General features: G+C 56.5%; 53 protein-coding genes (1 of these 53 running past the window's edge). 26 read left to right on the top strand and 27 right to left on the bottom strand.

Features of this window, described 5'->3' with window-relative positions; translation table 11 throughout:
• The 3 genes from Q3Y58_RS09465 to Q3Y58_RS09455 all read right to left on the bottom strand — a co-directional run.
• On the bottom strand, positions 1–1,474 hold the 5' portion of the coding sequence (locus Q3Y58_RS09465; protein ID WP_413697801.1) for an RNA degradosome polyphosphate kinase. 743 nt of this gene lie to the left of the window's left edge; the window shows 1,474 of its 2,217 coding nt (coding positions 1–1,474); its start codon is at positions 1,472–1,474; the stop codon falls past the left edge of the window.
• An 86-nt stretch (positions 1,475–1,560) separates the two neighbouring features.
• Positions 1,561–2,241, bottom strand: a complete 681-nt coding sequence (locus Q3Y58_RS09460; RefSeq protein ID WP_274216975.1) for an HdaA/DnaA family protein — start codon at positions 2,239–2,241, stop codon at positions 1,561–1,563.
• Positions 2,238–3,329, bottom strand: a complete 1,092-nt coding sequence (locus Q3Y58_RS09455; protein ID WP_319622045.1) for an AI-2E family transporter — start codon at positions 3,327–3,329, stop codon at positions 2,238–2,240. Before Q3Y58_RS09455 ends, Q3Y58_RS09460 begins: the two co-directional genes overlap by 4 nt.
• 304 nt (positions 3,330–3,633) lie before the next feature.
• Here Q3Y58_RS09455 and purM point away from each other — a divergent pair, with 304 nt between their 5' ends.
• Positions 3,634–4,701, top strand: a complete 1,068-nt coding sequence (gene purM, locus Q3Y58_RS09450) for a phosphoribosylformylglycinamidine cyclo-ligase (RefSeq protein ID WP_319622044.1) — start codon at positions 3,634–3,636, stop codon at positions 4,699–4,701.
• A 2-nt stretch (positions 4,702–4,703) separates the two neighbouring features.
• Positions 4,704–5,366 carry a phosphoribosylglycinamide formyltransferase gene (purN, locus tag Q3Y58_RS09445; protein ID WP_319622043.1) on the top strand — a complete coding sequence of 221 codons (663 nt, stop codon included), beginning with the start codon at positions 4,704–4,706 and terminating at the stop codon, positions 5,364–5,366.
• A gap of 279 nt (positions 5,367–5,645) precedes the next feature.
• Here the strand turns inward: purN and Q3Y58_RS09440 are convergent, their stop codons facing one another.
• The gene (locus Q3Y58_RS09440) at positions 5,646–6,308 is read right to left on the bottom strand and encodes an FRG domain-containing protein (protein ID WP_319622042.1); all 663 of its coding nucleotides are present in this window, start codon (positions 6,306–6,308) and stop codon (positions 5,646–5,648) included.
• A 267-nt stretch (positions 6,309–6,575) separates the two neighbouring features.
• On the bottom strand, positions 6,576–8,666 hold the full coding sequence (locus Q3Y58_RS09435) for a molybdopterin-containing oxidoreductase family protein (protein ID WP_319622041.1): 2,091 nt from the start codon (positions 8,664–8,666) through the stop codon (positions 6,576–6,578).
• A 299-nt stretch (positions 8,667–8,965) separates the two neighbouring features.
• On the opposite strand from Q3Y58_RS09435, the gene Q3Y58_RS09430 reads away from it, so the two are divergent.
• Positions 8,966–9,613, top strand: a complete 648-nt coding sequence (locus Q3Y58_RS09430) for a LysE family translocator (protein WP_319622040.1) — start codon at positions 8,966–8,968, stop codon at positions 9,611–9,613.
• 96 nt (positions 9,614–9,709) lie between these two features.
• Here the strand turns inward: Q3Y58_RS09430 and ndk are convergent, their stop codons facing one another.
• Positions 9,710–10,132, bottom strand: coding sequence for a nucleoside-diphosphate kinase (ndk, locus tag Q3Y58_RS09425; RefSeq protein ID WP_319622039.1), 423 nt, complete (start codon positions 10,130–10,132; stop codon positions 9,710–9,712).
• Between the two features lie 355 nt (positions 10,133–10,487).
• Between ndk and Q3Y58_RS09420 the strand changes: the two genes are divergently transcribed.
• Complete coding sequence (locus Q3Y58_RS09420; RefSeq protein ID WP_274216983.1) at positions 10,488–11,021, top strand: DinB family protein; 534 nt, start codon at positions 10,488–10,490, stop codon at positions 11,019–11,021.
• A 1,001-nt stretch (positions 11,022–12,022) separates the two neighbouring features.
• Here the strand turns inward: Q3Y58_RS09420 and Q3Y58_RS09415 are convergent.
• A complete protein-coding gene (locus Q3Y58_RS09415) occupies positions 12,023–12,259 on the bottom strand; it encodes a hypothetical protein (protein WP_319622038.1) in 237 nt (78 codons plus the stop codon).
• A gap of 642 nt (positions 12,260–12,901) precedes the next feature.
• On the opposite strand from Q3Y58_RS09415, the gene Q3Y58_RS09410 reads away from it, so the two are divergent.
• Positions 12,902–14,788, top strand: coding sequence for an ABC-F family ATP-binding cassette domain-containing protein (locus Q3Y58_RS09410; RefSeq protein WP_319622037.1), 1,887 nt, complete (start codon positions 12,902–12,904; stop codon positions 14,786–14,788).
• A gap of 68 nt (positions 14,789–14,856) precedes the next feature.
• Positions 14,857–15,273, top strand: coding sequence for a VOC family protein (locus Q3Y58_RS09405; protein WP_319622036.1), 417 nt, complete (start codon positions 14,857–14,859; stop codon positions 15,271–15,273).
• Positions 15,274–15,484: 211 nt separating this feature from the next.
• Here the strand turns inward: Q3Y58_RS09405 and Q3Y58_RS09400 are convergent, their stop codons facing one another.
• The 3 genes from Q3Y58_RS09400 to Q3Y58_RS09390 all read right to left on the bottom strand — a co-directional run bounded on the left by Q3Y58_RS09400 (position 15,485) and on the right by Q3Y58_RS09390 (position 18,666).
• Positions 15,485–16,201 carry a class I SAM-dependent methyltransferase gene (locus tag Q3Y58_RS09400; protein WP_319622035.1) on the bottom strand — a complete coding sequence of 239 codons (717 nt, stop codon included), beginning with the start codon at positions 16,199–16,201 and terminating at the stop codon, positions 15,485–15,487.
• Positions 16,198–16,647, bottom strand: a complete 450-nt coding sequence (locus Q3Y58_RS09395) for a DNA polymerase III subunit chi (protein ID WP_274216988.1) — start codon at positions 16,645–16,647, stop codon at positions 16,198–16,200. Before Q3Y58_RS09395 ends, Q3Y58_RS09400 begins: the two co-directional genes overlap by 4 nt.
• Positions 16,648–17,163: 516 nt before the next feature.
• Positions 17,164–18,666, bottom strand: coding sequence for a leucyl aminopeptidase (locus tag Q3Y58_RS09390; protein ID WP_319622034.1), 1,503 nt, complete (start codon positions 18,664–18,666; stop codon positions 17,164–17,166).
• A 238-nt stretch (positions 18,667–18,904) separates the two neighbouring features.
• On the opposite strand from Q3Y58_RS09390, the gene lptF reads away from it, so the two are divergent.
• The 6 genes from lptF to rsmA all read left to right on the top strand — a co-directional run bounded on the left by lptF (position 18,905) and on the right by rsmA (position 26,541).
• Positions 18,905–20,092, top strand: a complete 1,188-nt coding sequence (gene lptF, locus Q3Y58_RS09385; protein WP_319622033.1) for an LPS export ABC transporter permease LptF — start codon at positions 18,905–18,907, stop codon at positions 20,090–20,092.
• 1 nt (position 20,093) lies between these two features.
• Positions 20,094–21,188, top strand: coding sequence for an LPS export ABC transporter permease LptG (lptG, locus tag Q3Y58_RS09380; RefSeq protein ID WP_274216991.1), 1,095 nt, complete (start codon positions 20,094–20,096; stop codon positions 21,186–21,188).
• Positions 21,188–23,575 carry an LPS-assembly protein LptD gene (locus Q3Y58_RS09375; RefSeq protein WP_319622032.1) on the top strand — a complete coding sequence of 796 codons (2,388 nt, stop codon included), beginning with the start codon at positions 21,188–21,190 and terminating at the stop codon, positions 23,573–23,575. Before lptG ends, Q3Y58_RS09375 begins: the two co-directional genes overlap by 1 nt.
• 162 nt (positions 23,576–23,737) lie before the next feature.
• On the top strand, positions 23,738–24,670 hold the full coding sequence (locus tag Q3Y58_RS09370) for a SurA N-terminal domain-containing protein (protein ID WP_274216993.1): 933 nt from the start codon (positions 23,738–23,740) through the stop codon (positions 24,668–24,670).
• 20 nt (positions 24,671–24,690) lie between these two features.
• Positions 24,691–25,707, top strand: coding sequence for a 4-hydroxythreonine-4-phosphate dehydrogenase PdxA (pdxA, locus tag Q3Y58_RS09365; protein WP_319622031.1), 1,017 nt, complete (start codon positions 24,691–24,693; stop codon positions 25,705–25,707).
• Positions 25,708–26,541, top strand: a complete 834-nt coding sequence (gene rsmA, locus Q3Y58_RS09360) for a 16S rRNA (adenine(1518)-N(6)/adenine(1519)-N(6))-dimethyltransferase RsmA (RefSeq protein WP_319622030.1) — start codon at positions 25,708–25,710, stop codon at positions 26,539–26,541. It begins immediately after the preceding gene.
• A gap of 86 nt (positions 26,542–26,627) precedes the next feature.
• Here the strand turns inward: rsmA and gmk are convergent, their stop codons facing one another.
• From gmk to fabD, 7 genes are all read right to left on the bottom strand, one after another.
• Positions 26,628–27,323, bottom strand: a complete 696-nt coding sequence (gmk, locus tag Q3Y58_RS09355; RefSeq protein ID WP_274216996.1) for a guanylate kinase — start codon at positions 27,321–27,323, stop codon at positions 26,628–26,630.
• A 50-nt stretch (positions 27,324–27,373) separates the two neighbouring features.
• Positions 27,374–28,264, bottom strand: a complete 891-nt coding sequence (locus Q3Y58_RS09350) for a YicC/YloC family endoribonuclease (RefSeq protein WP_319622029.1) — start codon at positions 28,262–28,264, stop codon at positions 27,374–27,376.
• Positions 28,265–28,393: 129 nt separating this feature from the next.
• Positions 28,394–29,569 (bottom strand): endolytic transglycosylase MltG, encoded by a 1,176-nt coding sequence (gene mltG, locus Q3Y58_RS09345; RefSeq protein ID WP_274216998.1) that lies wholly within the window; start codon positions 29,567–29,569, stop codon positions 28,394–28,396.
• A gap of 79 nt (positions 29,570–29,648) precedes the next feature.
• Positions 29,649–30,914 carry a beta-ketoacyl-ACP synthase II gene (gene fabF / locus Q3Y58_RS09340; RefSeq protein WP_274216999.1) on the bottom strand — a complete coding sequence of 422 codons (1,266 nt, stop codon included), beginning with the start codon at positions 30,912–30,914 and terminating at the stop codon, positions 29,649–29,651.
• Between the two features lie 107 nt (positions 30,915–31,021).
• Positions 31,022–31,258, bottom strand: a complete 237-nt coding sequence (locus Q3Y58_RS09335; RefSeq protein ID WP_274217000.1) for an acyl carrier protein — start codon at positions 31,256–31,258, stop codon at positions 31,022–31,024.
• 281 nt (positions 31,259–31,539) lie between these two features.
• The gene (fabG, locus tag Q3Y58_RS09330) at positions 31,540–32,277 is read right to left on the bottom strand and encodes a 3-oxoacyl-[acyl-carrier-protein] reductase (RefSeq protein WP_274217001.1); all 738 of its coding nucleotides are present in this window, start codon (positions 32,275–32,277) and stop codon (positions 31,540–31,542) included.
• Positions 32,278–32,318: 41 nt separating this feature from the next.
• Positions 32,319–33,266 carry an ACP S-malonyltransferase gene (fabD, locus tag Q3Y58_RS09325; protein ID WP_319622028.1) on the bottom strand — a complete coding sequence of 316 codons (948 nt, stop codon included), beginning with the start codon at positions 33,264–33,266 and terminating at the stop codon, positions 32,319–32,321.
• Positions 33,267–33,674: 408 nt separating this feature from the next.
• Here fabD and rpsF point away from each other — a divergent pair, with 408 nt between their 5' ends.
• The 9 genes from rpsF to Q3Y58_RS09280 all read left to right on the top strand — a co-directional run bounded on the left by rpsF (position 33,675) and on the right by Q3Y58_RS09280 (position 42,580).
• A complete protein-coding gene (gene rpsF, locus Q3Y58_RS09320; RefSeq protein ID WP_274217003.1) occupies positions 33,675–34,082 on the top strand; it encodes a 30S ribosomal protein S6 in 408 nt (135 codons plus the stop codon).
• A 6-nt stretch (positions 34,083–34,088) separates the two neighbouring features.
• On the top strand, positions 34,089–34,328 hold the full coding sequence (gene rpsR, locus Q3Y58_RS09315) for a 30S ribosomal protein S18 (RefSeq protein ID WP_274217004.1): 240 nt from the start codon (positions 34,089–34,091) through the stop codon (positions 34,326–34,328).
• 146 nt (positions 34,329–34,474) lie between these two features.
• Positions 34,475–35,080 carry a 50S ribosomal protein L9 gene (gene rplI / locus Q3Y58_RS09310; RefSeq protein ID WP_319622026.1) on the top strand — a complete coding sequence of 202 codons (606 nt, stop codon included), beginning with the start codon at positions 34,475–34,477 and terminating at the stop codon, positions 35,078–35,080.
• A 340-nt stretch (positions 35,081–35,420) separates the two neighbouring features.
• A complete protein-coding gene (locus Q3Y58_RS09305) occupies positions 35,421–36,908 on the top strand; it encodes a replicative DNA helicase (RefSeq protein ID WP_319622024.1) in 1,488 nt (495 codons plus the stop codon).
• Positions 36,909–37,020: 112 nt separating this feature from the next.
• Positions 37,021–38,175, top strand: a complete 1,155-nt coding sequence (gene alr / locus Q3Y58_RS09300) for an alanine racemase (protein ID WP_319622023.1) — start codon at positions 37,021–37,023, stop codon at positions 38,173–38,175.
• Positions 38,176–38,179: 4 nt separating this feature from the next.
• Positions 38,180–39,574, top strand: coding sequence for a DNA repair protein RadA (gene radA, locus Q3Y58_RS09295; protein ID WP_319622022.1), 1,395 nt, complete (start codon positions 38,180–38,182; stop codon positions 39,572–39,574).
• Between the two features lie 89 nt (positions 39,575–39,663).
• Positions 39,664–40,287, top strand: a complete 624-nt coding sequence (locus tag Q3Y58_RS09290) for a CvpA family protein (RefSeq protein ID WP_274217009.1) — start codon at positions 39,664–39,666, stop codon at positions 40,285–40,287.
• Positions 40,288–40,348: 61 nt separating this feature from the next.
• Positions 40,349–41,830: an amidophosphoribosyltransferase gene (gene purF, locus Q3Y58_RS09285; RefSeq protein WP_319622021.1), complete on the top strand. Its 1,482-nt coding sequence runs from the start codon at positions 40,349–40,351 to the stop codon at positions 41,828–41,830.
• 6 nt (positions 41,831–41,836) lie between these two features.
• Entirely contained in the window at positions 41,837–42,580 is a 744-nt protein-coding gene (locus tag Q3Y58_RS09280) for an SDR family NAD(P)-dependent oxidoreductase (protein ID WP_319622020.1), read from the top strand.
• Between the two features lie 55 nt (positions 42,581–42,635).
• Here the strand turns inward: Q3Y58_RS09280 and Q3Y58_RS09275 are convergent, their stop codons facing one another.
• The 5 genes from Q3Y58_RS09275 to Q3Y58_RS09255 form a co-directional block, all read right to left on the bottom strand.
• Positions 42,636–43,418, bottom strand: coding sequence for an inositol monophosphatase family protein (locus tag Q3Y58_RS09275; RefSeq protein ID WP_319622018.1), 783 nt, complete (start codon positions 43,416–43,418; stop codon positions 42,636–42,638).
• Between the two features lie 118 nt (positions 43,419–43,536).
• Positions 43,537–44,955 (bottom strand): ribosome biogenesis GTPase Der, encoded by a 1,419-nt coding sequence (der, locus tag Q3Y58_RS09270; protein ID WP_274217013.1) that lies wholly within the window; start codon positions 44,953–44,955, stop codon positions 43,537–43,539.
• Positions 44,956–44,989: 34 nt separating this feature from the next.
• The gene (locus tag Q3Y58_RS09265; protein ID WP_319622017.1) at positions 44,990–46,324 is read right to left on the bottom strand and encodes an outer membrane protein assembly factor BamB family protein; all 1,335 of its coding nucleotides are present in this window, start codon (positions 46,322–46,324) and stop codon (positions 44,990–44,992) included.
• A gap of 12 nt (positions 46,325–46,336) precedes the next feature.
• A complete protein-coding gene (locus tag Q3Y58_RS09260; protein ID WP_274217015.1) occupies positions 46,337–46,987 on the bottom strand; it encodes a tetratricopeptide repeat protein in 651 nt (216 codons plus the stop codon).
• A 212-nt stretch (positions 46,988–47,199) separates the two neighbouring features.
• On the bottom strand, positions 47,200–47,784 hold the full coding sequence (locus Q3Y58_RS09255; protein ID WP_274217016.1) for an NnrU family protein: 585 nt from the start codon (positions 47,782–47,784) through the stop codon (positions 47,200–47,202).
• A gap of 272 nt (positions 47,785–48,056) precedes the next feature.
• Here Q3Y58_RS09255 and Q3Y58_RS09250 point away from each other — a divergent pair, with 272 nt between their 5' ends.
• From Q3Y58_RS09250 to Q3Y58_RS09240, 3 genes are all read left to right on the top strand, one after another.
• Positions 48,057–48,365, top strand: coding sequence for a PilZ domain-containing protein (locus Q3Y58_RS09250; protein WP_319622016.1), 309 nt, complete (start codon positions 48,057–48,059; stop codon positions 48,363–48,365).
• A gap of 36 nt (positions 48,366–48,401) precedes the next feature.
• Entirely contained in the window at positions 48,402–48,743 is a 342-nt protein-coding gene (locus Q3Y58_RS09245; protein WP_274217018.1) for a TraR/DksA family transcriptional regulator, read from the top strand.
• 99 nt (positions 48,744–48,842) lie between these two features.
• Positions 48,843–49,340, top strand: coding sequence for a DUF4405 domain-containing protein (locus Q3Y58_RS09240; RefSeq protein ID WP_319622015.1), 498 nt, complete (start codon positions 48,843–48,845; stop codon positions 49,338–49,340).
• Between the two features lie 74 nt (positions 49,341–49,414).
• Here Q3Y58_RS09240 and Q3Y58_RS09235 read toward each other — a convergent pair whose 3' ends face one another.
• The 3 genes from Q3Y58_RS09235 to Q3Y58_RS09225 all read right to left on the bottom strand — a co-directional run bounded on the left by Q3Y58_RS09235 (position 49,415) and on the right by Q3Y58_RS09225 (position 52,299).
• Positions 49,415–49,837 carry a VOC family protein gene (locus tag Q3Y58_RS09235; RefSeq protein WP_319622013.1) on the bottom strand — a complete coding sequence of 141 codons (423 nt, stop codon included), beginning with the start codon at positions 49,835–49,837 and terminating at the stop codon, positions 49,415–49,417.
• Positions 49,838–50,133: 296 nt separating this feature from the next.
• A complete protein-coding gene (gene guaA / locus Q3Y58_RS09230) occupies positions 50,134–51,681 on the bottom strand; it encodes a glutamine-hydrolyzing GMP synthase (protein ID WP_319622012.1) in 1,548 nt (515 codons plus the stop codon).
• 126 nt (positions 51,682–51,807) lie between these two features.
• Positions 51,808–52,299, bottom strand: coding sequence for a MarR family winged helix-turn-helix transcriptional regulator (locus Q3Y58_RS09225; protein WP_319622011.1), 492 nt, complete (start codon positions 52,297–52,299; stop codon positions 51,808–51,810).
• 303 nt (positions 52,300–52,602) lie between these two features.
• Between Q3Y58_RS09225 and Q3Y58_RS09220 the strand changes: the two genes are divergently transcribed.
• Positions 52,603–53,880 (top strand): tetratricopeptide repeat protein, encoded by a 1,278-nt coding sequence (locus Q3Y58_RS09220; RefSeq protein WP_319622010.1) that lies wholly within the window; start codon positions 52,603–52,605, stop codon positions 53,878–53,880.
• A gap of 11 nt (positions 53,881–53,891) precedes the next feature.
• Here the strand turns inward: Q3Y58_RS09220 and Q3Y58_RS09215 are convergent, their stop codons facing one another.
• A complete protein-coding gene (locus Q3Y58_RS09215) occupies positions 53,892–55,190 on the bottom strand; it encodes an RsmB/NOP family class I SAM-dependent RNA methyltransferase (RefSeq protein WP_319622009.1) in 1,299 nt (432 codons plus the stop codon).
• Positions 55,191–55,444: 254 nt separating this feature from the next.
• Positions 55,445–56,107, bottom strand: a complete 663-nt coding sequence (locus Q3Y58_RS09210) for an OmpA family protein (protein ID WP_274217026.1) — start codon at positions 56,105–56,107, stop codon at positions 55,445–55,447.
• A 420-nt stretch (positions 56,108–56,527) separates the two neighbouring features.
• Here Q3Y58_RS09210 and Q3Y58_RS09205 point away from each other — a divergent pair, with 420 nt between their 5' ends.
• Entirely contained in the window at positions 56,528–56,716 is a 189-nt protein-coding gene (locus Q3Y58_RS09205) for a hypothetical protein (protein WP_274217027.1), read from the top strand.
• Positions 56,717–56,981: the final 265 nt, after the last annotated feature.

Here is a 56,981-nt window from a genome sequence, read left to right as displayed (position 1 = left end):
GCGCCGTGATCGGGTGATAGTTGCCTGTGCCGATGTGGCAGTAGGTCTTCAGGCCGCCATGCTCGCGGCGCACCACCATGGACAGCTTGGCGTGTGTCTTGAGTTCGAGGAACCCGAACACCACCTGAACGCCTGCCCGTTCCAGATCGCGGGCCCAACGGATGTTGGCTTCCTCGTCAAAACGCGCCTTCAGCTCGACCAGAGCGGTTACGGACTTGCCCGCCTCAGCCGCTTCAATCAGCGCCTTTACGATCGGAGAGTTATTTGACGTGCGGTACAGCGTCTGCTTGATGGCCACAACATCCGGGTCCTGTGCCGCTTGCCGCAGGTACTGGACCACAACGTCGAAGCTCTCATAAGGGTGGTGGACGAGGATGTCCTTTTGCTGAATCGCTGCGAAACAGTCGCCACCATGCTCTCGAATGCGCTCAGGGAAGCGCGCAGAATACTTGGTGAACTTGAGATCATCACGGTTGATGTCAATGAGCTGTGACAACTCGTTGAGAGCCAGCAAGCCATTGACCTTAAAGACTTCGTCGCCTTTTACATTCAGCTCGTCGGCAACAAACCGCATCAGGTTCGAAGGCGTCCCCTCTTCGATTTCCAGACGGATTACGGACCCCAGACGCCGGCGCTTCAAAGCGCTCTCAAAAAGACGAACCAGATCTTCCGCTTCTTCCTCGATTTCCAGATCGGAATCGCGGATTACGCGGAACGCCCCCTGCCCGCGCACTTCGTAACCCGGGAAAAGCTGGGCGATGAAGAGGCTGATGATGGTTTCAACCGTAATGAAACGGATCACCTTGGTGCCCTCACCATCGGGCTCTGGCAACATCACGAAGCGGCCAATCTGGCTTGGCATGCGCAGCAGCGCGGTCATGCCCGGCCCGCCCTTGCTTGGCTTCAGATCAAGGATCAGGGAGAAGCCAAGGTTTGGAATGAACGGGAACGGGTGCGCCGGGTCCAGTGCCAGAGGTGTGAGAACCGGGAAAATGTGCAGGAGGAAATAGTCTTCCAACCACGTGCGCTCGGCGGAACTCAGATCATCCCCATCGACGATGAAGATGCCTTCTTCAGCAAGCTCGGTGCGAAGCTGCCGGAAGCGAGACTGCTGGTCACTTTGCAACCGCTCAACCGCCTCAGAGATCTTGTCGAGCTGCTCACGAGGGGTCAAGCCGTCATCGGAGCGCTTGGACACGCCAGCAATTTGCTGACCGCGCAGGCCCGCAACGCGGACCATGAAAAACTCATCGAGGTTGTTGGCGGAGATTGAGAGGAAACGCAGGCGCTCCAGTAGCGGATGGCTGGGGTTCATGGATTCTTCGAGAACCCGGCGATTGAACTGTAGCCATGACAGCTCGCGGTTCACAAAGCGCTCCGGAGAGCGCATCAGAGCCGCGCCGTCTTCCAGATTTGCCAAATCTTCTTCGCGCGTCGCCACCGGCTGCGCGCTCAACTCGGTCATATCATTCATTCTCTGGCACCTCCGGTAAAATCAATAGATGTTTCTCAATCGACCCAAATAGTTACAGCTGTTTGTCAGTTGCCCGAAAAAGTTGTTTACTCATCTAAACTTTCGAGCATGCGCGACGCCATAACGCGGGTAATTTTCTTGCCACTTGCCAGTGCCTGCCGGTCAAGCCGATCGACCATCTGTGCAGCCGCATTGAGTGAACGCTCGATGCGCACCACAAGGAAATCCACTACGGTTGAATCAATAGAAATCTGTCGGTCCGCGAACAACTTCGTCAGAACCATCTTGAGCAGCATATCGTCCGGCTCTTCGATCTCCACGGGCGTTGTGGCCCGGAAACGGGAGGCCAGATCCGGCAACTGCAGCGGCATGGACTGTGGCCACACGCGGGATGTGATCAGCATGGAGCTGCCGTGCAGGCGCACTGCATTGAACAGATGGAAGAGGCTTCGCTCGTCAAAGCCCTGATGGATGTCTTCAACGGCGACGGGCCCGCTTTCCGAGAGGCTGTTCACGTCACATCGTTGCAGATCGGACGCTTTGACGACCGTGGCACCGCTCATTTCCTGCCACACGTTTACGAGGTGTGTCTTGCCAGAACCTATTGGTCCTGCAAGCAAAACGATGGGTGATGGCCACTCCGGCCAATTGTTGATCAGGTTGAAAGCCACCTGATTGGACGAACTCACCAGATAATCATCAATCCCCAATGCCTCCTCATGGGGCAGGACTAACGGCAATTGCTGTGGCGTGATCGCTCCACTCATTCCACTTCTTCCACTTTGCTCTGTTTGGGGTGCACACCCGCATAGAACGGACTGGACAGATACTGCCGCAGGCCAAACCGGGCCAGAACACCCACTGCGGCCGCGGCGGGGATGGCAATGAGCATTCCGACAAAACCAAACAGGCTGCCGAACGCAAACAGCGCAAACATGAGCCATACCGGATGCAGGCCCACGGAGTGGCCTACCAGCTTGGGCTGAAGGATGTTGCCTTCAAGAAACTGGCCCGTTGCAAAAACCAGAAGCACGGCGCCGATCATGAGAGGATCCGGCCAGAACTGGAAAATGGCTACACCGATGGACATGAGGAAGCCCGCAAGCGCACCGATATAAGGAATAAAGCTCACCACACCCGCCGTTAGCCCGATGAGGAGTCCGAACTTCAGACCCACCAACAGAAGACCAACCGCATAAAAAGTTCCCAATATGAGGCACACCAGTACCTGACCGCGAACGAACCCTGCAACGGCCGTGTTCATTTGTCCGCATAATTCACGGATTGTGTTCTGGTGATCCCGTGGAAGCCAACTGTCGATGCGCGCGATCATATTGTCCCAGTCCAGCAGCAGATAGAAAGCCACGACCGGGGTAACGACGAGCAGAGAAACGATGGAAAGCAGCGCCTGACCACCACTCCAGATGGACTGGAGTACGGTTGCCGCCCAGCTTGCCGCCTGCCCCATGATGGTGCCGAGCTGAGACTTAACCTGCCCTTGTGAAAGGAGCCCCATTTCCTGAAGGCGCGGGCCGATGCGTTCGGAGATCAAGACCTCCAGCCCGTTGACGATGCGCGGAATCTCGGCAAGGAAACCGGCGATCTGAGTGCCGATGAGCGGGCCAATGATCAACAGTGCGGAGAAGAACAGAAAGACGAACAAGATCAAGATGATCAAGGTGGCCCACAAGCGGCCAACGCCGTGTCTTTCAAAAAAATCTGCAACTGGATCAAGCAGATATGCCAGCGCCATTCCGGCCACGAACGGCAGCAGAATGTCGCTGAATACAAACAGGAAAAGGACAAGGCCGATAAAGGTTGCGAACCAGAACCCAACTTGCTGGCGTAAACTCATTGCTCCGCGACCTCCGTCCTGTGGCGCTCCCTGCCATAATACCGGCAAGCTTACGCCCGTGTTAAGTACCAAGAATTGGCCGGTCAAGTGCTTCCACCAATATGATCGCGTTTATCCCTAAACAGACCTAAACCCAGACTTGTGGGAACCCACCACATCCGGGGTGCAGCTGAGGCACAGAATGCACGTTTTTCACCGCCTAAAACGCGCGATACGCCTTGCAATTGGGGTGCTTTTTGGGTTCTATGCGCGCAAACTCAAAGGGCGCTCGGCCTAACCCTCTTCTTACGATTGGAGCACAGTCATGAGCCAGAATGACGGTTCGTCTCTCACCTACGCGCAGGCAGGTGTGGACATTGATGCGGGCAACGCGCTTGTAAAGCGGATCAGCCCTCTGGTTAAGGCTACGCGCCGTTCTGGAGCAGACAGCGATATTGGTGGGTTTGGCGGCCTTTTTGACCTCAAAGGCGCAGGCTTCAAGGACCCTATTCTGGTTGCCGCCAACGACGGCGTTGGCACCAAGTTGAAGATCGCCATCGACACCGACACCCATGACACGGTGGGCATCGACCTTGTGGCCATGTGCGTGAACGATCTGGTGGTGCAAGGCGCTGAGCCTTTGTTCTTCCTCGACTATTTCGCCTGCGGCTCTCTGGATGTTGACCGGGCAACGGCGGTTGTGGCCGGTATTGCCGAGGGCTGCAAGCAAGCAGGCTGCGCGCTGATTGGCGGCGAAACCGCAGAAATGCCGGGCATGTATGCCAAGGACGATTACGATCTGGCAGGCTTTTCGGTTGGCGCTGCAGAACGCGGCACCTTGCTGCCTCGCGCCGACATCGGCGAAGGAGATGTTCTTCTGGGCCTTGCGTCTTCCGGCGTTCACTCCAACGGCTTCTCGCTGGTACGCAAGGTCGTTGAGCGTTCAGGTCTTTCCTGGGAGGATGCGGCGCCGTTCGACGAGAGCAAGAGCCTTGGCAAGGCGCTGATGACGCCAACCAAGATCTATGTGAAGCCCCTTCTGGAGGCGATCCGCAACACCACGGGCGTCAAGGCGTTGGCCCACATCACAGGCGGCGGCCTGCCTGAGAACCTGCCTCGCGTCCTGCCTGAAAACCTGACGGCACGGATCAATCTGGATGCCATTGAGGCACCTGCAGTGTTCAAATGGCTGGCACAGACCGCGCAGGTGGAAGAGTTTGAAATGCTGCGCACATTCAACTGCGGCGTCGGCATGGTGGTGGTTGCTTCTGCGCAGGAAGCCGACAGCATCAAAACCCTGCTTGAGCTTCAGGGCGAGAAGGTTTTCGTGATTGGCCATCTGGATCAACGCGGGTCCGAACCTGTTGAATTTACTGGCTCTCTGGGACTTTAAGCATGTCTGAAGCAACAAAAAAACGCGTCGCTGTGCTGATTTCTGGACGGGGAAGCAACATGGCTTCCCTGATTGAGGCCGCCAAGGAGCCGGGATATCCGGCGGAGATCGTTGTGGTGGGCTCCAACCGCCCCGACGCGGCTGGCCTTGAGGCTGCCAAAGAGGCCGGTCTTCAGACTTTTGCCATAGATCACAAGGAGTTCGGCAAGGATCGGGCCGCATTTGACAGCGCGCTTTCCGCTGAACTCAAGAAGCACGATGTGGAACTGGTGGTTCTGGCTGGCTTCATGCGGCTGTTAACGCCGGGCTTTACCGAAGAATGGGAAGGCCGCCTGATCAACATCCACCCGGCCCTGCTGCCGAGCTTTCCGGGCCTGAACACCCACGCTCGGGCGCTGGAGACCGGTGTGAAGCTCCATGGCGCGACGGCGCACTTCGTTACAAGCGAAATGGACGTTGGACCAATCATCATGCAAGGCGCGGTGCCTGTGCTGGATGATGACAGCGAGCAGACCCTGGCTGCCCGTGTTCTGGAAGTGGAACACCAGATCTATCCGGAAGCGCTGGCGCTGGTTGCGGCAGAACGCACCGAGATCAACGGCATGCGTGTGACCGTCGTCGGCAGTGACGATCTGGATGATGATCTGATCGCACCCACGGTCTGATCTGACCTATGAAATCTGGCGGAGGGCGACGCCGTTATCCCCCTCTGCTACCCCTTTCGGCCATGGAAATCGCGCGCCTTCATTTGAGCTGCGCAAGAACGACTTATCCCCGTGGCCGCGTTTGAACGCGCTTTGCGTTGATGCTGCGTTGGTTTGAATGAATCGCGCATTTCTTGCGATGAATGCTGCCGCCCAGCGCGCCGAACTGGGTGCGCTCTCGGACAACAGCGCCCTTTCCTCGTTCCAGCTATTCGCCGCCCTGTTATCGATTATTTTTTCTCATCCATTGCAATCCAAGTCATACAGGAATTGCTGGTTGATGGCGTTGCACACGCCTTGGAGGTCTGGGTAGAGGCTGGCCGCGCCGATGCCCAGATAGCTCAAGGATGCCATGATGCCGCGCACGCAGTCCTTCGGGATCTTGAACTCGGTGATCTTGGCATAAACATCGGGCGCGTGATCGAGAGAGAGGAACTTGCCGAAATGCTCTGAATACTGGTGGACCGTGAAGTAGCCATTTTGCGCGATGACACGGGGATTATTCAGATGGGGACGATAGACGCGGGTCTTCTCCTGATCCCATGGCCCTTTTTGCAGATCGGGCTGCATGTCAAGCTCGCGGGTGTCAAGCATGTAGATGTAGGTGTATTGCCGGTTATGGGAGAGCACCCCGTTGCAGGCAAACCAGAGCGCTGCCAGCGGATTTGAGGTCCAGTCCAGCAGACGGGTCTTGAGGCCGTAGTGCTGCGCTTTGACAAGCACCTCCCAATCGCTTTCCTTTGCCGAGATGTGTGCTGCACCGATCTGTCTGAGCTTGACGATCATGCGCTTTTCGATGTCGGTGCTGTTCCAGTTCGGCATATGGCGGGCAATGGACGGCAACAAACTGCCCGGCCGCGATTGCCCGCGATAGATGACAGCACCATCGTGCGGGTGGTCCACATCCACCTGCTGCAGGAATTCAAGAAGCGTGCAGACAGTCTTGCTGGGAACTTCCAGAGTTTCGTCAAAATCGCGCAGCGGCTTACCCTTCCCAGCTGTTCAGGAGACTGGATCATAGGTTGCATAAAACGCCATGCGCAATTGGGAAGGATACAGCGCGACAATGAGGCCACTTGCCCTGCCATCGCGCCTTTGAGTGGCAACCAGGCCCCGGAGAGGAAGAATGCGCCCTCTCCGCCTGAGCCAACGGTGCCATCAAAAACTGAGTCAGAGTTTTTCGATGGCGATGCGGGTATCGTGGAAGGCCATGCCACCAAACGGCGCGACCTGATCGGCTCCGGTCAAGGTGTTGATGCCGTTCCCATTGATGAAGCTCTTGTTGGGCCACAAGCCTTCGGAGACAACGGTGCCTTTTCGCACCCGCTCGCCGATTTCCGCGTGGAGGTGAACTTCGCCCCGAGCGTTCTTGAGCGCAATCACGTCGCCATCGGTAACGCCCAGCGCGGCGGCATCATCTGCATGCAACATAGCTACGGGTTGCCCTTCTTTCTTCAACGAAGACTCGGTTTCGTTGAAGCTTGAGTTGAGGAAGGAACGCGCCGGAGCTGTAACAAGGCGGTACGGCTCGCTGTCCGTGGCCTTTTCCGGGGTTTCCCAATAGTCCGGCAGGCTTGGAAGCTGTTGCCATGGGCCCATTGGCCCTACATTGGGCGCAGGAACGTTGACCCAATCCGGCTTGAAGCGGAATTTGCCGTCCGGATAGCCAAAGCCATTCAGGTAGTGGCTTTCTTCAAATTCGGGCTGGCAATCAATCCAGCGCTCCCTTTCGAGGCGCTCCAGCCCACCATATCCAGATGCATGCAGCATCCAATCTACGTGCTCACGTGCTGTCCAGGAATGGGCGTCCAGCGGGGCCCCCTCCAACCGATGGATCAGCTCATTGAGGAGATAAAGGTTCTCCCGCGCTTCACCCGGCGCTTCGATGATTTTTGGTCCAAACAGAATGCTTTGCTGGCCCCCTGCTTTATAGATGTCGTCATGCTCCAGAAACTGGGTTGCCGGTAGCACGATATCGGCCATCTCGGCGGTCTCTGTCATGAATTGCTCATGCACAACGGTGAAGAGGTCTTCACGGGCGAACCCCTTCTTCACCAGCTCCTGCTCCGGCGCTACTGACATGGGGTTGGTGTTTTGAATGATCATGGCGGTGACGGGCGGACCACCCAGCAGCGCCTCTTCATCTCCATTCAGGATACGGCCCACCTGCCCCATATCGAGCTGGCGGATAGTGGGGTCTTTCAACTCATGACCTTCGATCTTCGAGTTGTTCAGCTTGAAGATGCCGCCATTGTTGTGGAACGCGCCGCCGCCTTCGTATTGGTAGTGACCACCCACAACGGCGATACAGGACGCGGCATGCATGGAGACAACGCCGTTTCGGGATCGGGTAAAGCCGTAGCCTAGGCGGAAGAAGGTGCGCTGCGTAGTGCCAATGAGGTTGGCGAAGTCCTCGATCTCTTTAACGCTCAGGCCGGTGATCTTTGCCGCCCATTCGGGGCCACGGGACTGAAGGTGCGCTTCCAGCTCTTCCGGCACATCTGCGAATTTCGCCATGTAGTCCCGGTCGGCATGGCCATCACGGAACAGGACATGCATGACCGCGCAGGCCAGCGCTGCATCCGTGCCCGGTTTGATGATCAGGCCCATATCGGCCTGTTTCATGGTTTCCGTGCGGTAGACATCGACCACGGCGATCTTGGCACCACGGGTCTTGCGCGCCTTGATGGCATGGGTCATGACGTTGACCTGAGTGGCCACCGCGTTGGTGCCCCAGATGACAACAAAGTCGGAGAGCGCCATCTCGCGCGGGTCCGGCCCGGTCAGGCTGCCGGTTCCGGCGATGTATCCGGTCCACGCCATGTTGGTGCAAAACGTACCGTACATGCCCGAGTAGCCCTTGGCATGACGCAACCGGTTGATGCTGTCGCGCTGGACCAACCCCATGGTGCCTGCATAATAGTAGGGCCAAACCGTTTGCGGGCCGTGCTTTTCTTCAGCTGCACGGAATTTCGCGGTGATCTCATCAAGCGCCTCATCCCATGAAATGCGCTCGAACTGGCCACTGCCTTTGGGCCCCGTGCGCCGAAGCGGATAAAGCAGCCGATCCGGATGGTGAATACGCTCCGAATAGCGCGCCACCTTGGCGCAGATGACACCGGCCGTATAGGTGTTGTCCTTGGCACCGAACAGGCGCTTGACGCGGCCTTCCGGGCTGAGCTCAACCTCTACAGCACAGGTAGATGGGCAATCATGCGGACACGCAGAAAACTTGCGTGGTGGCTTAACGGCTTTGTTCATCAAACGCTACTTGTATCTATTTTTCCCGATATGGTGGCGACTTTAGTCAAGGAGCAGCGCTCGCACAACACCATAGGCTGCTGCAATTTGAAGAAGTGCGAAAGCAAAACGCCGATCACGCCGGTTTGATCGGCTTCCCCGGCCAGGGACCGTTCCTGACCTGCATCTGGCTCCTCAGAAAACCGGCGCATAGAGCACCGGTCAGCCTCTATGTTACAGGGCCACACGATTTGTGATTTGCCAAGCCGGCTTTCAAACGTTCAATACACGTGTGTTTTGGTTACTGGCCAGAGGATCTTATGGACTTCATTCCCAATCCCGCAACGCTCGCGGCCTTTTCTCTGGCGGGCATTCTTTTGGCCCTGACACCTGGGCCGGACATGATGCTGTTCCTCAGCAAGACGCTGACACAGAACAAGCGCGCGGGCGTTGCCGCCATCTTGGGCGCGTCGTCAGGTGTTGTGGTTCACTCGCTGGCCGCGGCCCTAGGACTGTCAGCGCTGATGGCCGCTTCTGCTACTGCGTTTACGGTGCTGAAGTACATTGGGGCGGCGTATCTGGTCTATCTGGCAGTGGCGGCAGTGCGCAGTGGAACCGGTCTTTCGCTGGACCGCTCTGCACGGCCACCTGAGCCTTTGATGAAGACCTACCTTCAAGGGCTCACCATCAACCTGCTGAACCCGAAGATCATCCTGTTCTTCGTGACGTTCCTGCCCCAGTTCATTTCCGTTGGGGACCCCAACGCGACTGGAAAGCTCCTGTTTCTGGGCCTTTATTTCCTGTGTCTTGGGTTGCCCTGTTGTCTTTTGATGGTTCTTTGTGCCGACCGCATTGCCAAGCGCCTGAAATCTTCCCCCAAGGCCATGCGGGTGTTTGACTGGGCCTTTGCCGGGCTTATGGGCGGCTTTGCCCTGAAGCTGCTCACGGCGCGGGCTATTGCGAGTTGACGGCCTGCGGGCTTGTCTTCCACCTTACCCAAAGAAAAAGGAGCTGACAGTGCTGCCAGCTCCTCGCATTTTCGTTTCCGCCAGAGCGGAGGCTGATTAGCCTACGATTTCGGTCTCGGAGAACCAGTATGCGATTTCTTCAGCTGCTGTTTCTGGAGCGTCAGAACCGTGTACGGAGTTTTCACCCAGAGACAGGGCAAATTCCTTGCGGATGGTGCCTTCAGCTGCTTCTGCCGGATTGGTTGCGCCCATGACTTCGCGGTTCTTCGCGATTGCGTTTTCGCCTTCCAGAACCTGAACGATGGTTGGGCCGGAGGACATGAACTCGGTCAGTTCGCCAAAGAACGGACGCTCATTATGCACAGCGTAGAAGCCTTCTGCCTGCTTCAGGGACATCCATACGCGCTTGGACGCAACAACGCGCAGACCAGCTTCTTCAAGCTTGGCGGTGATTGCACCGGTCAGATTGCGCTTGGTTGCATCTGGCTTGATCATGGAAAAAGTACGTTCGATGGCCATTTTATCCTGCCTGTAGGTTTAGCTGATAACTGAGGACAGCTCTTGTGCAGCTATGCTCCCCGCAAAGAGCCCTTGCTGGAAATAATTTTCCAGTACTCGGGGCGGATATAGCGACAAACTACGTGTTTTTGCAAGTGCCGAGGCACGTAGAATCCCGAGATATGATTGCGCTGCAACGAAAAACCCTAGGAAACGCTCGGGCAGCAACAACTTAAGTATTCCCGCCAAGATCCGTAGCGTCCTTTAAATTTTTATAATGCGAATACCACAGGGCCTCAGATTTGATTCCGGTCAATTCGCGAGAGCCGTTTTCCGGTGATGATAAGTTAACCCGCACACTGAAAGGATTTGCAGAATGAAAGCTGCCTTTGTCATGTTCGCCGCTTATAACCAGTGGGCGAACAACCTTCTCCTGGAAGAATGTGCCCAGCTTGATGAGGCGGACTATCACCGTGATCTGGGAGTTTACTTCAACTCGATCCACGGCACGCTTGACCACCAGCTTGTTGCAGACCGTTTGTGGCTTTATCGCTTTACCGGCGAAGGGGAAGCCTATGACAGTCTGGACGACACGCTGACCGGTGGCTTTGCGGACCTGCGCGAAAAGCGCAAGCTCATGGATGAGCGCATCATCTCGGTCATCGACCGGATGCAGGAGCGCGACTTCATGCGCACGCTGATCTATCGCACCGTGCGCAAGCCTCTTGTGATGCAGCAGCCCCTGGGGGCGGCGCTGTTCCACTTCTTCAACCATCAGACCCACCACCGCGGCCAGGTTCATGGCATGCTGACCCAGCTGGGCCGCACGCCCGAGGCGGTGGACATGATCTACTTCCAGCGCGAAACCGGCCTTGGCATGGCGCGCGAGGAGGACATGGTGCGCCCTTGAGCGGCCTGCCATTCTTTAAAAACCTGACCTGACCTTCCAAAACCCTGCCCGCCTTGGCAGGGTTTTTCTTGTTTTAAAAGGAACAGTGCCGGCCAAAGTGCGGGATGACGATTGGCGTGTGTGGTGCGCCAAGAACACAACACTGTCATCCCGGACAAGCGCAGCGTAGATCCGGGATCCAGCGCAAGGCGCGTGAGCACCGGCGAGCGCAGAACCCTAGCACCGGTCGCCTGTACTTGGGGTGACCGCCCTACTGGATCCCGCATCAAGTGCGGGATGACGGCGGGTGTGTGTGGTGAGGTTCACAAAGCTTGGGGTGTCATGGGTGCGCGGGGTTCGTTGGCGTTGCTGCGAGGAGAGTGAAAGCCTCTCCTGCCCTCGACCTACTCCAGCGTCATCCCGGACAAGCGCAGCGTAGATCCGGGATCCAGCGTAAAGAGCGTGAGTACTTGCGAGCCCAGAACCCAAGCACCGGTCGCCTTTACTTGGGGTGAGCGCCCGGCTGGATCCCGCATCAAGTGCGGGAAGACGGTGGGGGTGAGCGGTGCGCCAAGAAAACAACACTGTCATCCCGGACAAGCGCAGCGCAGATCCGGGATCCAGCGCAAGGAGCGTGAGCACTTGCGAGCCCAGAACCCATGCACCGGTCGCCTGTACTTGGGGTGAGCGCCCGGCTGGATCCCGCATCAAGTGCGGGATGACGGCGAGGGTGAGCGGTGCGCCAAGAAAACAACACTGTCATCCCGGACAAGCGCAGCGCGGATCCGGGATCCAGCGCAAGGAGCGTGAGCATTTGCGAACTCAGAACCTCAAGCACCGGTCGCCTGTACTTGGGGTGAGCGCCCGGCTGGATCCCGCATCAAGTGCGGGATGACGGCGGGGGTGAGAGGTGAGTGTGGTGAGGTTCACAAAGCGTGGGGTGTCATGGGTGCGGGTGGCATAGGTGCGAGGGGTTCGCGGGCGTTGCTGAAAGGAGAGTAAAAGTCCCTCCTGCCCTCGACCTACTCCGGCGTCATCCCGGACAAGCGCAGCGTAGATCCGGGATCCAGCGAAGAAAGCGTGAGCATTTGCGAGCCCAGAACCCATGCACCGGTCGCCTGTACTTGGGGTGAGCGCCCGGCTGGATCCCGCATCAAGTGCGGGATGACGGCGGGGTGTGTGGTGCGCCAAGAACACAACACTGTCATCCCGGACAAGCGCAGCGCGGATCCGGGATCCAGCGCAAGGAGCGTGAGCATTTGCGAACTCAGAACCCAAGTACGGGTCGCCTGTACTTGGGGTGAGCGTCCTTCTGGATCCCGCATCAAGTGCGGGATGACGGCGGGTGTGTGTGGTGCGCCAAGAACACAAAACTGTCATCCCGGACAAGCGCAGCGCAGATCCGGGATCCAGCGCAAGGAGCGTGAGCACTTGCGAACTCAGAACCTCAAGCACCGGTCGTCTGTACTTGGGGTGAGCGTCCTTCTGGATCCCGCATCAAGTGCGGGATGACGGCGGGGTGTGTGGTGCGCCAAGAACACAACACTGTCATCCCGGACAAGGCGAACGCATGTGAGGCGTAGATCCGGGATCCAGCGCAAGGAGCGTGAGCATTTGCGAACTCAGAACCCAAGTACCGGTCGCCTGTACTTGGGGTGAGCGTCCTTCTGGATCCCGCATCAAGTGCGGGATGACGGCGGGTGTGTGTGGTGGGTGTGGTGAGGTTCACAGGCGCGGGGTGTGTGGTAAGTGCGGTGGGCGTGTGCGGTGGGAGTGTGTGGTGAGTGCGGTGGGGGTGAGAGGTGCGGCGGGCAACGGGGTGGTTCTTGTGGCGGTGAAAATCTGAGCTGCGTGGATTTATACCCTTGTGTTTGCAAAAGAACGGCGGCAAACAGACCGGCATGTTACAGATTTCGAACCTTACATACCGCATTGCCGGCCGGCTGTTGATTGACAACGCCAGTGTGACCATTCCTTCGGGCGCAAAGACAGGCCTTGTGGGCCGCAACGGCGTGGGCAAGTCGACCTTGTTCAAGCTTTTGTGCGGTGAGATTTCCTCTGAAAGCGGTGATGTGCAGATGCCGCGCAAGGCGCGCATTGGCCAGGTGGCGCAGGAAGCGCCGGGCACGCAGGACACGCTTTTGGAAGTGGTGCTGGCTGCTGATACGGAACGCACCGCGCTTCTTTCGGAAGCGGAAACAGCGACAGACCCGCATCGCATCGCGGAGATCCATACCCGCCTTGCCGACATTGATAGCCATAGCGCAGAAGCGCGCGCCTCGGCCATTTTGCACGGCTTGGGCTTCAGCTTTGAAGAGCAGCAACAGCCCTGCGCCAACTTTTCTGGCGGGTGGCGGATGCGTGTGGCGCTGGCAGCGCTGCTGTTTTCTCAGCCTGATCTCTTGCTGCTGGACGAGCCGACCAACTATCTCGACCTTGAAGGGACGCTGTGGCTTGAAACCTACATCGCCCGCTATCCCTACCAAGTGGTGCTGATCAGCCACGACCGCGACCTGCTCAACAAGGCCGTGGACAGCATCGTCCATATGGATCAAGGCAAGCTGACCTTCTATCGCGGCGGCTATGACAGCTTTGACCGCCAGCGCCGCGAGACCATCATCTTGCAGAAAAAAGCGCAGGAAAAGCAGGAGAAGGAACGCAAGCACATTCAAAGCTTCGTGGACCGGTTCCGCTACAAGGCTTCCAAAGCCCGTCAGGCGCAGTCGCGGCTTAAGATGCTGGAAAAGATGCAGCCCATCTCCGTGCTGGATGAAAGCTCGGGCCTGCCAATCCGCATTCCGAAGCCGGATACGCAGCTTTCGCCGCCAATCATCAAGCTGGAAAGCGCCTCGGTTGGCTATGACGACAAGACCGTGCTGTCACGCCTGAACCTGAACATCGACCATGATGATCGGATCGCGCTGTTGGGGGCCAACGGCAATGGCAAGTCCACCTTCGCCAAGCTGATTGCCGGACGTCTGGCGCTGCAAGGCGGAGACATGGTGCAAAGCGCCAAGCTGAGCACAGCCTTCTTTGCCCAGCACCAGCTCGACGACTTGATGCCCAATGAAAACCCCATTGAACATGTGCGCCGCCTGATGCCGGAAGCACCGGAGTCCAAGATCCGCGCCCGTGTTGATGGGTTTGGCCTGCCAACCGACCGGATGCTGACCCCTGCCAAAGACCTTTCCGGGGGTGAAAAAGCCCGCCTGCTCTTGGGGCTGGCCACCTTTTACGGTCCGAACCTTGTGATCCTCGATGAGCCGACCAACCACCTTGACATCGATAGCCGCGAGGCGCTGGTGCACGCCATCAATGACTATGAGGGTGCGGTGATCCTGATCAGCCACGACAGGCACCTGGTTGAGGCCTGCGCGGACCGCTTGTGGCTGGTGGCTGATGGCACCGTGCGCAACTTCGACGGCGATATGGCCGACTATCGGCGCTACATTCTGCAAGGCGACGCCTCCCCCGCCAAGGATGACAGCAAGGCGGAAGAGAAAAAAGGCTCTGCCAGCGACCGCCGCCGGGAGGCTGCAGAAAAGCGCGCTCAGCTTGCTCCGCTGAAGAAGAAGATCACGGCTGCGGAAAAAGACATGGAGAAGCTGCAGCAACAGATCGAGAAGCTGGACGGCCTGCTCGCGGACCCGGAGATCTACACCAAGGCTCCCGACAAGGCGACGGACTACGCCAAGAAGCGTGCCGATACGGTCAAGCTGTTGGCAGAGACAGAAGAAAACTGGCTCATGCTGTCAGACGAGTATGAACAAGCAAGCGCTGAAGGGTAACACACCCTTCTCCGCTTGGGCTGGAACGGGCGTGCCCTTGTGCACATGAATGGGAATGGGCAACGCAGATGAAGCAAAACATCATGCACATTGCATTGGTGGTCGACGACTACGACGAGGCCCTCGATTTCTATGTGAACAAGCTCCAGTTCGAACTCATTGAAGACACGTACCAACCGGAACAGGACAAACGCTGGGTTGTGGTGGCCCCGCCGGGCTCTCACGGCGCGACCTTGCTTCTGGCAAAGGCGTCCAAGCCAGAACAGCGCCCGTTTGTCGGCAATCAAGCCGGTGGGCGGGTCTTTCTGTTTCTGAGTACGGATAACTTTTGGCGCGATTACGAGCGGATGAAATCCCTCGGCATCAAGTTCACTCGCGATCCAAAGACGCAGGACTATGGCACTGTTGCCGTCTTTGAGGACCTCTATGGCAACCTATGGGACCTTCTGCAGTTCAACCCGGAACACCCGATGGCAACAAGATAGGGCCAAAGCCCTTTTCGCCATGACCGGCAAAAGCGGATCTGATGCTGGGAGTGGCGGCGCGCCGCCCTGCCTCCAACGGGCTTTTGCAAATACTTTTCAATTACTTACATAGTTTTAATCATCGTTCGATTCAGCTGCTTCACAGAATGAGTCAACAGGCTCAGAAACAGAATCCAGTCAGTGCCCTCAGGGCAATGGCTAAGCCTCGCGCCTAGCTGGAAGACGCGGGCTTTTCATAGATCAGGAAAGAGTGAGGGATCTGGCGTCCATCCGGACGCGTTTCCGTGTAGTCCTGCCGGATATGCAACTTTAAGTCTACCTCAGAAAACGCTGATAACTCTGAGTCAAGCAACGGCCACGGCGGTCCGCTACGTTCCGCTTCAGTGGTGGTGCGTTGCAAGACCAGCAAGGTTCCGCCCGGCTTGACCAACGAGGCAATGGCCTTGATCACGTCGGAGCGCTGCTCCGGAGCAATGGCCTGAATGGTGTAGCATTCATAGACCACATCAAAGGCTAGAATGAGATCCTCTGGAAGGGCGAAAAGATCCTCGACACGATAGGCCACCGGGCTGTTCGGGAACCGCTTTTTTGCCCATTCGATGGCTTTTGGGGATACGTCAAACGCGGTTGTTTCATACCCTGCGCCGGCCAGAGCTTCTGCGTTGTCACCAAGTCCACACCCCACATCCAAAGCAGTCTTACCGCGCCCCGGATGGGAGTCGAGCCACTTCAAAATGGGTGCCTTGGGGCGCAGCTCCGCCCAAGGCACCTGCCCGGCATCTCCCGCTGCCGTTTCATAAACGGCATCAAACCAATTCTTGCGGGTCTCCCAATCGCCATCTCCGGTGCCCCCGGGAATAGCATCATGCCGCGTCCGCAAAGCCTCACGCTCCGCTCGAAGGTGCTCAGGTGTTTTTGCCCGGCTCATCCCTTGCGCTCCCAGCCCCCATTTTGTGTTTGTGCCCAGTAGGTCAGCTCATGATCGGTCTTTTTTACCTCGACCCAAAGCTTTCGGGCCTCCTGAAGGGCTTCCGGATCATTGCCATCGAACATGTATACCACACGGGTATAGCCGGAAGGATCGGGCATTGGCGCGCGGTCTACCACGAACCGGACAATGGCATCATTCGGATTGTCGTTTTCTGTGGTCAGGTAGATTGGCTGAGCTTCCTCAAAACCATCTTTCTTGGTTCCATGGGGCAGAAAAGCGTCGTCCGAATACGTCCACAGATGGGCATCAATGGCTTCGCAGCGCTCTTGAGAGCCGAACTGAATGGTTACTGCCCAGTCGCGCTCAATGCACTTTTGCAGCATTTGCGGCAGCGCCTTTTCAAGCGGGAACAGCGAGAGTTGATAGAATAGCACTTCGCTCATGGGACCATCCGGAGTTACGAGTCATGTCTTGCGAGAACAATGTGGTCCTACCATCCTGACGGGCAACAGCACCACATTTCCGCCACGGACCGGGGAGTTATCCAGAAACGACTGGGGCGCACCGTCGAAGTCTCGTTGATAATAGTGTGATCCACTGCTTTGAGACTGGACTTTCCGTCATGCTCGCTTCAATTAACAGTGCTTAAAGAAAACCACTGAATTATCAATGCATGATTCATCCGGAGAGCTGACTACAGTGTCTCTGGATATAGTCCCTTTTTGAGTGCAAGAGGCGCCTAATGCTGTCGCGTATCGTCCTGTTTTTTGTTTTGGTGTGTGGCCTGGTTGGAGTAACGGCGGCCGTTGGCGCCATGCTCCCAGAAAACCAGAGCATCTGTCAGGATTATCAGACCTGTTAAGCTCTCAAATCAAAGAGATTTTCAGGCATCGTGGCTGCCAGGCAGCCCTGAGAAATTCACGAAAAAGGCTGGTCGGTTTCCCGACCAGCCTTTTGTTTTAGCTGTTCTCGTAGTGGTCTTTGACCAGCTTGTCGAGAAGACGTACGCCGAAGCCGGAGGCCCAGCCCTGGCTGATGGCGTTCTTGTTGGAGCCCATGGCGGTGCCCGCAACGTCCAAATGCGCCCATGTGGTTTCATTGGTGAAACGCTGCAGGAACTGGGCTGCCGTTGTTGCACCGGCAAAACGGCTGCCACCGGTGTTGCGCATGTCGGCGTTCGGCGTATCGATCATCTTGTCGTACTCCTTGCCGAGAGGCAGGCGCCAGACCTTCTCATCGGTAAACTCACCCGCCTTGTGAATGCGCTCTGCCAACTCATCATCGTTGGAGAACAGGCCTGCGCGGTGGGTGCCCAGTGCAACGAGGCAGGCCCCGGTCAGGGTTGCCAGATCGATGATGAAGCTCGGCTTGAAGCGGTCTTGCGTGTACCAGATCGCGTCTGCCAGAACGAGGCGGCCTTCGGCGTCTGTGTTCAGGATCTCAATGGTCTGACCAGACATGGAGGTGACGATGTCGCCCGGACGCTGTGCATTGCCGTCTGGCATGTTTTCCACCAGGCCCAGAACACCGATTACGTTGACCGGTGCCTTGCGCGCGGCAAGCGCATGCATGAGGCCGATTACCGCGGCTGCGCCGCCCATGTCGCCCTTCATATCTTCCATGCCAGCACCTGGCTTGAGTGAAATGCCGCCGGTGTCGAAGACAACGCCCTTACCGACGAAAGCGATTGGAGTATCACCGTCCTTGCCGCCGTTCCACTTCATGATGGCAAGGCGAGATGGGCGGCGGGAACCCTGCCCCACACCGAGAAGAGCGTGCATGCCGAGCTTTTCCATCTGCTCAACATCCAGAACTTCGGTTTCGACACCAAGAGCGCCAAGATCGACAGCCTTTTGCGCGAACTCAACCGGGCCAAGCGCGTTTGGCGGCAGGTCCACCAGCTCGCGCGCCAGCAGGACACCGCCCGCAACAGCTTCAGCTTCTTTCCATGCTGCGGCAGCTTCGGCCTCAAAACCACACTGAATGGTGAGTGACAGCGCCCAGTCAGCGTTGTTTTCCTCTTCCTTCTTGGTGGTCTTGTAAGCATCAAACACATAGCCGCGCAGGAAACCGCCCTGCGCAAACGCTGCAAGCGTCTCTGCGGAGGCGTCTGGCGCATCAAAACGCAGCTCAGCCTTTTCGATCTTGAGGGATTTCAGCTTCCCCACCAGTTCGCCGCCAAGGTTGCGCCAATCGGATTCTTCCAGCTCAGCTGCATCACCAAGACCGACCACGATGACGCGGTCCACTGCACTGTCTTCTGGTGCGATGACATCAAGGAAAGACGACTTCTTGCCTTCAAACTCGGAGATTTTTGCAGCACGCTCGATGAATGCTGCGTCCCCACCCACCATATCAACGGCTTGATCAGAGAGCTTGTTCTCTTTTTCCGCAAAAATGACAGCGACGGCTTCGGAGGGTTTGCCCAAACCACTGATTCTAATGGACGGTAGAGTTGCCATTGGATCCTTCTTTCTTCCGTGATTGTTGGATTGGTCTTTTAGGAAAGGTAGCACTCATGTGGAGGAGCGCTGTGAATTATGAAGAGACAATGGCCGCTAATGCGTTTGCTTTCAAGATCAGTCCAATAAATCTGAGAGTTTATGCATCAATTGATGGTTCGGAGCTATCTTGCCAAACGATCCGTGCTAAGAGAAACGACAACCAGAATGAGAAGCAGAGCCCTACGCGCCCGGTGCAATGAAAACGATTGAACGCTACATCCTGAGAAGAACGCTGGGTTCTTTTCTTGTTACATTGATCGCGATGACAGGCGTGGTTTGGTCCACTCAGGCTCTGCGTCAGCTCGATCTTGTAACCTCCAAGGGACAGACACTACTCCAGTTCTTCTACATCACCATGCTGGGCCTGCCATTTCTTGTGGTGATCGTTGCGCCGTTTGCCATGATCATTGCCATGATCATCGTGCTGAACGGCATGGCGCGGGACAGCGAGCTGATCGTGATCAATGCCTCTGGCGCGTCGCGCAGCCTCGTCTTGCGCCCGATCATGCTGTTCTCGCTGCTGATCGCCCTGCTGCTGGGGTTCTTCTCGACCTACCTTGCACCGACGAGCCGCGCCTTGATGCGCGATGAGATTACCAAGGTGCGCGTTGACCTGGTGGCAAACATCGTCAAACCCGGCCGTTTCATCGAAATTGAAGACGGGCTGACATTCCATATTCGCAACCGCTCCGGTGATGGCATTCTGGAAGGCCTGCTGTTGAGTGATGAGCGCGAACAGGAAACAGGCTTTACCTACACCGCAGAGCGCGGCCGGATCATTGAAGCGGCAGACAAGACCATTCTGGTGATGCTCGACGGGACCATTCAGCGCCGCCCGCAAGGCAGCAGCGACATCTCGATCGTGAGTTTTGAATCCTACGGCTTTGACTTGTCCAGCATGATCCCGGAGGCGCGCGAGCCCACCTACAAGGCCAGCGACCGCCCTACCCTAGAACTTTTGAACGCCGACCCTGACGATACCTACGCCCAGCGGCATTGGAACCGCCTGATCGTGGAGTTTCATGACCGCATGAGCCAGCCACTCTATCCGCTGGCATTCGGTCTGATCCTCTATGCATTTCTCGGCTCAGCAAAAACCACCCGTCAAAACCAAAGCATGTCGCTGCTTGGCGCTTTTGTGAGCTGCTTTGCCGTGCGCACACTTGGCTTTGGCGGCACAATGATTGTGAACTCTCAAGTGTCTCTTTTCCCTATACTCTATGCGATCCCGGTGATTGCGGCACTGCTCGCGGTCTGGTCAATTGTGTTTGGGCGCACACCTGCATGGCTGAGCGAGCTTTCTTTCAAGCTGGAGACCTTAATGGAGCGCATGAGAACCAAGCGCTTGGGGCGCCGGAAAGCAGAGAGTGGGGAGAGCGCCTGAAATGATGGCTGGCAAGACCCTCTCCGTTTACATTTCCCTGCGTTTTTTCAAATCGATTATCGGGCTGTTCCTGTTTTCAGCGGTGCTGATCTTTCTGTTCGACGTGCTGGAACTGGTGCGCCGCGGGAGCGATGACGACGCCTTCTCGTTGATGCGTGTAACCGCTATTTCGGCGCTGCGCGTCCCTCTTATTTTGGAACAAGTGCTGCCCTTTGCGGTGCTGTTCGGCTCCATCTGGGCATTCTTGAGCCTGTCGCGCAGTCTTGAGCTTGTGGTGGCGCGCGCCGCGGGCATTTCCGTGTGGCAGTTCACCATGCCAGCGATCCTGACCGGCATCTTTCTCGGGGTATTTGCGATCTGCGTTTACAACCCGGCGGCAGTGAAGCTGCAGGAAATGTCCGATGAGCTTGCAGCCGGCCTTTTTGGCGTGGAGCAGACCTATCTGATTCAAACCACTGGGGAAGTCTGGCTGCGGCAGGACGGGGCGGACGGCGAATCCGTTGTTCACGCCCGCCACATCATGGATCGCGGCGGCCGGTTGAACGGGGTAACCATCTTCGCCTTCGACCGCGATGGTGAGTTCGCAGAGAGAATCGAAGCCAGTACGGCGATTCTGGCCAATAACATGTGGCGGCTCAGCGATGTGACTGTGTTTAGAGTGGATAGTGATCCACAAATTTATGGCAGTTACACGTTAAGCACTTACCTTACGCCAACTGAGGTGCGGGAAAGCATTGCATCCCCTGAGTCAATCAGCTTCTGGAATCTGCCGAGGTTCATAGAACTCTCACAAAGAGCGGGACTTCCCGCCTATCGGTATGCACTTCAGTATCAGAGTCTGCTCGCCAAGCCGGTTCTTTTGGTGGCAATGATATTAATCGCTGCGGCGGTGTCGTTAAGAGTTTCGCGTTTTGGTGGAATTGGCCGTCTTATTGTGGGTGGCATTGTTGCAGGCTTCGTGCTTTACGTTGTATCTGAACTCTCTAGAGATTTAGGGGGCGCGGGTATCGTCCCTACAGAAGTAGCTGCGTGGGCACCTGGCGTATTTGGGGTACTTATGGGTTTTACGATCCTGTTGAATCAGGAGGATGGCTAATGGTGGCATTGCCATCCCTCCTAGGACAACGTCGTTCTGAAAAAGCGCGTGGGCGCAAGTTTGCCAGCTATCTGGCAGGTGTTTCTGCACTTGCTTTGGTGTGCGCAAATGCGACCGCATGGATGACGACGAATGCACACGCACAGGTTGATTTTGAGGGCGCAGTTTCTCAAAGCATCGACACCACGCAACCGATGCTGCTTGAAGCAAGCAATCTTCAATACGATTTCGACAATGACGTGATTACGGCCTCTGGCTCTGTAGACATCTATTTTGATGAATACACTCTGGAAGCGGACCGCGTTGTCTATAACCGCAAGACCGGCCGCTTCTCTGCCATTGGCAATGTGCGCATGACGGAGCCGGACGGTAATCTCATTCTGACCGATGAGCTGGAACTGAGCGATGATTTCCGCGAAGGTTTCATCCGTTCCCTGCGTATCGATACACCGCAGTTCACCCGTTTGATCGCACAGAGTGCCGAGCGCACGAATGCCAACGAGATCACACTGAACGACGGCGTTTACACGGTCTATACCAGCCCGGCCAAGCCTTCCCTCTGGCGCATCAAGTCAGCAAAGATCATCCATAACCGGCAGGAACAAACCATCTACTTTGAGGAAGCTTCCTTGGAGTTCTTGGGCAAGTCCATTGCCACCGTGCCCTTTCTGGAACTGCCTGACCCTTCAGTGAAACGGCGCTCTGGCTTCCTTTTCCCGGAAGTGGTGTTCAAGAGCCGCCTTGGGTATGGCGCGTCCATCCCTTACTACTGGGCGCTTGATCCGCATTATGATCTGACCACGACCCTCACCCCGCTTTCCAAGCAAGGTGCGCTTTTGCAGCTGGATTGGCGTCAGGAGACGCTGAACGGCGGCTACTCGATCTCGACAGGTGGCATCTATCAGGCTGATCCTGACGAGTTTGTCGGCTCCAGTGGTGACGAAGATTTCCGCTTCATCATCAACACGGAAGGTGCGTACGACCTGACGGATCGCTGGTCTGCCGGGTGGGATCTGACCTACGCCACCGACCGGGCGTTCCGCGAAGACTATTCGTTTGCGAAGTTTGGTTCTGCCTCGGAGGTCTCCAAGATCTATCTGAATGGCGTAACAGAGCGAAATCGCTTTGAAGCCAACGCTTACGCCTTCCAGGTTTCTCAGGAAGACAACCCGACCCCGAACGATCCAGCAAACCCGACGGCGCCGTTCTCCCCTGTTGATGATGACCTTCAGGAAAAGCAGCCCGTTGTGCATCCGGTCATCGATCACTCCGTGATCTTTGCGGATCCGATCCTGGGCGGTGAGCTTTCCTACACGGGCAACATCACCAGCTTGACCCGCAACACCACCGATGCGTTCTCAGTGAACAACAACAATCGGTTCCGCGGTGTTGAAGGTACATTCACACGCGCCAGCGCCAACATGACCTGGCGGCGCACGCTGATTGACCCGTTGGGACAGGTGTTTACCCCGTTTGCCTATGTGAAGACCAATCTCTACTTGATGGAATCTGCGGACAAGAACGTGACATCGCTCACGGATGACACCATCGCGTTCCGCGGGATGCCTGCGATTGGCCTTGAATACAAGTATCCGTTCATCGCGACCTTCAAGGGCGGCAATCAGGTGATTACACCAATTGCGCAGATCATCGTGCGCCCCGATGAACAAAAGATTGGTGAACTGCCAAACGAAGATGCGCAATCCATCGTGTTTGACGCCTCTACCCTGTTCGAATGGGACAAATTCTCCGGCTTTGATCGTGACGAAGGCGGCACGCGCGCCAACCTTGGCCTGCAGTACCGTCTGCAGTTTGACCAAGGCTCCTTCGTGAGCGCCACGTTCGGTAAGTCCATTCAGCTTGCCGGAGACAACTCCTATGAGATTCCGGATATCCTGGACGCAACGGGCGACTCCGGTCTTGAGACTGACCAGTCTGACTGGGTGACTGCGCTTTACTTTGATACCAATACGGGCTTCCGCATTGGCAGCAACGCACGCTTTGATGAAGATGACTTCTCTATTCAGCGTGCGGAAGTGACCGCAAGCGGTCGCTACGGCCCACTGTCTGCTGCCGTTGCCTATGCGTTCCTTGGTGAACGTCCTGATGCGGGTATCAATGAAGACCGCGAGGAACTTGTTGGTTCCACCAACCTGACCCTGCAGGAAAACTGGCGTCTGTTTGGTTCGGTGCGCTATGACTTGGTCAATAGTCAGGTGGTTCAGGACGCCGTCGGTATCGGTTATGACGATGAAGGCTTCTCGGTTTCCTTCTCCTATGGGGAAGACAGAAGCCGAAACAACGGTGAACCCGTTGAAAAGACCTTCTTCTTCCGGGTCGGATTGCGAACGATTGGCGATACGAGCCTATCCACTTCAAGTGAGTAGTGTTATAAGTTTCAAAGAGTTTGAGCGTGGCCATCTGAATGCCGCGCTCGCTTTTTAATGGTAACGCTCAACTGCCGCTGTCACCCGTTTACTTAACGTAGTCTGGTGAGGGCTTAATGCGACAAGGAAACGGGGCCGGTGCGATCCGGGTATCGAGCAGATATGAAAACTTCGCGACTTCCTGCAATTGTTCTTGCAACTTTTTTTCTCGCGCTTGTTGGCGCTTTTTCTGCTCCGGCGGAAGCGGCAACCCGCATTGAACTGGTGGTGAATGGCAAACCAATCACCAGCTACGATCTTACTCAACGGTCGCGCCTGATCGTCTTGACCACCCGCTCGTCTCAGAGCGTTGCCAAGCGCCGCGCCCGCAACGAGCTGATCGAAGAAGCCCTGAAAATGCAAGAAGCCGAACGGGTTGGCGTGTCGGTGAGCGATGCGGATGTAAACAGCGCGTTTGGTGATATCGCCCGCCGTGTGCGTTTGTCACCAAGCCAGTTCACGCAGGCCCTTGGCCAGAACGGCATCAATTCCAAGACCCTCAAGGACCGTTTGCGGTCAGAGTTGGCTTGGCGCGATGTTGTCATGCGCCGGTTCCGCGCCACCGTGCGGATCAACCAGTCTGACGTCATCGCAGCGCTGCGTGACCGCTCTCAAGACACGGAAAACACGACTGTAGAATATGACCTGCAGCGGGTGATCTTCGTGGTGCCTGAAAGTGCAAGCGCCAGCAAGCGGCGCGCCCGGCAGAGCGAAATGAACAAGCTACGCAGCCGTTTTACCTCTTGCAGCGAAGGCCTTCGCATTGCCGGTGGTTTGAAAGAGGTTGTTGTGCGCCCAATTGGCAAGCGCCTTGAAAACGACCTGTCGCCTGCGATGAAGAAGGAACTCGACAACATTTCCGTGGGCCGTTTGACAAAAGCTCAGGAAATTGAACAAGGTTACGAAATGATCGCCCTTTGCGACAAGCGCACGCTGCAGAGCGATGCGGCTGCCCGCAGTGAGGTTGAAGGCGAGCTTCGCAATGAAGAAGGTCAGCGTCTGGCACGCCGTTACCTGCATGAACTGCGCACCCGCGCGGTGATTGAAGACCGCTAAGAGGATAAAGGACTACTGAGATGCTGGCACCAGCCCGGGCCTTGGCCGTTACCATGGGAGAACCTTCAGGTATCGGACCAGAGATTACACTCATGGCTTGGGCTGAACGCTTGAAGCGAGATCTGCCAGTATTTTATGTAATCGCTGACCCGGAACTCCTTGAAACGCGCGCCAAACAGATTGGCCTGAAGGTCAAGATCAAGGTGTGCACACCGGAAGACGCTCACATTGTGTTTCACGATGCGCTGCCGGTGGTTCCGCTCTCGAAGTCTGTAAATGCGGTTGCGGGGGTACCTTCTTCCGCAAACGCGCAGATGGTGCTGGAATCCATTCGCACCTCTGTGGAGCACGTGCGCGATGGCCTGGCCTGCGCAGTCGCAACCAACCCGATTGCCAAGGAAGTGCTTTATCAAGCCGGGTTTGAACACCCGGGGCATACGGAGTACCTGGGCGCGCTTTCAGAAATGTTTGGCAAAGGCGCGCAGCAGCCGATCATGCTGCTGGCAGGCCCTGACCTGATGACCGTGCCCGTTACGCTGCACATTCCCCTGATCAAGATCTGGGATGTTCTTTCGCCTCAGCTCATCATCGATACCGCCCGCATTGTGGACCGTGACCTGAAGCGCCGGTTCCGTCTTGAGCGGCCGCGCATTGCGGTGGCTGGACTGAACCCACACGCTGGCGAAAACGGCACCATGGGGACTGAGGATCTGGAGATTATCGTTCCTGCCCTTGATAAATTGCGGGATGAAGGCGTTGACGTGCGCGGCCCTCTTCCAGCCGACACCTTGTTCCATGAAAGCGCCAGAGAAACCTACGACGTGGTGCTGGCCATGTATCACGATCAGGCGCTGATCCCCGTGAAGACATTGGCCTTCGACGACACGGTAAATGTAACGCTCGGCCTGCCTTTCGTGCGCACCTCACCGGACCATGGCACAGCCTTTGGTTTGGCCGGACATGGCACGGCCCGCCCGGACAGCCTGTCTGCGGCCATGCGCCTTGCCGTGGCTCTTAGTGAACCGGAATTGGTCTAAATGGCTCAAATTGATAACCTACCTCCGCTTCGCGATGTCATTCGCGAACACGGTCTTGATGCGCGCAAAGCGCTCGGCCAGAACTTCCTTCTCGATCTGAACCTCACCTCTCGCATTGCCCGCAGCGCTGGCAAACTGGAGGACGTGACCGTTCTGGAAGTAGGCCCCGGCCCCGGCGGTCTGACACGGGGCTTACTGGCGGCAGGCGCGAAAAAAGTGATTGCCGTTGAAAAGGACACCCGCTGCATCCCGGCCCTTCAGGAAATCAGCGATTACTATGATGGCCGTCTGGAAGTGATCGAGGGGGACGCATTAAAGATCGACCCCCGGGAGATCACCGAGGGGCCTATCAAGATCGTGGCCAACCTGCCGTACAACGTGGGCACACAGCTGCTTCTGAACTGGCTCACGGTGGACGAGTGGCCGCCCTACTGGGAATCTCTGACCTTGATGTTCCAGAAGGAAGTCGGCCAACGTATTGTGGCAGACCCCAGCTCCAAGGCTTATGGCCGTTTGGGCGTTCTGGCCAACTGGCGGTGCTATACGGATATTCTGTTCGATTTGAGCCCGCAGGCCTTTACCCCGCCGCCAAAGGTGACCTCCGCCGTTGTGCAGCTGCACCCGCGAGAAAAGCCGCTGGAGTGCCCCTTGAAGGCTTTGGAGACGGTAACGAACGCCGCATTTGGTCAGCGCCGCAAGATGCTGCGCGCCAGTCTCAAGTCTCTGCGCCCAGACGCGGAAGCACGCATTGAGGCAGCTGGAATCAAACCGACTGCGCGCGCTGAAGAGATCGATGTAGCAGGCTTCATCGCTCTGGCCCACGCTTTCAGCTAGGGTTCAACCCTTGGGTTAAGAATGCAAAAAGCGCCCCTTTCAAAGAGGCGCTTTTTTATTTTCTTTCAATGACTTGGACTACAACCTTAAGAGCCGGATTCAATGCGGCTGCGCAGGTCTTCCACCATACCGTCAATATGCGGTGCAATGCCCACGGCCCGTTCGCGGCGTAGACGTTCTGCCCGCAGGATGGCCCGAACACTCTCATAGGCTTTTTGAAGATCGTCATTGATGATGATGTAGTCGTACTTGGACCACGCGCTCATCTCGCCAACAGCGGTCTTCATGCGCTTCAAGATGACTTCTTCGCTGTCCTCACCGCGCTTGGAAAGACGCGCTTCCATTTCTGCAATGGACGGCGGCAGGATGAAGATGGAAATGACATCCGAGCGCATCTTGTCGTAGAGCTGGAAGGTACCTTTGACGTCGATATCGAAAAGCACATCCTGCCCTTTTTCAAGACAGTTTTCGACCAGACCGCGTGGGGTGCCATAATAGTTGCCGTGGACCTCGGCCCACTCCAGAAGCTGATCGGCTTCGATCATCTCCTTGAACTTGTCTTGGGACACGAAGTGATAGTCCACGCCGTCCACCTCCGTCGAGCGCTGTGGGCGCGTGGTTACGGAAACGGACAGAGTAAGATCCTTCTCCTCACCCAGCAGCATGCGGGCGATGGTGGACTTGCCTGCCCCTGAAGGTGAGGACAACACCAGCATGAGGCCACGGCGGGTGTCTTCAGCCTGCTGAGAAGATACTGTTGTGCCAGAGGCGCGCTCGGACATTCGGATACTCCGTCTATTCTTATCTATTGGCGGTGTGTTACCGCTGGTTTCTATTCTACGTTCTGGATCTGCTCACGCATCTGGTCAATCACGGTCTTGAGTTGAAGACCGATGGCTGTGAGTTCCACGCTGTTTGACTTGGAGCACAACGTGTTGGCCTCGCGGTTGAACTCCTGAGCCAGAAAGTCCATGCGCCGTCCTACAGCTCCGCCCGTGCCGATGAGGTCCTTCAAGGCGTTGACGTGGGCGTAGAGGCGATCCAGTTCCTCGCGGATATCAGCTTTGGTTGCAAGAAGTACCGCTTCCTGATGGAGCCGCTGGGGCTCCAGCGTGCTGTTTGCTTCCATAAGCTGGGCGACCTGTGCGGCGATGCGCTCCTTGATGGCATCGGCCTGTCGAGATGGCAGGCCCTCAGCTTCCTCGGTAAGGCGCAGAATTTCGGCGGCCTGGCCGCTGAGCAATTCGTTGAGGCTTTCGCCTTCGCGCTCGCGCATCACGACGAGATTGTCGAGTGCGATCTTGAAGCTGTCTTCCAGCGCCTTGAGGATGGCGGCCTTCTGGTCTTCGGTCTCTTCTGCTTCCTGAAGCTCCAACACACCCTTGTGGGCGAGGATGCCATCGAGATTAGGTGCGGCTGCATCTGGCAGGCGGCGTTGAAGAACCGCAAGGGCCTGAAGCACCTGCTCCAACGCCTGTTCGTTTACTGCAAGCGTTGTTGTGTTCTGTTCGCGCTGAACCTGAAGATTGATGGAGACGTTGCCGCGCTTGAGACGTTTGGAGGCGAGCCCACGAACCGTCGCTTCGAGCGCATCATAGCCCTGCGGGATGCGCAGGCGCATATCCAGCCCCTTGCCATTTACAGAGCGCAGTTCCCACGTCCAGCGGATGTTGTCGAGCGTCCCCTCTTCGCGGGAAAAGCCAGTCATGCTTGCCAGGGTCATGGCATGTACTTCCTTAATCTTTGGCAGACACAGCGGGTGTCCGGCCACCTTAGAACAAAGAAGGCCGCACGCCTATGGAACTGACGTGCGGCCTTTCGATCTATATACACCTGTGCGCAGGCACCGGGGTCACTCGCCTTCAGACTGTTGCTGCTCTGCCTGACGCGCGCGAATTTCGCGCTCGATCTTGCGCCACTCTGCCACGTTGCGCTGATGCTGCTTGTAGGTCTCAGCAAAGGCATGGCCGCCAGTGCCATCCGCAACGAAGTACAGATCGTTGGTGCGGGATGGATTGGAGGTCGCCTCCAATGCTGCCTTGCCCGGATTGCCGATTGGCCCCGGAGGCAGTGCGTTGATCTGGTAGGTGTTGTAAGGGTTCTGCTGCCGCAGCTGAGACCGGGTAATCGCAGAACGGTCTTTGGTCCAGGCTTCACCGCCGAACAGGCCATAAAGGATGGTCGGATCTGACTGAAGCGGCATCCCCTTGCGCAGGCGGTTGACGAACACACCGGCCACACGAGAACGCTCATCGGCCTTGCTGGTTTCCTTCTCGACGATGGAGGCCAGCGTTACCAGTTCCTCGGGGGACTCGATTGGCAAGTCTTGCGCGCGCCGTTCCCATGCCTGTGTAATCGCCCGCTGCATGCCCTCTTTCATCTCGTCGATGATCTTCTGACGGGTGGTGCCGCGGGTGAAGGAATAGGTCTCAGGCAAAAGACTGCCTTCCGCCGGTATTTCGGTGATGTCACCAACCAGGATCGGATCCGCGTTCAAACGGTTGATGATCTGCCAACTGGTCCACCCCTCCGGGAAGGTCACGGTATGGAAGACCGCATTGCCCTCAACCAGATCTTCCATGACGGTATGCATGCTGACGCCCGGGGCGAAAGCATACTCACCGGCCTTCATGCGGTTCTGATTCTTGTAGAACCGGGTGCCAGCTTCAAACACAAGCGTGTCTTCGATTACACCTGCTTCATGAAGGCGATCTGCAATGGAGCCAAGGCTGGCTCCCTTTGGAATGATGACGGAGGTGGTTTCGCTCAGCGGTCCGGCGCCTTCAAACTCGCCCTTGCCCCAGTACACCAATGCACCGGCGCCAAGGATGCCGAGAACGGCCAGCGTGAGCAGAAAATTAATGACCATCACCAGTGGGTTACGCGCATGGCGGGAGCGCGTTGGTGGTGGCGGGGCCTTATCCGGCTGAATGGCCTGACGAGGGCTGCGTGGGTTCACACGCTGCTGCGAGCCGCCGTTGGCGTCTTCGGTCTCAGGATGTTCAGATGATCCGGGCGTATTTGCCATTCTTGTTCCTCAAAGCAAGGAAGCCAGAAACCGCAGTCTGCGGCCTCTGGCCCCAAATAATCAACCCAGAAAAATGGAATTATGCCTCAACCTTCTTGAAGACCAGTGACGCATTGGTGCCACCGAACCCGAAGGAGTTGGAAAGAGCCACGTTGATCTCCATCTTCTTGGCCTTGTTCGGCACAAGATCGATATCCGTTTCAACGGACGGGTTGTCCAAGTTGATGGTTGGCGGTGCAATGCCATCGCGGATCGCCAGAACGGAGAAGATCGCTTCGACCGCACCAGCAGCACCCAACAGGTGACCAACGCTGGACTTGGTTGAAGACATGGTCAGGCCCTTGGCATGTTCACCCGCAAGGCGGCTAACTGCGCCAAGCTCGATCTCATCACCCAGTGGTGTGGAGGTGCCGTGAGCATTGATGTAGTCCACATCTTCCATGGTCATGCCAGCGCGCTTCAAAGCTGCTTCCATGCAGCGGTAGCCGCCGTCACCATCAGAAGAAGGTGCGGTAATGTGGTAAGCGTCGCCGGACAGGCCATAACCGACGATTTCGGCGTAGATCTTGGCGCCGCGTGCTTTTGCGTGCTCGTAATCTTCAATCACGACAACACCGGCACCCTCACCCATGACGAAGCCATCACGGTCCTTGTCGTAGGGACGGGAAGCCTTTTCAGGCTGATCGTTGAAGCCGGTAGACAGAGCACGACAGGCGTTGAAGCCTGAGATACCAAGGCGGCAGATTGGGGACTCAGTCCCGCCTGCGACCATCACATCTGCATCACCCAGCGCAACAAGACGGGCTGCATCGCCAATGGCGTGCGCACCGGTGGAACAGGCTGTAACCACAGAGTGGTTCGGGCCTTTCAGCTTGTGCTGGATGGAAACGTAACCGCTGGCCAAGTTGATCAACCGGCCCGGAATAAAGAATGGGCTAACGCGACGCGGGCCTTTTTCCTTCAGGAGGATGGCTGTGTCGGCAATACCCTGGAAGCCACCAATACCGGAGCCGATCAACACGCCAGAGCGGTTCTGATCTTCTTCGGTTTCAGGCTTCCAATTTGCATCTGTCAGGGCCTGATCTGCAGCGGCAATGGCATAAACGATGAACTCGTCTACCTTGCGCTGTTCCTTAGGCGCCATCCAGTCGTCAGGGTTATAGGTCCCGTCGCTTCCATCTCCACGTGGGATCTGGCAGGCAATTTTGGTCTGCAAGTCATCAGTTTCGAAGTTTTCGACCTGACGAGCACCGCTCTGGCCTTCCAGAATTCGCTGCCAAGAAACTTCAGCACCGCAACCAAGCGGGCTGACCATACCAATACCTGTTATAACGACTCGCCGCATAATCCTGCACTTTTTTGGAAAGCTGTTTCAGGCGGACGCGCCTGAATCATAAAAGGACGCGGCAGGTGAGACACCTACCGCTGTTCCATAATTTCAGGGCTTAGCTATTAGCTAGCCTTGGATTCGATGAACTTAACTGCGTCACCAACGGTCTGGATGGTTTCTGCAGCGTCATCTGGAATTTCAACGCCGAAAGCTTCTTCGAAAGCCATTACCAGCTCAACAGTGTCAAGGCTGTCCGCGCCCAGGTCGTCGATGAAGCTTGCAGCTTCAGTGACCTTGTCGGCTTCTACGCCAAGATGCTCAACAACGATCTTCTTTACCTGTTCAGCAACGTTGCTCATTTTAAGTCCTCAATTGTTTTCAAGGTGATGCCTGATAGCCCGACAAACGGACCATACATGGTTTTTTCGTAGGGATCGTGTGGCACACTCTTGGCCCTTTGAAAAGCCTCTACCTGAACAACGGTGGGCCCTTCCCAAGGAAACCGCAGCTGACACTACGCCTCACTCTTCAGAGGTTGAATCTGATCGGCGGCGTCCTAGCATACTTTATAAAGTATTACCAGCCGCCAAACCCTTTCATTTCCCCGTTTTACAGCGGTTCAACTACCTAGTTGAAACCATTAGATCATTGCCATGCCACCGTTCACGTGCACGGTCTGTCCCGTTACGTATGCGGCCTCATTACTTGCCAAGTAAACAGCTGCTGCTGCGATCTCTTCAGCACCGCCCAAACGACCTGCTGGAACGGAGGCGAGGATCGAATCGCGCTGCTTGTCGTTCAACTCATCCGTCATCGCGGATTTGATGAAACCCGGTGCGATGGTGTTCACCGTTATATTGCGACTGGCGACCTCACGTGCAAGGGACTTGGACATGCCAATCATGCCCGCCTTTGCCGCGGAGTAGTTCACCTGACCCGGATTGCCGGTGACACCAACCACGGAGGTGATGCCGATAATGCGGCCGGAACGGCGCTTCATCATGCCCTTAATCGCGGCACGGCAGATGTGGAATGTGGAGGTAAGGTTAACTTCCAGCACCTGATCCCACTCGTCATCCTTCATGCGCATGAAGATGTTGTCGCGGGTGATGCCTGCATTGTTTACCAGGATATCGAGACCGCCCATCTTTTCTTCTGCAGCTGGAACCAGCTCGGCCACGCTGCCACGATCGGACAGGTTGGCAGCCTGCATGTGAACGCGGTCTCCCAGCTCTGCGGCCAGCGCTTCGAGGCGCTCTACACGGGTTCCGGACAGGGTGACTGTTGCGCCTTGCTTGTGAAGGGCGCGGGCGATTTCAGCACCAATGCCACCTGTTGCGCCGGTGACCAGTGCGGACTTTCCAGTCAAATCAAACATTGCCGTATTCTCCTCGGCTGAATCTACTTTCAAGAGCGGGCTTAGTTGGCGGAAAGACGCGCCACCAGAGCATCAATGTCTTCTGCGGTGTTGACTGCAACACCTTCTGCAGACTTCACGATGCGCTTCACCATACCCGTCAGCACCTTGCCAGTGCCAATTTCCACGAATGTCTCAATGCCGTTTTCTGCCATCCAGGTGACAGACTCACGCCAACGAACGGTGCCGGTGACCTGCTCAACAAGACGCGCGCGAATGTCAGCAGGGTCAGAGATCGGCTGGGCCAGAACGTTGGCCACGACAGGCACGACAGGTGCCTTGATTTCTACATTAGCCAGCGCTTCCGCCATGGCGTCTGCAGCAGGCTGCATCAAGGCGCAATGGAACGGCGCGGATACCGGCAGAAGTACGGCGCGCTTAGCGCCTTTGCCCTTGGCAATTTCACAGGCGCGCTCTACGGCTGCCTTGTGGCCGGACACAACAACCTGCCCATTGGCATTGTCGTTTGCAGCCTGGCAAACTTCGCCCTGAGCGGCCTCAGCCGCGACTTCCATGGCCTGTTCAAAGTCCAGACCCAGCAGCGCTGCCATGGCACCCTCACCCACCGGCACAGCCTTTTGCATGGCATCACCGCGGATGCGCAGCAGACGCGCTGCATCAGAAATGCTGATGGAGCCAGCCGCCGCCAAAGCGGAGTATTCACCCAGTGAGTGCCCTGCAACGTATTTGGCGGCCTGTGCCAGATCCACGCCCTTTGATTCCAGAACGCGCATGGTGGCAAGGCTTACGGCCATCAATGCTGGCTGCGTGTTTGCCGTCAGGGTCAGCTCGTCAGCTGGACCTTCCCACATAATAGAAGAGAGCTTCTGCCCAAGGGCGGCATCCACTTCATCGAACACGGCCTTTGCCTCCGGGAATGCGTTGGCCAATTCCTGGCCCATTCCGACAGCTTGACTGCCCTGTCCGGGAAATGTGAATGCGATGCTCATTGGAACCTGCTCCATTTACTCTTATGAGATGTGTTCTTATGCGTGAATTGGCCGGCAATTAAACTGCAGATTGCGACGGCTTTATGGTCAAATTCACAGCAAAATCCGGTCATTTCGGCTGACATGAGCCGCGAACGGCCGTTTCTGTCAAGTCTTGGTGCGGAAAAAAGGCTTTTTTGAACAGATCCGCTTGTCATCCGCGCGTAAACACTTTAAAGAGCACCTCGTTTCCGGAAGCTGGCCGGGGGCTGAAAGGAAGGCAGCAAAGCGATTTGCTGTAGGAATCGAAAGAACTCCGTCTTCCCCGTGTTCCCGCTCTTGAAGAATTCTTCGCTATGCCTTTCTGAAAGGCCCTCGAGGAGGCTTTGCGCCGCGACCGGATGAAACCAAACCAGAAAGGCTATACGCATGGCGCTCTATGAGCACGTGTTCCTGGCTCGTCAGGACATTTCTACCCAGCAGGTTGAAGCCCTCGTTGAGCAGTTCAAGGCTGTGATCGAAGGTAACGAAGGCAAGGTCGGCAAGATCGAGAATTGGGGTCTGCGCACCCTGACCTATCGCATCAACAAGAACCGTAAGGCTCACTACATCCTTATGAACCTGGATGCTCCACACAAGGCAGTTGCCGAAATGGAACGTCAGATGGGCCTGAACGAAGACATTCTTCGTTTCATGACCATCAAGGTTGAAGAACTTGACGAAGAACAGTCTGCAATGATGCAGAAGCGCGATCGTGACGACCGTCGTCGCGGTGAGCGCGGCGCAGCAGGTGGCCGTGACCGCGGCCCTCGTCGTAACGAAGCAGCAGCGGAGTAATAGATCATGTCAGCACAAACTGCACGCCGTCCATTCTTCCGTCGCCGCAAGTCCTGCCCGTTCTCTGGCGCAAACGCACCAAAGATCGACTACAAGGACATTCGTTTGCTGCAGCGCTACATTTCCGAGCGCGGCAAGATTGTTCCTTCCCGTATCACCGCAGTATCTGCAAAGAAGCAGCGTGAACTGGCCAAGGCCATCAAGCGCGCACGCTTCCTCGGCCTGCTGCCATTCGTGATCAAGTAAGTTTCGGTCAGGGAGCCTCAGGGCTCCCTTTCCTATCTGCCGGTGCATCCAGCACCAAAAACCCGATTGAGATTGGCGGGCAGTCATTAAAGTCCAATCTCTAACTGCATGACACATGCAGGACAGACGGATCTGGAGATTCCAAAATGGACGTTATCCTTCTTGAGCGTGTGGCCAAACTGGGCCAGATGGGCGACACTGTTCGTGTACGCGACGGTTACGCACGTAACTTCCTTCTGCCACAGGGCAAGGCACTGCGCGCTAACAAGGCAAACCTCGAGCGCTTCGAACGCGAACGCGCACAGCTTGAAGCTCGTAACCTTGAGCGCAAGCAGGAAGCAGAAGCAGTCGGCGAAAAGCTCGCAGGCAAGTCTTTCGTTGCTATCCGCTCTGCCGGTGAAACCGGTCAGCTGTACGGTTCTGTGGCAGCTCGCGACATTGCAACGATTCTTGACAACGGTGGCTTCACCGTTTCTCGCTCTCAGGTTTCCCTTAAGGCACCGATCAAGACCATCGGCATCCATGACGTTATCATCGTACTTCACCCTGAAGTTGAGGTTGGCGTTTCCATTAATGTTGCACGCTCTGAAGATGAAGCTGTTCGACAGGAAGCCGGCGAAGATTTGACTACTCGTGATGACGAGGCTTTCGAGTTCGAAGAAGAAGAAGCTGAAGGCGAAGAAGGCGAATCTGAAGAAGCTGAAACTGAAGAAGTAGAAGCTGAATCTGAAGCAACAGAAGAAGAAAAATAAGCTTATTTGAGCTATATCTTTCCAAGAAGGGCGCGCTTCAATATGAGGCGCGCCCTTTTTTTCTTAAATTTCACTAAAATTTTCAAGTTGACACAGAACCGTTCTATAACTCTTCTAAATAACCTCTATTTTTCAAAGCGTTCATAGTAACTTTCTTGAATTACTTACATATAATTCAAAGTAGTGACGCAGCGTAATATTGGCTTCACTGTCAATCAGCAACCAGCAATTTTCCCCGTTGATCTGGTGAAAAAAAAGAACTGTTTTTAGATCCGCTGAGCACCCTTTCCCAATACCCGGCAAAAGGGTAGTCAGAGTGCCAAGAGGCACGAGGGGCGTAATGAACGGTAAAGTTCAAAAACTAGAAACGGCAAGTGAGACGGCGCGCGTAGTACCGCACAACTCAGAGGCAGAGCGTCAGCTTCTGGGTGCAATCCTTGTCAATAACGAGACATATTATCGAGTCTCAGAATTCCTGGAGCCACAGCACTTCTTTCTGGCTCCGCACAGGGATATCTACGAAAAGTGTGGCGCACTTATCCGGGCAGGCAAGATTGCCTCCCCTATTACACTGAAGACTTTCTTCCCGGCTGACGAGAAGATCGCCGACATGCCTGCAGCGCAGTACCTTTTGCGACTCGCAGCAGACGCGGCTTCCGTGATCAGCGCAGAAGACTACGGTCAGACCATCTATGATCTGGCGGTTCGGCGGAATCTGATCCGAATCGGCGAAGACATGGTCAATCTGGCTTACGATGCGCCGATTGATAAGGGCCCGAACGCCCAGATCGATGAAGCGGAACGTCGCCTGTTCGAACTGGCGGAAACCGGCCGTTCTGATGGTGGTTTTCAGGACTTCGGGACCGCGCTGACAGAAACCATCGAGATGGCGGCTGCGGCCTTCAACCGTGAAGGCTCTCTGTCTGGTATCTCCACGGGCTTGCGCGACCTGGACAAGCTTATGGGCGGTTTGCAGTCCTCAGACTTGATTGTTCTGGCGGGACGTCCTGCGATGGGTAAGACCTCGCTGGCTACCAACATCGCCTATAACATTGCCCAGTCCTACGCGGCAGAAGAGCAGCCAGATGGCTCCAGAAAGACCGTAAATGGCGGTGTTGTGGGCTTTTTCTCGCTGGAAATGAGCGCCGAACAGCTTGCGACTCGTATCATCTCGGAGCAGACCGAGATCTCCTCCTCCAAGATTCGCCGCGGCGACATCAACGAGGCAGACTTTGAGAAGCTGGTGGCGGCGACTCAGCACATGCAGCATGTCCCGCTCCATGTAGACCAGACAGGTGGTATCTCGATCGCATCGCTGGTGTCCAAGGCGCGTCGCTTGAAGCGCCAAAAAGGCCTCGACATGATCGTGGTCGACTATATCCAGCTGATCACCGGTTCCTCCAAGAACTCTGGCAACCGCGTGCAGGAAATCACCGAGATCACCACGGGCCTCAAGGCTCTGGCGAAGGAGCTTCAGGTGCCGATCATCGCCCTGTCCCAGCTCTCCCGTCAGGTAGAATCGCGTGACGACAAACGCCCGCAGATGTCTGACCTTCGCGAATCCGGGTCGATTGAGCAGGATGCGGACGTGATTCTTTTCGTGTACCGCGAAGAATACTACATGGGTAAGAAGGAGCCGCCGGAAGGCACCCCGGAATACGAGGCATGGAGTGCCGAGATGGAACGGGTGCGCGGCAAGGCAGAAGTGATCATCGCCAAGCAGCGTCACGGTCCGACAGGTATTGTGGATCTGCAGTTCCAGGGCGAGTACACCCGCTTCTCCGATCTGGCCGATGGCGAACACATGCCAGAACGCATGATGGAGTAAGCCCAAGCGGTGCAAAACATTCACAGCCCGGTTACTGGCAACGGTAACCGGGCTTTTTGTTTGCTCAATTGGCTCTTAAGGTGGGTTAGCATCAAGAAAGACTGAGGTTTCCGTGCCCTACCAAAGCGATTCACAGGAGGTGTCCTGTGCAGGACGGCTGATCATTGACCTGACGGCCCTGCAAAAGAACTGGCGCCAGCTCAATGAGCGCACCGGCAATGGGTGTGAATGCGCGGCTGTCGTTAAGGCAAACGCTTATGGCCTCGGCGCGGAGGAAGCTGTCAAAGCACTCTATGCCTCGGGGGCTCGGACTTTCTTTGTGGCAACGCCCGAAGAGGGCCGCCTTGTCCGGGCCGCAGCGCCTCAGGGCACAATCTACGTGCTGGGCGGAGCCTACTCCGACCGGGGCCACCTTTATGCAGAATCGTCTCTGCGACCAGTCTTGGGACACCCCGACGAAATTGCCGAGTGGGCGCAGTTTTGCGAAAGTCTGGGAACGCCCCTGCCCGCCGCTGTTCACGTTGATACGGGAATGAATCGGTTGGGCCTTACACACGCTGAAGCCCGTGATCTTTCCCGCGATGAAGAGACCTTGAGCAAGTTCAAGCTTTGTCTTGTTGTGAGTCACCTTTCTTGCGGCGATGACGCGACTCACCCGAAGAATCAGGCCCAACTGGAAGCGTTTCGCAGCGCGGCAGATCTGTTTCCCGGAATTCCGAGATCCTTGAGCAATTCCTCGGGTATCTTTTTGGGCGAAGACTATCACTTTGAACTGGCCCGGCCGGGAATCGCTCTTTATGGCGGCAATCCGATTCCAACCCGACATAATCCGATGGCATGCGTGGCCCGTGTTGAAGCGGAGGTGATTCACCTGCGCCATGTTCCCCCGGGCGAAACCGTGGGCTACGGCGCAGCCCGCACGACAAAGCGACCGACGCGCATTGCGACCGTGAACGTGGGCTATGCGGACGGCATGCACCGACTGATCGGCTCGACGGACGGGCAAGACGGCTCCTATGCCAGCGTAAACGGCGCCCGTGTTCCGCTGTTTGGCCGCGTCTCCATGGACATGATCGCGCTGGATGTAACCGACCTGCCCGCCAATATGGTACAACGAGGCACCTGGGTTGAACTGATGGGGCCAACAATTTCCGTTGATGAGGTGGCTGAGAGCGCTCACACGATCTCCTATGAACTGTTAACGGGTCTTGGTGCGCGCTATAAGCGCACCTACATAGGCTCCGTTCAGGACGAGGAAGACACGTAAACACATGGCTAAACGCTCCAGCGCCTTTGTCTGCCAATCATGCGGCGCAGTGACCACCAAATGGGTGGGCCGCTGCGAATCCTGTGGTGAGTGGAACACCATTCAGGAAGAGCGCAGCGATTCAGGCATCGGAGGTGGCCCCGGACGCAGCACGCGGTCGAGTGGCCGGGTTCTGGAGTTGGTAGGGCTGTCCGGCGAGATCAAAGAGGCACCGCGCATCATTACCGGAGTTGCCGAGCTGGACCGGGTTACTGGCGGCGGCTTTGTGAAAGGGTCCGCGCTGCTTGTGGGCGGCGATCCGGGTATCGGCAAGTCCACGCTGCTGATTCAGGCCAGCGCCGTGCTGGCAAACCAGGATCACAGCGTTGTCTACATCTCCGGCGAGGAAGCCGTTGATCAGGTGCGTCTGCGTTCGGAACGCCTTGGTCTTTCCAAGTCGCCTGTAAAACTCGCCGCAGAAACCAGTGTCGAAGACATTCTGGCAACGCTGCAATCCATCGAGCGCCCGGCGCTGGTCATCATCGACAGTATTCAGACGCTTTGGACCGACAAGGTGGATTCGCCGCCCGGCACGGTCACTCAGGTTCGCGCCTGTGCACAGGCCATGGTGCGCTATGCCAAGAAGACCGGCACCTGTGTGGTTATCGTGGGCCACGTGACGAAGGATGGTCAAATCGCCGGCCCGCGCGTGGTGGAACACATGGTCGACGCGGTGCTGTACTTTGAGGGCGATGGCGCTCACCAGTATCGCATCCTGCGCTCAGTAAAGAACCGCTTTGGCGCGACCGATGAAATCGGCGTCTTTGAGATGCAGCACGCTGGCCTGACGGAAGTTGCCAACCCGTCCGCCTTGTTTCTTGGTGAACGGAATGCCACCAGTCCGGGAGCGGCGGTTTTTGCTGGTCTTGAGGGCACACGGCCCCTGCTGGTGGAGATACAGGCGCTCGTGGCACCCTCACCGCTGGGCACGCCGCGCCGTGCGGTCATCGGTTGGGACTCAGCGCGCCTTTCCATGATCCTCGCCGTGCTTGAGGCACGGTGCGGGGTGCGGTTCTCACAACACGATGTTTACCTGAACGTAGCGGGAGGTTTGCGCATCAACGAGCCGGGAGCAGACTTGGCTGTGGCTGCTGCGCTGATCTCTTCCTTGAGTGGGGTTGCCCTTCCGCTCGAATGCGTCTATTTCGGCGAAGTAAGTTTGTCGGGTGCCATTCGTCCGGTGGCGCAAGCTGGCTCGCGCCTCAAGGAAGCCCAAAAGTTGGGCTTTGGTGCGGCGGTGGTACCAAATGCCAACCTTAAGGATGGCTCTCAAGGCTTGGGACAGGTCCGAGGCCTAGAGGAACTGGGGGAATTGGTTGCAGCTGTTGCCTCTAAGGCACCAGCGGCAGAAAGCACATGATGTGCACCTGTTTTGCGTTCTAATTTTGGTTCTTGAAGGGCCCCAATGAGTATCGGGGCCTTCTACAAACGAAGGGGCTGTGTCGATCCATGCCGATCACACTACTCGATGGCATTTTGCTCGTCATCATGTTCTTGTCGGCCATTCTGGCGATGATCCGCGGGTTTGTTCGGGAAGTGCTTTCAATCGCGTCCTGGATCGCGGCTGCAGTTACCGCCTACTACTTTTACAAGCCCGTCACACCTTTTCTGGCCGATTACATTTCAAATGGCACGGTCGCGACCGTCGTCGCCATCGGTGTCGTTTTTCTGCTGACGCTGTTTATTGTTAGCTATATAACAATGCGGATCTCAGATTTCGTTCTGGACAGCCGGATCGGGGCACTGGATCGCACACTTGGTTTCGTGTTCGGCGCAGCACGCGGCTTTTTGATCGTCGTTGTCGCAATGTTGTTCTTCAACTGGTTCGTTCCAGAGCAGCAACAGCCACAATGGGTCATGAACGCCAAGTCCCGCCACCTGCTCGTGACCACCGGTGCAAGCCTTGTCGCCGTTTTGCCTGAAGACCCGGAACAAGCCATTATGGATCAGATCCGCAAGTCTGCACCTGAAGCAGGCACCAATTCGGCGGCTGAAGCGGAAGAGCCGACCTATTCTTCCTCCGAGCGTCGCAGCTTGGATCAGCTGAGTGAAACAGGCACCTCGCGCAATTGATCTCCCGATCTTTCGGGATGTCGCTGGGACTGGTCATAAAAAAGAACAAGGAGCCAACGCCATGAACGGCGCGGATAATTCTGTCGCTTTGACTCAGGAAGACCTTGATGGCGACACGCTTCATGAAGAATGCGGTGTTTTCGGTATTCTGGGCCATGAGGATGCTGCCGCACTGACCGCACTGGGCCTCCACGCCCTGCAGCACCGCGGACAGGAAGCAGCAGGCATCGTGACCTATGACGGCGAGCAGTTCCGCTCCGAGCGTCACCTTGGACTTGTAGGCGATTCCTTCTCCAAGCCGGAAATCATGGAGCACCTGAAGGGCTCTTACTCCGTTGGACACGTGCGCTATTCCACGACAGGCGCGCCGGTGCTACGCAACGTCCAGCCGCTGTTTGCGGAGCTGGACGGCGGCGGGATCGCGGTTTGTCACAACGGCAACTTCACAAATGCCATGACGCTTCGCCGCCAGCTCATCAAAGATGGCGCGATCTGTCAGTCGACCTCCGACTCCGAAGTGGTGTTGCAGCTGGTGGCACGCAGCCGTCAAACCAAGATCGTGGACCGCTTCATTGAAGCCATCACCCAGATGGAAGGCGCTTTCTCTCTGGTAGCGCTGACCCGCAAGAAGCTGATTGGTGCCCGTGATCCATTTGGTATTCGTCCACTGGTGCTGGGTGACCTGAATGGAGCGCCAATCTTTGCATCTGAAACCTGTGCGCTCGACATCATCGGTGCCAAGTTTATCCGCGAAGTTGAGAACGGCGAAGTGATCGTTTGTACGCCGGGCGGCATGGAGAGCTACTTCCCGTTTGGCAAGCGCCCTGCTCGCCCATGCATCTTCGAATACATCTATTTCTCACGCCCCGATTCCATTCTGGGTGGCCACAGCGTCTACGATGTGCGCAAGCAGTTCGGCCGTCAGTTGGCACTTGAGAGCCAGATCAAGGCGGACGTAATTGTGCCGGTGCCGGATTCCGGCGTTCCGGCCGCTCTGGGCTATTCTCAGGAATCAGGCATTCCGTTTGAGCTTGGAATCATCCGCAACCACTATGTTGGGCGGACCTTCATCGAGCCAACGCAACAGATCCGGACGCTCGGCGTGAAGCTGAAGCACTCGGCAAACCAGGCCCAGATCAAGGGCAAGCGCGTTGTCCTGGTGGATGACAGTCTTGTTCGCGGCACGACTTCGTTGAAGATCGTGCAAATGATCCGTGACGCGGGTGCGAGTGAAGTTCACTTCTGTCTGGCATCTCCGCCGATTAAGTATTCCGACTACTACGGCATTGATACGCCGGTGCGTGAGAAGCTGCTGGCAGCAAAATACGACCTCGCTGGCATGAAGAACTACATTGGCGCAGACAGTCTGCACTTCCTGTCCGTAGACGGCGTTTACAAGGCCATGGGCTATGAAGAAGGGCGCAACAACGACGCCCCGCAGTTTACCGATCACTGCTTTACTGGCGACTATCCGACGCCATTGACCGACCTGATTAATGACGACGATAACCGGGCGGCACCACGCCTGGTGGAAGTTGGTTGATAGACTATGACGAAAGCACTTGAGGGACGCGTCGCTGTTGTAACCGGCGCTTCCCGCGGAATTGGCTACTTTGCTGCCAAGGAATTGGCCGCACAGGGTGCCCACGTGATTGCTGTGGCACGTACAGTGGGTGGCCTTGAAGAACTGGACGACGAGATCAAGGCTGCTGGTGGGTCTGCGACCCTCGTCCCACTGGACATGACCGACTATGACGGCCTCGACCGGTTGGGCGGCGCCATTTATGAACGCTGGAAAAAGCTGGACATCATGGTAGCGAATGCGGGCGTTTTGGGCCCAACTTCGCCGCTCGGCCATGTGGACCCCAAGAAGTTCGATCAAGTCATGGCGCTGAATGTGACTGCAAACTGGCGTTTGCTGCGCTCGCTTGATCCGCTGTTGCGTCTGTCTGATGCGGGCCGTGCGGTTTTCATCACCTCCAGCTCTCCTCACAAGTGCAAGGCCTATTGGGGCCCTTACAACATGTCCAAGGCCGCGCTTGAAGCCATGGCACGCACCTATGTGAACGAGACTCGCAAGACGCCTATTCACACCATGCTGGTGAACCCTGGACCGATGCGCACTGCCATGCGCGCGCTGGCCATGCCGGGTGAAGATCCTGAAACGCTGCCGCATCCAGATGAACTGGCGGCGCCGATCTTGAAGTTCTCCTCTCCGGACAGTGAAGCCAATGGTCTTTACTACGACCACCCGTCAGGGGAACTCCGCGAGTTCCAGCAAATCGCCTCTTAAACGCAAAACGGGCCCCTGAGGCCCGTTTTTCATTTTTGGCTACGTCGGATCAGATTTACCCGAAAGCCTCCTCAGAGATCTCCTGAAGCGCCTTGTAGACCTGCGGGCCGCCTGCAACGACACGGCACCTGTCAGTCAACGCGCGTTCCATATCGAACGGCTGGACCAACCCGCCCGCCTCTTCGATCATCAAAAGACCTGCCACACAGTCCCACACGTTCATTTCTTCCTCGATGTAACCGGCCAATCGACCAGTTGCCGTGTAGGCCAGCATCAGGCCGCCAGAGGCATTTCGAAAGAACATGCCGCCAGAAGACAGAATGAGATCCGTAACCTTCAAGGTCTTGTCCTTGTCGGACTTGGAACTGTGCCCTAGACCCACTGAGCCTTCATGAAGGCCCGCGCTTTGAGAAATCTGCGCAGGTCGCCCATTCACCTTGGTGCCTTCGCCCTTGAGGGCGGTGAACATTTCACCGGAAACGGGATCATAAATGACGCCGAAGTGCTTTTCGTTGTCCTTCAGACACGCAATGATGACGCACCACTGGGGAATGCCTGTAACGAAGTTGGCGGTGCCATCAATAGGATCAATGATCCAAAGATAGCCGCTGGAGCCTTCGACGCGGCCGTGCTCCTCGCCAAGAATACCGTCTTGCGGATACGCCGCCATAATGGCATCGCGCACCAATGTTTCGGTATCGCGGTCGGCCTCGGACACCATGTCCTGATGGCCTTTGCTTTCAATGGTGAGGCTTTCAAAGCGATCAAAATGCTCGCGCGCAAACGCGCCTGCCCGTTCGGCAAGCGTTTTGGCAAACTCAAATCTTTCGTCAGACATGGTACTCAATCGAAGAACGGTGGGAGGGAGAGGCCTGCCCTTTTTTGGAGAAAGCTCCCAAGGGCAGGCTTTGTTGTTTGAACCGCTCGGTTACCCGTCTTTTTCGACAGGTGTGTGACTAACGCCTCTTCTTGGAAGCGTATGGGTTGTCACCCTTGCGATAAGACAGGCGCACAGGCGTGCCCTTGATGTCGAAGCGTTCGCGAATGCCATTGACCAGATAGCGGGTATAGCTTTCTGGCAGCTGCTCCGGGCGGGAGCAGAACACCACAAAGTGTGGTGGACGCGTCTTGGCCTGTGTCATGTAGCGCAGGCGCACACGACGCCCACTGACCGCTGGGGGCGGATGGTGTACCAACACCCCATCGAGCCAGCGGTTCAGCGCTGAGGTGCTGACGCGGCGGTTCCACATCTCATAGGCACGGAACACAGCCTTCATAAGCCGATCTAGGCCCTGCCCGGTCTGGCCGGACATGGTGACGATCTCAACACCGCGCAGCTGGTTGAGGTAGCGCTCTTGAGCATCTTTCAGATGATCCCACGCGCCATCCCGGTCCTCAATGAGGTCCCACTTGTTGATTGCAATCACAATGGCGCGGCCTTCGCGGGCACACAGCTCAATGATCTGCAGATCCTGCTTCTCAAAGGAAATGGTGGCGTCCAGCGTGACGACAACGACCTCTGCGAACTTGATTGCGCGCAGGGCATCGGCCACGGAGAGCTTTTCCAGCTTCTCCTGAACGCGGGCCTTGCGGCGAATCCCGGCGGTGTCAAATACCTTGAGGTGACGGTCCTGCCACGTCCAATCCACGCTGATGGAGTCGCGGGTGATCCCCGCCTCCGGACCGGTCAGAAGGCGGTCCTCGCCCAGCATGTGGTTGATCATGGTGGATTTGCCCGCGTTCGGGCGGCCCACGATGGCAACGCGAAGTGGACGCTCCTTGGTGCCGATCTCCTCTTGTTCCTCTTCCTCCTCGCCATCGATCACATCGACGTTGGCGCGGGCTTCGTCGGCGTCAGCAGCTGCTTCCAGCTCCTCCACCGCTTCAACATAAGGCAGGAGCGCGGAATAAAGATCGGCAAGACCTTCACCGTGCTCTGCGGACATGGGGACCGGTTCACCAAAACCCAGACCGAAGGCTTCATAAAAGCCGCCTTCACCAGCCCTGCCCTCTGCCTTGTTGGCAGCGAGGATCACAGGGGTCTGATTGCGGCGCAGAAGATTGGCGAAGTGCTCGTCCAAAGGCATCAGGCCCGCACGGGCATCAATCAGGAACAACACAACGTCCGCTTCCCGAATGGCTTCTTCGGTCTGCGCACGCATGCGTCCTTCAAGGCTAGAGGCTTCAGCCTCTTCAAGTCCTGCAGTATCAACGATCCTGAATCGCAAATCGCCCAAGCGTGCATCCCCTGACCGTCGGTCACGGGTCACGCCGGGCTGATCATCGACAAGCGCCAAGCGCTTGCCTACCAGTCGATTGAAGAGCGTCGACTTGCCGACATTTGGTCTGCCGATAATGGCGACTGTCGCAGTCACGCGATTTCTCCTAAATAAGTTGGCGCTGAACCCTTTAGTTCAGCGCTGCAACCGAGCCGTCTCCGCTCAGGACGATCATGCGGCCACCGGCCACGATCGGCGTTACGAACACGTCTTCGGATGTTTTCTTGGATGCGAGTACCGCACCGGTTTTCGCGTCTACCTGTACAAAATTGCCTTCGCTGGACATGGCGATCAACTTGCCATTGGCAAGAATTGGTCCGGCCCAGTTGCCAGCGTCGTCATCGCCAGCAGAAAGATCTGCTGCCCAAAGCACGCGGCCGCTCTTGTTATCGAGGGCGTACAGGTTGTCGTCAAGACCGATCATGAAGAGCGCGCTACCAGAAGCAACTGGTGTGTGAACGCTGCCGATGTCAGCTTCCCAGAAGCGCTCGCCATCGCGCAATGACACCGCGATGGTGCGGCCCGAAATGGATGTTGCAAACACACGGCCATCATGGATAACCGGGCTTGCAGAAACGTCAGAAAGACCAGAGAGCGCGCGTGTACGGAAAGAACGCGCCACGGCGTCAATCCACTTCGGCTCGCCGGACTTAACGTCCAGCGCCATCACTTCACCTGAAGAGAATGGCACAACAACGGTGTTGCCGGAGACTGCTGCACTTGAGGATGCAAGCAGGCCAGCGTTTTCAGAAATACCGGTAAAGGACCAGGACTGGGAACCGTCTTCCTGGCTGATGCCCATCACCTCGTTTTCCTGAGTGACGATGATCACGTGCCCGCCGGCTGCGGTTGGTGCGCCGCGAACAGGAATGTCGAGGTCCTTGGTCCAAAGGATCTGCCCTGCACCATCCAGCGCATGAAGCTGGCGGTAAGCGGTTGCGACGAAGATCTTGCCGTTGTCGAGGGCGACGCCGCCACCAATACCGACTTCAGACTCGCCTTCCGGGCGCAGCGACCGGGTAAAGGCCGAGCCACCGTTCATTGACAGGGCGACCAGATCGCCATCCTGCTTGTAAACGTAGATGCGGCTGCCGTCCGAGACCGGGCGCGCCGCGTTGCGCGGTGGGGAACCAACGCTCAGGAAACCGCCGCCGCGCGGCTTGCCGATGGACTTGTTCCAGGCCACTGAGCCGGTCACGTCCACGGCAATGTTGCCCGGATCGTTGTCGGCGGGACCTGCTGGCTGGGGCCACGCAGAGCCACCGGTTGCAGGACCGATGGACGCGCTGACATTTTCAGCATTGATGGTTTGGGAGCTGTAAAGCGGCTGACGGTCACCTGGCAGGAAGTCATCGTCACCGCCGAAGGGGTTCATACCAGACAGTGCGGAGCATCCGGACAACGCGGTTGCCAGAACAAGGGTTCCACATACTGCCCGCCAGGACTTTCGGTTGCATCCAATCACTTTAAAATCCCCTTAGCCGTTCGCAGCTTTAATCAAATCCAGGTAGACACGAGCGCGCCCGGCATAGTCGCCAGAAGCTGCCGCGTCATTTACAATTTCTTCAAAACGGGCCTTGGCCGCATCCATATTGCCAGCCTTGTATTCCGCTGCACCAATGACTTCCAGCGCTGGGAAACGCCAAGCGTTTCCTGCCTGCGCCAGTGAGTTGGCACGCATCTTCACGTCTTCCAGGCTGCCGGTATCAAGCAGAACATAGGCCGCGCGAATGGATGCAAGCCCGCGGTACAGCTCAGACACGCCGCTGCGTGTTGCCACAGAATCGAACAGCTCCACAGCCTCAGCAGACTTGCCGCTTGCTGCCAGTTCAGAGGCAATGCGCAAATCCGCGAGCATTGGATAGCCGCCAATGTCGTCCTTGAGGGCTTCAAATGCCGCGATGGCTTCTTCGTGCTTGCCTTCATCAGAAAGCTGAACCGCTTCAAGGAAAGCCTGTCCGGCTGCCTTGGACTGGGTGTCCACCCAATACTCATAGCCACGGTAGCCACCGGTGCCGACGACGATCAAAGCGGCAGTGCCGTATACCAAAGGCGCGAAGCGTTTCCAAAGGCGTGAGTATTTTTCGTTTCTTACGTCTTCATCGACTTCGCGAAAAATGTCGGACATGGCTATGTTATTCCCGCAGCAACTTCTTCAGGTTCACTCCGCGCAGCTTCCGTGCCGTGCAGAGACCTTGTTAAAATTCATTTGCCCGTGCGCCCTCTTCCCCGTGCAAGGTGGCACAATTAGGGCAGAGCGTCATTTAGACCTTGCGCATCCGCTTAATCAAGCAGATGCGCGCAGACTCTACCGTGAAAACAGCAGGTTTACACAAAAGGTCAACCGATGACGGACACACCGATGATCAATTCGTGAAGTTTCCACACGAAGAGGAGATAAATACCCAACCCAATTATAAGGGCGATGGCATCGTTGCGGACCGCATGGGACATGTCGACTTGCGCCGGGCCACCTTGTGCCAGATCGCGCTTCTTCAGTGAAATGCGATCGATTACACCCCAGGCAAGGAAACCTCCGAAAAGAAGCAGAGACTGTGGCTCGCCATTGGCCAGAAGGTGCGCCAGGGCCCAGATCTTTACCGAGAGGATCATGGGGTGCTTGGTGCGCTTCTTGATGTGGCCGGGCAGATAAGCTGCTGCAAACAGGACAAAAACAGGCAGCATGAGGAGGAGAACAAGATGGCGCATCCAGATTGGCGGATCGTAGATTGGCAGGTAGCCCGCGAACCTTGCGTCACCGTAGCCGATCACGATCAACGTAATCCCGATCGCGGAAACAGCTGAAAAGGCCAATCGGTAAGGCCCATCACCCATTTTGGTTTTCAGCGAATCGTGCAATCCAACAAAAGTTGGCAGCATATGGCAGCCTAAGAAAACGATTAGGCCGAGGACTAGAATTAGCATCATCTCCCCCGAGAGTAGCGTGACAGGCACCTAGGTGCATAACGGATTGGTACAAAACCATAGTTTGCATAGATATGATAGGTCAGTACTGAGAAATCAAAGGGATGCAGTCCAAGTCGGCGAGATTTATGTGCAAGCTCGCGTCATGGCTTACTGTAATAGTCTTGCTGAAAACTCGAAGTATGCACTGTTCATGAAAGTGTATTCGGGCAATATAGCCGCAATAAGCAATCGACAGAAACTGCTACGCGAAAGCAACGAAGAGTTTAGGTATGAACCAAACCAATGCAGAGATGCCGGAGGACGAACGACGCCGCAGCCGCCGCCGCCGGACCTTGAAAGAAGGTCGTGTGGTCTTCAACGACCACAGTGTGGTTATCGACTGTACGATCCGTGATCTGTCGGATGAAGGCGCACGTTTGTTGCTGGAGACGACGCAAGACGTCCCTGATGAGTTTTTTCTTTACATCGTGCAGCACAGACAGCGCGCAAAGGTTGAAGTTCGCTGGAGAACAGGCAACGCTATGGGCGTTGAGTTTGTAAGTGCCCTCGAAGAATTTCCGGGACTGTTGAAGTTCTAAAGCCTTCGGCAGGCACGCCTGCAGAAGGAACACGCCATGACGCTCTCACCAGATGAAGCCAAAGATCTTCTGGAAGGCAAAAGGAAAGAGCTTCAAGAACTGGACAGGATGTCGAAAGAGGCCCGCGCGCCGGTCCAACTGGATCAGCAATCTGTTGGCCGCTTATCGCGCATGGACGCCCTGCAGCAACAAGCGATGGCTCAGGCCAATGAGCGTCAGCGTGCCATCGACCTTCAACGCATCGACAGCGCCCTTCAGCGCATCAAGGAAGACGAGTACGGGTATTGTCTTGAATGCGGCGAGGACATTCCGCAGGAGCGTCTGCGCATTGATCCTGCCGCGCTCTATTGCATCTCCTGTGCCCGACTTCAGAGCTGATACACTTTACGACAAACTGGTCTATGTTCGGCACAGTTAAAGGACATCTTCCTGTTAGGTTCCCTCGCAAATCCAATTGCATAGCGAAGGGAGCCTCCCATGAGTTCCACTCTAAAAACCTACGGCACGTTGTTTACGCTGGCTTTGTTCATGGTCACGGCGATCACAGGCGTGACCATGTTTTTCCATGTTGCACCGGCTGGTTTTGCCTTTGTTCACGAATGGCTTGCCTTGCTTCTTCTGGTGCCTGTTACCCTGCACCTTTGGAAGAACTGGTTGCCAATGAAAATGTATTTTCGGCGCAAGGTGGTGTGGGTGCCGCTTTGCCTGACATTGGGTTTGGCCACGGTCATGACCCTTCCCTCCGTGATGGCAGAGAACGCTTCCAATCCTTTGACGGTGACATTGACCGCCCTACAAGACAGCACAGTCTCTGAGGTGGCCGCCATTTATGATCTTGCCCCGGAAGAACTGGCCGCACGCCTCACGGCCAAGGGTTTTACCGTGACGGACACGGAACAATCGCTCTTGGAAATCGCACAGGCCTCAGGCAAAGAAGGCGGAAGAGCCATGATTTCCGCTGTCGCCTTGCCTTAGGAACAAACAGCCGGTCCGCTCAGCAGATGGCCTAAAACACGGGCATTTGCGGCGCTTTGAACCTGACGCCCCGCTTACCCGGCCTTCTCGTCGTGAAGCCATGGCGCATAGCTCAGACCCACCAGCACATTTTCCGGACTGATGAACCGAGCGACAGTCTGCCCCCATGGTTCTGTAATGGCGCCATGAATGAACTTTTGCCCATTGGCCTGAAGCTCGGAAACTGCGGAGGATACTTCTTCAGGCGAGCAAAGCTCGAACTCAACTGTCGATGTCGGCTCAGGAAACTCTTCAGGCCATTCTTCCGTTCCGAAACAAGCCTTGGCTGCCATCTTGAGCGGCCAGACACCAAAGTGATTACTGCCCGGAAACTTGTCCATGAAAAGATAGTCTTCTTGGGCTTGCAGCTCCAAACCAAGAAGCTCTTTGTACAGTTTCGCGCTTGCCTTTGGATCCTTGGTGATGGTCGCAAAACCGGCGATCGATTGTATCTTCATTATACCCCTCCTCAACTCTGATGAGGCGGAGTCTAATGCACGCACCGCGGGGCGTCCAATCATGGATACATTAAAAGGTTGTCACAGCGAGCAACCTGATGAAGCGCAGGCCTGCTTTCGCTGAACGCGAACGCTGCTTCCCCATCCCCAAGCATGAAAGCCAACACCAATTTGGCAGCAGGCACGAGGAGCGCCCCTCTTTGGAGACTATCTGCCACAAAACAAAAAAGCCCATGAAAACATGGGCTTAATTGCTATCTTATTCTGTTTCACAGCGGCAGATGCATAGCCTGTGATCATTCCCACTCGATGGTTCCGGGAGGCTTCGACGTGATGTCATAGACACACCGGTTGATGCCTCGAACTTCGTTGATGATGCGGGTTGCCGCACGGCCTAGGAAATTCATGTCGAAGTGGTAGAAGTCAGCGGTCATGCCGTCCACAGAGGTGACCGCACGCAGGGCGCAGACATACTCGTAGGTGCGGCCATCGCCCATGACGCCAACGGTCTGGACCGGAAGCAGCACAGCAAACGCCTGCCAAATGGCATCGTAAAGGCCCGCCTTGCGGATCTCGTCCAAGTAAATGGCATCAGCCTGGCGCAGAATATCCAGCTTTTCGCGGGTTATGCCGCCGGGACAGCGGATCGCAAGACCTGGCCCAGGGAACGGATGACGGCCAATGAAGCTTTCCGGCAAACCAAGTTCACGGCCCAGTTCACGAACTTCGTCCTTGAACAGCTCGCGAAGAGGCTCAACCAGTTGCATGTTCATGCGCTCTGGCAAACCACCCACGTTGTGGTGAGACTTGATGGTGACAGAAGGACCGCCGGTGAAAGAGACACTCTCGATCACATCAGGATAAAGCGTTCCTTGCGCAAGGAACTCGGCACCGCCCAGCTTCTTGGCTTCTGCCTCGAAGACTTCGATGAAGAGGCGGCCAATGGTCTTGCGCTTGATCTCCGGATCGGTTTCGCCTTCCAGCTCGCCGATGAACAGGTCTGCAGCATCAACGTGAACCAGAGGAATATTGTAGTGATCCCGGAACATGGAGACCACTTGTTCACTCTCGCCGAGGCGCATAAGCCCATGGTCAACGTAAATGCAGGTCAGCTGGTCACCAATGGCTTCGTGGATCAGAACCGCAGCGACGGAACTGTCAACACCGCCGGAAAGACCACAGATAACGCGTCCCTCGCCCACCTGAGCGCGGATCGCCTCAACCGCCTGCTGACGGTATTCTGCCATGGTCCAATCGCCGGAACAGCCTGCGATCTTGTGGGTGAAGTTTTCGATCAGCTTCGCCCCATCGGGCGTGTGCACCACTTCCGGGTGGAACTGCACGCCATAGACCTTGCGGGTTTCGTCCGCAATGGCAGCAAATGGTGCGCCTTCCGACGCCGCAATCACTTCAAACCCATCAGGGATGTTGTTGACGCGGTCGCCATGGCTCATCCAGACCTGATGGTCGGATCCCATCTCCCAGATGCCATCAAACAGCGCGCTGTCTTTCTTGACTGTTATGAAAGCACGACCAAACTCGCGGTGATCTGAGCTTTCAACTTCGCCGCCAAGCTGGGCGCACATGGTTTGCTGGCCATAGCAAATGCCCAGAACCGGGATGCCAGCGTCAAATACGATCTGGGGTGCGCGTGGGCTCCCCATTTCCGTGGTGGAAGCCGGACCACCTGACAGAATGACCGCTTTTGGATTCATTTCCTTGAAAGCGGCTTCAGCAGATTGGAACGGTACGATCTCGGAGTAAACACCTGACTCGCGCACGCGGCGGGCAATCAGCTGTGTGACCTGAGATCCGAAGTCAATAATAAGGATGCGGTCAGTCATGGGCTGCTCTTACTCCGTTACTGAGCATTTTTGAACCTCTTTCCATGCAAAAAACACCGAATGCGACGACGATGCACGACATTTCGCAGGATTGCCGGGACAGTCGGCATTGTGGCGCTGCAACCCTTAGCGTTTAGCCTTAGGCTCGCTCAGGTTTGCAAGGTGCTGGCCCAAGTGTTTGCGCTCGAGCTTGGCAAGCTTGCGCAGAACTCCCTGCTCGAAATCTTTCAGGTCACGATCAATCTCGTCAATCACGCCCTTGCCAGCATCCGTGGGCACCAGAACCACCAAGCGGCGGTCCTTCTGGTTGGGGTCCTTGATCACCAGCTCCCGGTCTGCAAGGCGCTTCGTTGCACGAGAAACGGCTACTGTATCGAGGTGAATGCTCGGCCCCAGTTGCTTGACGGAGACGTTATCCTGCTTCATCAACGCGTTGAGAACCAGCCAGTCCGGAATGGTTAGGTCGTAGGTCGATTGCAAACGCTCTTGGAGCCACCGCTCCACCTTGCGGCCCGCCCAGATCAGTTTGACTGGGAGAAAGTTCTCCAAATCAAGACCGCGTTCGCCTTCAAAAAGGCTGCCTTGTGAAAACGAAAACAAGTCATCTGTTTCGGACATACTTCTTACCGGATACGCCTTGGACCGTGGGATGGGGTCGGAACTCTTCACGGCGGTGATATCAGTCAGGCTCTGGTGCAGGCAACTCATATTCGCAAATGCTCACGGATTGCAGAGATCCACAGTTGAAACCAGTGAGTACTTGACGGCGGTGATATGCACTGTTGTTGTTGATTACAGACGTCTTTGACGGAGTATTTACAAAGCCTTACCGTTTTACCGATCAGATGAATTCATGATTCGAACATGGTTACCATTTGCTTTCCAACGCAGGAAGCCAGATGAACCTAAAGGATCGGCAGAATGGCAGACGACAAGGACCAGAACTTGATGGCCTATACGACCGGTGATGAACGCTCCGCGCAGATCCAACGCGCACTGGACGAGATCTCCTCCCTGGAGCAAAGCGGTCGCTATGAAGACGCTCTGCCCCTCTATCGCGACCTAATCAGCCGGTACCCGGATGACATCGACATTCTGTACCGTATGGCGACTGCATTGATGCGTGCCGGAGAGCTGCGAGAAGCGATCGTTCATCTGCGCAAGGTGCTGTTCACCCGGCCTGACGATGTTGCCGCGCGCAGCAACATGGGCAACTGTCTGCTGCTACTGGGTTATCTGGAACAGGCTCAGGACGCTTTCGTTCAGGTTCTGGAACAAGCACCGGACAACCGGAACGCCCTTTATGGACTTGCCTCCATTCTGGTGCAGCTGGGCCACCACAAGGATGCGCTTGTTCCTGCGCAGGCACTGGTCAAACTGCTTCCCAAAAGCGCAGCGGCGCTGACGGTCTATGCGGACGCCTGTTCAACAGAGGCCAATCAGGAGACCGCTGTTTTAAAGTATCGCACTGCGCTGCGGATCGATTCTTCCTATGTGCCTGCCTTGCTGGGACTGGCGAAAATCTTGATCCGCCGCGGCAAGCCACAAGAAGCCCGCACCTATCTTGAACATGCCCATGGTTTGCAGGCGAGCAACATTGATGTTCTTCTCAGCCTCGGCCATTCACACATCATGGAGGGGGACTATGAGCGCGCGATTTCTTCCTTTGAGATTGCGCAGGCCATAGAACCGGACAACGTGCAGGTTCTGCTCCACCTTTCCGTGGCAGAGCGTCGTCATGGCGAAGTCTACATGGCCGTTGCCCACGCAGCCGCTGCATGGCGCCAAGTTCCCGAAAGCCGCGAGGCTTGCAACACTTTGGGAGCCGCCCTCGCCGCCGCCGATGCGCAAGACGCCGCCCGCGCTGTCCTGACCTCACTGAACACCGGCGGCACTGTACCCGAAGCAACGCATTCCGCCATCGCGGCCATTGAAGACCTGGCAGCGCGCGGCATTACCGGTCGCCCGCAGGACACTCTGGGCCAGAGCGAAACTGTTGCAGAGACTGTTGAGAGCGAGGAAGAAGCCACCGCGCTTGACACAGCAGATGCCAGTGTGGACCGCGAGGAAGTGGAGTACGAGTTCCGCCACCCGGAAACAGATGAGCCGGTAACTGTTGTACCGGCCCGAGAGGCAGAAAACGAGGATGAACTGCCCCTTGATGAACCGCCACAGGAGGCGGAGCCAAGACGAGACTAAGCCTTGAAGGCTTAGTCTGCTTTCTTTCGCATCAACGAGATGAAGAAGCCATCTGTGTTCGTATGCGCAGGGGACAGCGTTGCATGGGTGCCATCCTCCGGGAACAATGGGTGCCGCTCCGTATTGCCGAACAGCTTGGCCCATTCAAGACGCATGTCCAGTGCTTCAAACTCGCTGTGGTTATCAAGGAACCACTGCACCTGATCCTGATTTTCTTCCGGCAACAATGAACAGGTGGCGTAAGCCATGATACCGCCGTTCTTGACGAACTCGGCAGCATGGGCCAGCACTTTTCGCTGCTCTTCGATGCGGCCAGCAAGGGCATTTTCCGTTACACGCCACTTTGTATCCGGGCGACGACGCCATACACCCGTTCCGGAACAAGGTGCATCTACCATGACACGGTCCATGCGGCCCTTGAGCTGATCCAAAGAGCCTGTTTGCGGATCGACAACCTGAATGTTGCGCACACCCGCCCGCGTCATGCGCTCATAAAGCGGGGCAAGGCGTAGCTTGCTGGCATCGTAGGCGTAAATCTGGCCCTTGTTATCCATGTTGGCTGCGAGCGCGAGACTTTTGCCGCCACCGCCTGCACACAGGTCGAGAACCTGCTCTCCCGGCTGAGCGCCAACAAGAAGCGCTGCGATTTGAGAGGCTTCGTCCTGCAGTTCAAACCACCCCTTGCGGAAGCCTTCCTCTGCCTGAACATGCGGCGACTTCTTGGGACCGGTTACCGGTGCCAGCCGAACACAGTTACTGGACAAGCCACTGGGCTGAGCATTCAGGTGAGAAAGGCGCTTCAATACCTTTTCAGGGGTACTCTTCAGCGTGTTGACGCGCATATCAATTGGCGCACGCTGCGACAGGGCCTTGCCTACGGCAATCGCTTCTTCGCCAAAAGCGGCCGCAAAACGGCTGAACAACCACTCTGGCACATCTGCAACGACATGATCAGGTGCAGCAGACAGATCCTGCTCGGTAAGCGCGGTGCGCTCTGCCTCGCTCAGGGCCTCTGGAGCATGAGGGTCGCTCTCAATCGCGCTTTCCAGCTGCTCAACGGCATTCCCCCAACCAATCACGTAGGTCGCCAACGCCAAAGCCCGCGGCGTGCTCTCACCCATGATGTGAGCATATGAAAGCTTATGGCGGAGCGCATCGAACACAAGGTTGCCAATGGCGACGCGGTCGCCAGACCCTGCAAAACGATGTGAATTCCCCCAGTCCTTCAGAGCTTCCTGTACAGGCCGTCTGCGACTTTCAATCTCAGCCAAGACCTCAATCGCCGCAGCAAGGCGCCCACCATCACGCATAAAAAATCCTAATCTTCATCTCGGTACATCGATGCTTTCGACAAGGCACCGTTCGCGCGCCGGAGCGCCGCGATCAATCGTTCAATCGCCCCTGCGTTTAATGCAGCAAGCCTCTGCCTGTCTATAGTAACAGCGCCTTATAACCCAAGAAAATCCGAGGAATGTTTGAGTCTGGCGATATGAAAGGCATTCTGCAAAACAGAAAGGGCCCGCCTTGCGGCGAGCCCAATCAGTTAGCTCCGAAAAACCGCTGCTTATAGCGGCGTCAGGACGATTTCCACGCGGCGGTTTTGCGCACGCCCCTGCTCGGTGTTGTTTGTCGCGATTGGGCGGGAGAAACCGTAGCCGTAAGCGGTCAAACGCTGAGGAGCGATGCCCTGGTTCATCAGGTAACCGGAGACCGAATTGGCACGACGCTGAGACAACTGGATGTTGTAGCTCTCAGAGCCGGTGTTGTCCGTGTGACCGAGGACATTCAAGCGTGTGCGGTCAAACTCTTTGCCAACCAGAGCAACACTGGAGAGCACCTGCATGGCACGTCCGCTCAGAGCCACTTCGTTGGTTCCGAAAGTCACATCATTCGGCATGTTCAGAATGATATCGTTGCCGCTGCGGGTAACAGAAACGCCACTTGCCTGCAGCTGCTGACGCAGCTTGGCTTCCTGCTGGTCCATGTAGGCACCGATACCGCCACCAACGAGACCGCCAGCTGCTGCACCAATGAGCGCGCCCTCTGCACGGTGATCGCTACCACCAGCGATTGCACCAACAACAGCGCCGCCGAGCGCGCCGATACCAACGCCTGCAGCTGTATTTGAAACGCCAGACTGCCCGGTATACGGGTCGGTCGTCGTACAAGCTGCAACAGACAAAGCAAGCGCTGCCGCGATAGTCACTTGTGTAAGTTTTTTCATCATATTTGCCCAGAATTCCGCAGAGACCTTCGCGGATATCGGGACATTCAGAGCACCCTACCCGCTAGATCGGTCGAATCGAATGCGGCAACTGATAGCATCCAGAGCGCGACAAATAATGACCGCAGATAACAATCCACCGGATTTGATCGCGAGCTGACGCAGAGTTGACCCATTTCGGGACCTTTTCCAACAAACAAGTCTCTGAAAAGCCAGAGCTGTTGCCCATTGAATGGCCTTTCATCCAAAGTCTTCAAACCAATTGCCGAGAAGCATTCGGCAAAGAATAGGCTAGATTAGAACGATAGTGTGTGTTGTGAATGGCCCCGTTTCCGCCACTGAGGCATGCGAACATTATCGTCGCAGTCCACCGGCAGAAGATACCAAGTCAACTTGGTCCATGACTTGAAGACTGGATAAGCTATGCAGAGCAGATATTCCCCCGAAGCCACCTTCATTCTGGCACTCGCCGCATTGGTCATCACGTTCTGTCTTTATGTGACATGGCAAAGCGGCGGCATCGTACTGGCGCTGGTACTCGCTTACTTCATAGACAAGGCGTGGTACGCGCTGGCGCCGCACATTGGCAAGGATCTTATCGACAACCACTGAACGGTTCCTGAAACCGGTGCCTCTAAGCGTAGAACAAAAACGGCTGCGCCCCCACTCTTGCCGGGCACAGCCGTTTTTGTTTGGCACAGCCGCCTGTCTGTTCATTTGAAACCTAAAGCAATGCACAAAGCTGCGTCCGGGTGACTGTTCTGGCCCTGAATGCGCAGCCCAGGGCAAGTAAAGCCAAAAAAGATAATAGTTTAAGACTAAAATTCAGCTTAAATCTTCTATCGCCAATAGGTGGTTTTCTTTCTAGAAAGAGGGT

Source organism: Nesiotobacter zosterae, assembly GCF_033843645.1.
In the GTDB taxonomy this organism is placed as follows: Bacteria; Pseudomonadota; Alphaproteobacteria; order Rhizobiales; family Stappiaceae; genus Pseudovibrio; species Pseudovibrio zosterae.
Note: the sequence above shows the minus strand (reverse complement) of the source record. Positions and strands in the feature narration are given on the sequence as shown.

Bases quoted from the DNA above. Each gene is read 5' to 3' on its own strand.
- Q3Y58_RS09460 (WP_274216975.1), bottom strand. From the start codon at position 2,241: ATGAGTGGAGCGATCACGCCACAGCAATTGCCGTTAGTCCTGCCCCAT.
- Q3Y58_RS09455 (WP_319622045.1), bottom strand. From the start codon at position 3,329: ATGAGTTTACGCCAGCAAGTTGGGTTCTGGTTCGCAACCTTTATCGGC.
- purM (WP_319622044.1), top strand. From the start codon at position 3,634: ATGAGCCAGAATGACGGTTCGTCTCTCACCTACGCGCAGGCAGGTGTG.
- purN (WP_319622043.1), top strand. From the start codon at position 4,704: ATGTCTGAAGCAACAAAAAAACGCGTCGCTGTGCTGATTTCTGGACGG.
- Q3Y58_RS09435 (WP_319622041.1), bottom strand. From the start codon at position 8,666: ATGAACAAAGCCGTTAAGCCACCACGCAAGTTTTCTGCGTGTCCGCAT.
- Q3Y58_RS09430 (WP_319622040.1), top strand. From the start codon at position 8,966: ATGGACTTCATTCCCAATCCCGCAACGCTCGCGGCCTTTTCTCTGGCG.
- ndk (WP_319622039.1), bottom strand. From the start codon at position 10,132: ATGGCCATCGAACGTACTTTTTCCATGATCAAGCCAGATGCAACCAAG.
- Q3Y58_RS09420 (WP_274216983.1), top strand. From the start codon at position 10,488: ATGAAAGCTGCCTTTGTCATGTTCGCCGCTTATAACCAGTGGGCGAAC.
- Q3Y58_RS09415 (WP_319622038.1), bottom strand. From the start codon at position 12,259: ATGCTCACGCTCCTTGCGCTGGATCCCGGATCCGCGCTGCGCTTGTCC.
- Q3Y58_RS09410 (WP_319622037.1), top strand. From the start codon at position 12,902: ATGTTACAGATTTCGAACCTTACATACCGCATTGCCGGCCGGCTGTTG.
- Q3Y58_RS09405 (WP_319622036.1), top strand. From the start codon at position 14,857: ATGAAGCAAAACATCATGCACATTGCATTGGTGGTCGACGACTACGAC.
- Q3Y58_RS09400 (WP_319622035.1), bottom strand. From the start codon at position 16,201: ATGAGCCGGGCAAAAACACCTGAGCACCTTCGAGCGGAGCGTGAGGCT.
- Q3Y58_RS09395 (WP_274216988.1), bottom strand. From the start codon at position 16,647: ATGAGCGAAGTGCTATTCTATCAACTCTCGCTGTTCCCGCTTGAAAAG.
- Q3Y58_RS09390 (WP_319622034.1), bottom strand. From the start codon at position 18,666: ATGGCAACTCTACCGTCCATTAGAATCAGTGGTTTGGGCAAACCCTCC.
- lptF (WP_319622033.1), top strand. From the start codon at position 18,905: ATGAAAACGATTGAACGCTACATCCTGAGAAGAACGCTGGGTTCTTTT.
- lptG (WP_274216991.1), top strand. From the start codon at position 20,094: ATGATGGCTGGCAAGACCCTCTCCGTTTACATTTCCCTGCGTTTTTTC.
- Q3Y58_RS09375 (WP_319622032.1), top strand. From the start codon at position 21,188: ATGGTGGCATTGCCATCCCTCCTAGGACAACGTCGTTCTGAAAAAGCG.
- Q3Y58_RS09370 (WP_274216993.1), top strand. From the start codon at position 23,738: ATGAAAACTTCGCGACTTCCTGCAATTGTTCTTGCAACTTTTTTTCTC.
- pdxA (WP_319622031.1), top strand. From the start codon at position 24,691: ATGCTGGCACCAGCCCGGGCCTTGGCCGTTACCATGGGAGAACCTTCA.
- rsmA (WP_319622030.1), top strand. From the start codon at position 25,708: ATGGCTCAAATTGATAACCTACCTCCGCTTCGCGATGTCATTCGCGAA.
- gmk (WP_274216996.1), bottom strand. From the start codon at position 27,323: ATGTCCGAGCGCGCCTCTGGCACAACAGTATCTTCTCAGCAGGCTGAA.
- Q3Y58_RS09350 (WP_319622029.1), bottom strand. From the start codon at position 28,264: ATGACCCTGGCAAGCATGACTGGCTTTTCCCGCGAAGAGGGGACGCTC.
- mltG (WP_274216998.1), bottom strand. From the start codon at position 29,569: ATGGCAAATACGCCCGGATCATCTGAACATCCTGAGACCGAAGACGCC.
- fabF (WP_274216999.1), bottom strand. From the start codon at position 30,914: ATGCGGCGAGTCGTTATAACAGGTATTGGTATGGTCAGCCCGCTTGGT.
- Q3Y58_RS09335 (WP_274217000.1), bottom strand. From the start codon at position 31,258: ATGAGCAACGTTGCTGAACAGGTAAAGAAGATCGTTGTTGAGCATCTT.
- fabG (WP_274217001.1), bottom strand. From the start codon at position 32,277: ATGTTTGATTTGACTGGAAAGTCCGCACTGGTCACCGGCGCAACAGGT.
- fabD (WP_319622028.1), bottom strand. From the start codon at position 33,266: ATGAGCATCGCATTCACATTTCCCGGACAGGGCAGTCAAGCTGTCGGA.
- rpsF (WP_274217003.1), top strand. From the start codon at position 33,675: ATGGCGCTCTATGAGCACGTGTTCCTGGCTCGTCAGGACATTTCTACC.
- rpsR (WP_274217004.1), top strand. From the start codon at position 34,089: ATGTCAGCACAAACTGCACGCCGTCCATTCTTCCGTCGCCGCAAGTCC.
- rplI (WP_319622026.1), top strand. From the start codon at position 34,475: ATGGACGTTATCCTTCTTGAGCGTGTGGCCAAACTGGGCCAGATGGGC.
- Q3Y58_RS09305 (WP_319622024.1), top strand. From the start codon at position 35,421: ATGAACGGTAAAGTTCAAAAACTAGAAACGGCAAGTGAGACGGCGCGC.
- radA (WP_319622022.1), top strand. From the start codon at position 38,180: ATGGCTAAACGCTCCAGCGCCTTTGTCTGCCAATCATGCGGCGCAGTG.
- Q3Y58_RS09290 (WP_274217009.1), top strand. From the start codon at position 39,664: ATGCCGATCACACTACTCGATGGCATTTTGCTCGTCATCATGTTCTTG.
- purF (WP_319622021.1), top strand. From the start codon at position 40,349: ATGAACGGCGCGGATAATTCTGTCGCTTTGACTCAGGAAGACCTTGAT.
- Q3Y58_RS09280 (WP_319622020.1), top strand. From the start codon at position 41,837: ATGACGAAAGCACTTGAGGGACGCGTCGCTGTTGTAACCGGCGCTTCC.
- Q3Y58_RS09275 (WP_319622018.1), bottom strand. From the start codon at position 43,418: ATGTCTGACGAAAGATTTGAGTTTGCCAAAACGCTTGCCGAACGGGCA.
- Q3Y58_RS09260 (WP_274217015.1), bottom strand. From the start codon at position 46,987: ATGTCCGACATTTTTCGCGAAGTCGATGAAGACGTAAGAAACGAAAAA.
- Q3Y58_RS09255 (WP_274217016.1), bottom strand. From the start codon at position 47,784: ATGCTAATTCTAGTCCTCGGCCTAATCGTTTTCTTAGGCTGCCATATG.
- Q3Y58_RS09250 (WP_319622016.1), top strand. From the start codon at position 48,057: ATGAACCAAACCAATGCAGAGATGCCGGAGGACGAACGACGCCGCAGC.
- Q3Y58_RS09245 (WP_274217018.1), top strand. From the start codon at position 48,402: ATGACGCTCTCACCAGATGAAGCCAAAGATCTTCTGGAAGGCAAAAGG.
- Q3Y58_RS09240 (WP_319622015.1), top strand. From the start codon at position 48,843: ATGAGTTCCACTCTAAAAACCTACGGCACGTTGTTTACGCTGGCTTTG.
- Q3Y58_RS09235 (WP_319622013.1), bottom strand. From the start codon at position 49,837: ATGAAGATACAATCGATCGCCGGTTTTGCGACCATCACCAAGGATCCA.
- guaA (WP_319622012.1), bottom strand. From the start codon at position 51,681: ATGACTGACCGCATCCTTATTATTGACTTCGGATCTCAGGTCACACAG.
- Q3Y58_RS09225 (WP_319622011.1), bottom strand. From the start codon at position 52,299: ATGTCCGAAACAGATGACTTGTTTTCGTTTTCACAAGGCAGCCTTTTT.
- Q3Y58_RS09220 (WP_319622010.1), top strand. From the start codon at position 52,603: ATGGCAGACGACAAGGACCAGAACTTGATGGCCTATACGACCGGTGAT.
- Q3Y58_RS09215 (WP_319622009.1), bottom strand. From the start codon at position 55,190: ATGCGTGATGGTGGGCGCCTTGCTGCGGCGATTGAGGTCTTGGCTGAG.
- Q3Y58_RS09210 (WP_274217026.1), bottom strand. From the start codon at position 56,107: ATGATGAAAAAACTTACACAAGTGACTATCGCGGCAGCGCTTGCTTTG.
- Q3Y58_RS09205 (WP_274217027.1), top strand. From the start codon at position 56,528: ATGCAGAGCAGATATTCCCCCGAAGCCACCTTCATTCTGGCACTCGCC.